At 62.5% G+C, this 57,671-nt stretch carries 45 protein-coding genes and 1 tRNA gene (1 of these 46 running past the window's edge); 13 read left to right on the plus strand and 33 right to left on the minus strand.

Features of this window, described 5'->3' with window-relative positions:
- Positions 1 to 239: 239 nt before the first annotated feature.
- Entirely contained in the window at positions 240 to 2,246 is a 2,007-nt protein-coding gene (gene acs / locus ACFQ95_RS21685) for an acetate--CoA ligase (protein ID WP_422834377.1), read from the minus strand.
- Between the two features lie 270 nt (positions 2,247 to 2,516).
- Here acs and ACFQ95_RS21690 point away from each other — a divergent pair, with 270 nt between their 5' ends.
- Positions 2,517 to 3,125, plus strand: coding sequence for a TIGR00645 family protein (locus tag ACFQ95_RS21690; RefSeq protein WP_422834379.1), 609 nt, complete (start codon positions 2,517 to 2,519; stop codon positions 3,123 to 3,125).
- Positions 3,126 to 3,143: 18 nt separating this feature from the next.
- A complete protein-coding gene (locus ACFQ95_RS21695; protein WP_422834381.1) occupies positions 3,144 to 3,539 on the plus strand; it encodes a TfoX/Sxy family protein in 396 nt (131 codons plus the stop codon).
- 24 nt (positions 3,540 to 3,563) lie between these two features.
- Here ACFQ95_RS21695 and ACFQ95_RS21700 read toward each other — a convergent pair whose 3' ends face one another.
- From ACFQ95_RS21700 to ACFQ95_RS21745, 10 genes are all read right to left on the minus strand, one after another.
- Positions 3,564 to 4,868, minus strand: a complete 1,305-nt coding sequence (locus tag ACFQ95_RS21700; RefSeq protein ID WP_422834382.1) for a lytic murein transglycosylase — start codon at positions 4,866 to 4,868, stop codon at positions 3,564 to 3,566.
- A gap of 57 nt (positions 4,869 to 4,925) precedes the next feature.
- Positions 4,926 to 5,147, minus strand: coding sequence for an ATP-binding protein (locus ACFQ95_RS21705; protein ID WP_422834384.1), 222 nt, complete (start codon positions 5,145 to 5,147; stop codon positions 4,926 to 4,928).
- A gap of 44 nt (positions 5,148 to 5,191) precedes the next feature.
- Positions 5,192 to 6,163: a succinylglutamate desuccinylase gene (locus ACFQ95_RS21710; RefSeq protein WP_422834386.1), complete on the minus strand. Its 972-nt coding sequence runs from the start codon at positions 6,161 to 6,163 to the stop codon at positions 5,192 to 5,194.
- A complete protein-coding gene (locus ACFQ95_RS21715) occupies positions 6,160 to 7,140 on the minus strand; it encodes a Bug family tripartite tricarboxylate transporter substrate binding protein (protein WP_422834388.1) in 981 nt (326 codons plus the stop codon). The genes ACFQ95_RS21710 and ACFQ95_RS21715 overlap by 4 nt, the downstream gene beginning before the upstream one ends.
- Before the next feature lie 92 nt (positions 7,141 to 7,232).
- Positions 7,233 to 8,126 carry a LysR family transcriptional regulator gene (locus ACFQ95_RS21720; RefSeq protein ID WP_422834390.1) on the minus strand — a complete coding sequence of 298 codons (894 nt, stop codon included), beginning with the start codon at positions 8,124 to 8,126 and terminating at the stop codon, positions 7,233 to 7,235.
- A 16-nt stretch (positions 8,127 to 8,142) separates the two neighbouring features.
- Positions 8,143 to 11,400, minus strand: coding sequence for an EAL domain-containing protein (locus tag ACFQ95_RS21725; protein WP_422834392.1), 3,258 nt, complete (start codon positions 11,398 to 11,400; stop codon positions 8,143 to 8,145).
- A gap of 297 nt (positions 11,401 to 11,697) precedes the next feature.
- The gene (locus ACFQ95_RS21730) at positions 11,698 to 12,657 is read right to left on the minus strand and encodes an alpha-E domain-containing protein (protein WP_422834394.1); all 960 of its coding nucleotides are present in this window, start codon (positions 12,655 to 12,657) and stop codon (positions 11,698 to 11,700) included.
- Between the two features lie 18 nt (positions 12,658 to 12,675).
- Entirely contained in the window at positions 12,676 to 12,798 is a 123-nt protein-coding gene (locus tag ACFQ95_RS21735; RefSeq protein WP_422834396.1) for an alpha-E domain-containing protein, read from the minus strand.
- A 31-nt stretch (positions 12,799 to 12,829) separates the two neighbouring features.
- Positions 12,830 to 14,356 carry a circularly permuted type 2 ATP-grasp protein gene (locus tag ACFQ95_RS21740; protein WP_422834398.1) on the minus strand — a complete coding sequence of 509 codons (1,527 nt, stop codon included), beginning with the start codon at positions 14,354 to 14,356 and terminating at the stop codon, positions 12,830 to 12,832.
- Positions 14,357 to 14,602: 246 nt separating this feature from the next.
- Complete coding sequence (locus ACFQ95_RS21745) at positions 14,603 to 17,176, minus strand: DNA internalization-related competence protein ComEC/Rec2 (protein WP_422834399.1); 2,574 nt, start codon at positions 17,174 to 17,176, stop codon at positions 14,603 to 14,605.
- A gap of 410 nt (positions 17,177 to 17,586) precedes the next feature.
- Between ACFQ95_RS21745 and ACFQ95_RS21750 the strand changes: the two genes are divergently transcribed.
- The 4 genes from ACFQ95_RS21750 (at position 17,587) to ACFQ95_RS21765 (ending at position 25,599) form a co-directional block, all read left to right on the plus strand.
- Positions 17,587 to 21,138, plus strand: a complete 3,552-nt coding sequence (locus ACFQ95_RS21750) for a DUF2126 domain-containing protein (RefSeq protein WP_422834401.1) — start codon at positions 17,587 to 17,589, stop codon at positions 21,136 to 21,138.
- A 227-nt stretch (positions 21,139 to 21,365) separates the two neighbouring features.
- Positions 21,366 to 23,999 (plus strand): circularly permuted type 2 ATP-grasp protein, encoded by a 2,634-nt coding sequence (locus ACFQ95_RS21755; protein ID WP_422834402.1) that lies wholly within the window; start codon positions 21,366 to 21,368, stop codon positions 23,997 to 23,999.
- Positions 24,000 to 24,003: 4 nt separating this feature from the next.
- Positions 24,004 to 25,005 carry a transglutaminase family protein gene (locus ACFQ95_RS21760; RefSeq protein ID WP_422834404.1) on the plus strand — a complete coding sequence of 334 codons (1,002 nt, stop codon included), beginning with the start codon at positions 24,004 to 24,006 and terminating at the stop codon, positions 25,003 to 25,005.
- Positions 25,006 to 25,137: 132 nt separating this feature from the next.
- Positions 25,138 to 25,599, plus strand: a complete 462-nt coding sequence (locus ACFQ95_RS21765; protein WP_422834405.1) for a RidA family protein — start codon at positions 25,138 to 25,140, stop codon at positions 25,597 to 25,599.
- Positions 25,600 to 25,846: 247 nt separating this feature from the next.
- Here the strand turns inward: ACFQ95_RS21765 and ACFQ95_RS21770 are convergent, their stop codons facing one another.
- From ACFQ95_RS21770 to pepE, 5 genes are all read right to left on the minus strand, one after another.
- Positions 25,847 to 27,487, minus strand: coding sequence for a methyl-accepting chemotaxis protein (locus tag ACFQ95_RS21770; protein ID WP_422834407.1), 1,641 nt, complete (start codon positions 27,485 to 27,487; stop codon positions 25,847 to 25,849).
- A gap of 157 nt (positions 27,488 to 27,644) precedes the next feature.
- The gene (gene parC / locus ACFQ95_RS21775) at positions 27,645 to 30,098 is read right to left on the minus strand and encodes a DNA topoisomerase IV subunit A (protein WP_422834409.1); all 2,454 of its coding nucleotides are present in this window, start codon (positions 30,096 to 30,098) and stop codon (positions 27,645 to 27,647) included.
- Between the two features lie 174 nt (positions 30,099 to 30,272).
- Positions 30,273 to 31,061 carry a lytic transglycosylase domain-containing protein gene (locus ACFQ95_RS21780; RefSeq protein ID WP_422834410.1) on the minus strand — a complete coding sequence of 263 codons (789 nt, stop codon included), beginning with the start codon at positions 31,059 to 31,061 and terminating at the stop codon, positions 30,273 to 30,275.
- A 26-nt stretch (positions 31,062 to 31,087) separates the two neighbouring features.
- Positions 31,088 to 33,088 carry a DNA topoisomerase IV subunit B gene (locus ACFQ95_RS21785; RefSeq protein WP_422834412.1) on the minus strand — a complete coding sequence of 667 codons (2,001 nt, stop codon included), beginning with the start codon at positions 33,086 to 33,088 and terminating at the stop codon, positions 31,088 to 31,090.
- A gap of 42 nt (positions 33,089 to 33,130) precedes the next feature.
- On the minus strand, positions 33,131 to 33,838 hold the full coding sequence (pepE, locus tag ACFQ95_RS21790; protein ID WP_422834413.1) for a dipeptidase PepE: 708 nt from the start codon (positions 33,836 to 33,838) through the stop codon (positions 33,131 to 33,133).
- A 226-nt stretch (positions 33,839 to 34,064) separates the two neighbouring features.
- Here pepE and ACFQ95_RS21795 point away from each other — a divergent pair, with 226 nt between their 5' ends.
- The 6 genes from ACFQ95_RS21795 (at position 34,065) to ACFQ95_RS21820 (ending at position 39,040) form a co-directional block, all read left to right on the plus strand.
- Positions 34,065 to 35,285 (plus strand): MFS transporter, encoded by a 1,221-nt coding sequence (locus ACFQ95_RS21795; protein ID WP_422834415.1) that lies wholly within the window; start codon positions 34,065 to 34,067, stop codon positions 35,283 to 35,285.
- Between the two features lie 31 nt (positions 35,286 to 35,316).
- On the plus strand, positions 35,317 to 35,445 hold the full coding sequence (locus ACFQ95_RS21800; protein ID WP_422834416.1) for a hypothetical protein: 129 nt from the start codon (positions 35,317 to 35,319) through the stop codon (positions 35,443 to 35,445).
- A gap of 66 nt (positions 35,446 to 35,511) precedes the next feature.
- Complete coding sequence (locus ACFQ95_RS21805; protein WP_422834418.1) at positions 35,512 to 36,111, plus strand: class I SAM-dependent methyltransferase; 600 nt, start codon at positions 35,512 to 35,514, stop codon at positions 36,109 to 36,111.
- Positions 36,112 to 36,216: 105 nt separating this feature from the next.
- Positions 36,217 to 37,113: a 4-hydroxy-tetrahydrodipicolinate synthase gene (gene dapA, locus ACFQ95_RS21810; RefSeq protein WP_422834420.1), complete on the plus strand. Its 897-nt coding sequence runs from the start codon at positions 36,217 to 36,219 to the stop codon at positions 37,111 to 37,113.
- Positions 37,114 to 37,147: 34 nt separating this feature from the next.
- Positions 37,148 to 38,227 (plus strand): outer membrane protein assembly factor BamC, encoded by a 1,080-nt coding sequence (gene bamC / locus ACFQ95_RS21815; protein ID WP_422834422.1) that lies wholly within the window; start codon positions 37,148 to 37,150, stop codon positions 38,225 to 38,227.
- A 36-nt stretch (positions 38,228 to 38,263) separates the two neighbouring features.
- The gene (locus ACFQ95_RS21820; protein ID WP_422834423.1) at positions 38,264 to 39,040 is read left to right on the plus strand and encodes an MBL fold metallo-hydrolase; all 777 of its coding nucleotides are present in this window, start codon (positions 38,264 to 38,266) and stop codon (positions 39,038 to 39,040) included.
- Positions 39,041 to 39,081: 41 nt separating this feature from the next.
- On the opposite strand, the gene ACFQ95_RS21825 is transcribed toward ACFQ95_RS21820, so the two are convergent.
- The 12 genes from ACFQ95_RS21825 to ACFQ95_RS21880 all read right to left on the minus strand — a co-directional run bounded on the left by ACFQ95_RS21825 (position 39,082) and on the right by ACFQ95_RS21880 (position 52,430).
- Positions 39,082 to 39,909, minus strand: coding sequence for an alpha/beta fold hydrolase (locus tag ACFQ95_RS21825; protein ID WP_422834425.1), 828 nt, complete (start codon positions 39,907 to 39,909; stop codon positions 39,082 to 39,084).
- A gap of 74 nt (positions 39,910 to 39,983) precedes the next feature.
- Positions 39,984 to 40,982 carry an SLAC1 anion channel family protein gene (locus ACFQ95_RS21830; RefSeq protein ID WP_422834427.1) on the minus strand — a complete coding sequence of 333 codons (999 nt, stop codon included), beginning with the start codon at positions 40,980 to 40,982 and terminating at the stop codon, positions 39,984 to 39,986.
- Entirely contained in the window at positions 40,979 to 42,640 is a 1,662-nt protein-coding gene (locus ACFQ95_RS21835) for an MFS transporter (RefSeq protein ID WP_422834429.1), read from the minus strand. The genes ACFQ95_RS21830 and ACFQ95_RS21835 overlap by 4 nt, the downstream gene beginning before the upstream one ends.
- Entirely contained in the window at positions 42,630 to 43,037 is a 408-nt protein-coding gene (locus tag ACFQ95_RS21840) for a DoxX family protein (RefSeq protein WP_422834431.1), read from the minus strand. Before ACFQ95_RS21840 ends, ACFQ95_RS21835 begins: the two co-directional genes overlap by 11 nt.
- On the minus strand, positions 43,037 to 44,923 hold the full coding sequence (locus ACFQ95_RS21845; protein ID WP_422834433.1) for an amidohydrolase: 1,887 nt from the start codon (positions 44,921 to 44,923) through the stop codon (positions 43,037 to 43,039). Before ACFQ95_RS21845 ends, ACFQ95_RS21840 begins: the two co-directional genes overlap by 1 nt.
- A gap of 83 nt (positions 44,924 to 45,006) precedes the next feature.
- Positions 45,007 to 45,660: an isochorismatase family protein gene (locus tag ACFQ95_RS21850; RefSeq protein WP_422834434.1), complete on the minus strand. Its 654-nt coding sequence runs from the start codon at positions 45,658 to 45,660 to the stop codon at positions 45,007 to 45,009.
- Positions 45,661 to 45,925: 265 nt separating this feature from the next.
- Positions 45,926 to 46,693 (minus strand): helix-turn-helix transcriptional regulator, encoded by a 768-nt coding sequence (locus tag ACFQ95_RS21855; RefSeq protein WP_422834435.1) that lies wholly within the window; start codon positions 46,691 to 46,693, stop codon positions 45,926 to 45,928.
- A gap of 529 nt (positions 46,694 to 47,222) precedes the next feature.
- Positions 47,223 to 47,855, minus strand: a complete 633-nt coding sequence (locus tag ACFQ95_RS21860; protein ID WP_422834436.1) for a response regulator — start codon at positions 47,853 to 47,855, stop codon at positions 47,223 to 47,225.
- Positions 47,852 to 48,781 (minus strand): sensor histidine kinase, encoded by a 930-nt coding sequence (locus tag ACFQ95_RS21865; protein WP_422834438.1) that lies wholly within the window; start codon positions 48,779 to 48,781, stop codon positions 47,852 to 47,854. Before ACFQ95_RS21865 ends, ACFQ95_RS21860 begins: the two co-directional genes overlap by 4 nt.
- A 1,178-nt stretch (positions 48,782 to 49,959) precedes the next feature.
- A complete protein-coding gene (locus ACFQ95_RS21870) occupies positions 49,960 to 50,613 on the minus strand; it encodes a 3-oxoacid CoA-transferase subunit B (RefSeq protein WP_422834440.1) in 654 nt (217 codons plus the stop codon).
- Between the two features lie 2 nt (positions 50,614 to 50,615).
- Positions 50,616 to 51,263 (minus strand): CoA transferase subunit A, encoded by a 648-nt coding sequence (locus ACFQ95_RS21875; protein WP_422834442.1) that lies wholly within the window; start codon positions 51,261 to 51,263, stop codon positions 50,616 to 50,618.
- A gap of 135 nt (positions 51,264 to 51,398) precedes the next feature.
- Positions 51,399 to 52,430: a zinc-dependent alcohol dehydrogenase gene (locus ACFQ95_RS21880; RefSeq protein WP_422834443.1), complete on the minus strand. Its 1,032-nt coding sequence runs from the start codon at positions 52,428 to 52,430 to the stop codon at positions 51,399 to 51,401.
- Between the two features lie 170 nt (positions 52,431 to 52,600).
- On the opposite strand from ACFQ95_RS21880, the gene ACFQ95_RS21885 reads away from it, so the two are divergent.
- The gene (locus tag ACFQ95_RS21885; RefSeq protein ID WP_422834445.1) at positions 52,601 to 52,948 is read left to right on the plus strand and encodes a hypothetical protein; all 348 of its coding nucleotides are present in this window, start codon (positions 52,601 to 52,603) and stop codon (positions 52,946 to 52,948) included.
- Here ACFQ95_RS21885 and ACFQ95_RS21890 read toward each other — a convergent pair.
- The 5 genes from ACFQ95_RS21890 to ACFQ95_RS21910 form a co-directional block, all read right to left on the minus strand.
- Positions 52,916 to 53,008: transfer RNA gene (locus ACFQ95_RS21890), tRNA-Ser, on the minus strand. The genes ACFQ95_RS21885 and ACFQ95_RS21890 overlap by 33 nt on opposite strands.
- 34 nt (positions 53,009 to 53,042) lie before the next feature.
- Positions 53,043 to 54,311, minus strand: coding sequence for an aspartate kinase (locus ACFQ95_RS21895; protein WP_422834446.1), 1,269 nt, complete (start codon positions 54,309 to 54,311; stop codon positions 53,043 to 53,045).
- 91 nt (positions 54,312 to 54,402) lie between these two features.
- Positions 54,403 to 55,374, minus strand: coding sequence for a tRNA lysidine(34) synthetase TilS (gene tilS / locus ACFQ95_RS21900; protein ID WP_422834457.1), 972 nt, complete (start codon positions 55,372 to 55,374; stop codon positions 54,403 to 54,405).
- 48 nt (positions 55,375 to 55,422) lie between these two features.
- Positions 55,423 to 56,853, minus strand: a complete 1,431-nt coding sequence (locus ACFQ95_RS21905; protein ID WP_422834459.1) for a diguanylate cyclase domain-containing protein — start codon at positions 56,851 to 56,853, stop codon at positions 55,423 to 55,425.
- A 159-nt stretch (positions 56,854 to 57,012) separates the two neighbouring features.
- Positions 57,013 to 57,671, minus strand: the final stretch of a protein-coding gene (locus ACFQ95_RS21910; protein WP_422834447.1) for a DEAD/DEAH box helicase. The gene runs 1,315 nt beyond the window's last position; the window shows 659 of its 1,974 coding nt (coding positions 1,316-1,974); its start codon lies beyond the right edge, outside the window — the gene reads right to left on this strand; it ends in the stop codon at positions 57,013 to 57,015.

The raw sequence follows: 57,671 nt of genomic DNA on the forward strand, positions 1-57,671 counted from the left end.
TGCCGCCACGTCACTTCGCTGCGCGAAATGAGTGTCGTCAAACCCAGCGACGGCGCAGTGCGCCGCCCGCCACGCCTTGCGGCGTGACGGGTTCCTGGATCAAAGCTTTTCAGCTAATTGATCCAGAGGAATGAGGATTTTGCCGCCACGTCACTTCGCTGCGCGAAATGAGTGTCGTCAAACCCAGCGACGGCGCCGTGCGCCGCCCGCCACGCCTTGCGGCGTGACGGGTTCCTGGATCAAAGCTTTTCAGCTAGTTGATCCAGGATCGCTGGGTTTTCCAACGTAGAAGTGTCCTGCGTGATCGCTTCGCCCTTGGCCAGGCTGCGCAGCAAGCGGCGCATGATCTTGCCGCTGCGGGTCTTGGGCAGGTTGTCGCCGAAGCGAATGTCCTTGGGCTTGGCGATCGGGCCGATTTCTTTCGCCACCCAGTTGCGCAACTCGTTGGCGATTTGTTTGGCTTCTTCGCCGGTGGGGCGCGAACGCTTCAGCACGACGAAGGCGCAGATGGCTTCGCCGGTCAAATCGTCGGGGCGGCCCACGACGGCGGCTTCGGCCACGAGGTCGGTTTTCGACACCAGGGCCGACTCGATCTCCATCGTGCCCATGCGGTGGCCGCTGACGTTGAGCACGTCGTCGATGCGGCCGGTGATGCGGAAGTAGCCCCGGTCGGCGCTGCGCACCGCGCCATCACCGGCAAGGTAGATGGTGCCGCCCATTTCTTCGGGGAAGTAAGCCTTCTTGAAACGCGCCGGGTCGTTCCAGATGGTGCGTATCATCGACGGCCAGGGGCGCTTGACCACCAGCATGCCGCCCGCGCCATTGGGCAGGTCGTTGCCGGTTTCATCCACGATGGCGGCCATGATGCCGGGCAGCGGCAGCGTGCAGCTACCGGGCACCAGCGGCGTGGCGCCGGGCAGCGGCGTAATCATGTGGCCGCCGGTCTCGGTTTGCCAGAAGGTATCGACGATGGGGCAACGCTCGCGGCCCACGTTCTTGTGGTACCACATCCAGGCTTCGGGGTTGATGGGTTCACCCACCGAACCCAGGATGCGCAGGCTCGCCAGATTCGAGCGGTCGGGGTGCACGGCGGCATCACCCTCGGCGGCCTTGATCAACGAACGAATGGCCGTGGGTGCGGTGTAGAAAATGGTGCACTTGTGTTTTTCTATCATCTGCCAGAAGCGGCCGGCGTTGGGGTAGGTCGGCACACCTTCAAAGATGATTTGTGTGGCGCCAGCCGCCAGCGGGCCGTAGGCGACGTAGGTGTGGCCGGTGATCCAGCCGATGTCGGCCGTGCACCAGAACACGTCGTCCGGGCGCAGGTCAAACGTCCAGTCCATGGTGAGCTTGGCCCACAGCAAATAGCCGCCGGTGCTGTGCTGCACACCCTTGGGTTTGCCGGTGGAGCCCGAGGTGTAGAGGATGAACAGCGGGTGCTCGGCGCCCACGGCCACTGGCGCGCAGCTCGTGCTTTGGCCTGCCAGCGCTTGCGCAAAAGTCTTGTCGCGCCTGGCCACCATATTGCAGGCGCTGGCGGTGCGCTCGTAGACGAATACCGTCTTGATGGACTCACAGCCGCCCATGGCGATGCCTTCGTCGACGATGGCCTTCAGCGGCAGCTCCTTGCCGCCGCGCATCTGGAAATTGGCGGTGATGACGGCCACGGCACCCGCGTCGATGATGCGTTCGTTCAAGGCCTTGGCCGAGAAACCACCGAACACCACGCTGTGCGTGGCGCCAATACGCGCGCAGGCCTGCATGGCGATCACACCTTCTAGCGTCATCGGCATGTAGATCAACACGCGGTCGCCCTTTTGAATGCCATCGGCCTTAAGCGCATTGGCAAACTGGCTGACACGCGCGAGCAGTTCCTTGTAGCTGGTCTTGGTCACCGTGCCGTCGTCGGCCTCGAAGATCACGGCGGTTTTGTTCTCCACCGGCGTGCCCATGTGTTTGTCCAGGCAGTTGGCCGAGGCATTCAATTCGCCATCGGCAAACCATTGGTAGAACGGTGCGTTGGATTCATCCAGCGTCTGGCTGAAGGGCTTGTTCCAGAGCACGTTTTCGCGCGCCAGGCGGGCCCAGAAGCCTTCGAAATCACGCTCGGCTTCAGCACACAATGCGTCGTAGGCGGCCATGCCGGAAATCCGCGCACCGGCCACCACGGCGTCCGATGGGGGAAAAACACGGTTCTCAACCAAGACGGACTCGATCGACGACGAAGATGCTGCGGGGGTTGCCATGGTGTTTGTCTCCTGAAAAGGCTGTTCTGCAAAGGCTTATGCATAGGATAGCGCCTCGAAATGTCGATGCTGCCTCTTACAAGGCACTGACTGTTGACTGATTTTGTGCCGGTTGCCGATCCAGGGTGTTTTACCCAGGTACTCGCACACAGCCGTCAGTTGAAATTCAGCGTTTTGCACCAATGTAAGGGCCTGTCAATCGCAGCTTATGCCGCAGCCTGCAGATGCCGCCCCCTACAATTCCGCTGCTTCCCCTATTCCCCCACATCCATGCCTAAACCTCCTATTCCCTCTTCGCAAAATCTAGCCCAACGACAGTTGTCTGGTTTCATTTTTGCCAGCCGCTGGCTGCAACTGCCGCTTTATCTCGGCCTGATCGCGGCACAGGCGGTCTATGTCTACCACTTCTGGGTGGAGCTGGTGCATTTGCTGGAGGCCGCTTTTGGCAGCCAGACCGCACTGCAGGCCTTGGTGAGCAGCGTAGGCTACAAGGACACAACCAACCTCACCAGCCTGAACGAAGTGATCATCATGCTGGTGGTGCTGGCGCTGATCGACGTGGTGATGATCTCCAATCTGCTGATCATGGTGATTGTCGGTGGCTACGAGACCTTTGTGAGCCGCATGAACCTCGAGTCGCATCCCGACCAGCCCGAATGGCTGAGCCACGTCAACGCCTCGGTGCTGAAGGTGAAGCTGGCCACGGCCATCATCGGCATCTCGTCCATCCACCTGCTCAAGACCTTCATCAACGCGGCGAACTACGACGAAAAAGTGTTGATGTGGCAGACCATCATCCACGTCACCTTCCTGCTCAGCGCGATGGCGATTGCCTATACCGACAAGCTGCTGTCGCACAACCAAAAGGCCGAGCACTAAACCTGCAGCCACAAAGCCATGAGCGACTTCGCCGAACACCTGCACGAAGCCTTTGAACGCTTTGGCCGCATCACGCTCAAGCGTATGTTCGGCGGCCACGGCGTGTTCCATGAGGGGCGCATGTTTGGTTTGATTGCAGCTGATAGGCTTTATCTCAAGACCGATGCACAGACCGTGGCCAGGTTTGAGGCCAAGCAGCTGCCGCCGTTTGCCTATTTGCGCGGCGGCAAGCTCATGGCGACGTCCTACTTTGAGGCGCCGCCAGAAGTATTTGAAGATCGCGAAGAAGCCGCCTCATGGGCGCGCCTGGCCTGGGAGGCGACCCTGCGTTCGGGTACGCCCCCACGCGCCAAACCAAAGCCTAAGCCAAGCGCCAAACCCGCAACGGCGCGCAAAAAACCAAGCGCAGCTTAAGCCCGCCGCTCCTGCAATGGCCGCCTAGGGTGCCTGCAAGCGCTGCAGCAACTCCACACTGGGATAACCATCGGCCGGCAAACCCAGGCTGCGCTGGTAGCCGCGAATGCCTTCGCGCGTGGCCGGGCCCATCATGCCGTCGGGTTTGCCCGTGGGGAAACCACGCGTATTCAGGCTGGTTTGCAGCGTGATCAGCTGGCTACGCGTCAAGGCCTGCAGATCACGCGGCCAGGAAGCGACCACGCCCGGGCCGTTGCCCAGGCGCTGCGCCAGCAGGCTCACGCCCAGGGCATAACTATTGGAGTTGTTGTAGCGCAAGATGGAGCGAAAGCTAGGGCCGATCAAAAAGGCTGGGCCACGCGCCCCGGCTGGCAGCAACACTTCGGCATTCGTCAATGTGGCTGGCAGCGGCGCACCGTCCATGCTGCGCAGCCCCTCGGCTTCCCACTGCGCAGCCGTTTGCCGCACCGAGGCATCGGCACGGGCCAGGTCGAAGCCCGAGGGCAGTTGCACCTCCACCCCCCAGGGCTGATCAGCCTGCCAACCCGAGCGTGCCAGGAAGTTGGCGGTAGAGGCCAATACATCGGCCATGCTGCCCCAGATGTCGCGCCGGCCGTCGCCATCGGCGTCCACGGCGTAGGCGAGGAAGTTGGACGGCAGAAACTGCGTCTGCCCCATGGCACCAGCCCAGGAACCTATCATGTGCGCGCGGTCGATGTCACCGTTCTGCAAAATCTTCAAGGCCGCCAGCAACTGGCCGCGCGCCCATTCTTCGCGCCGCCCCTCGAAGCCCAGCGTGGCCAGGGCGTCTATGGTCGGGATGTTGCCGTAATTGCTGCCGTAGTTGCTCTCCATGCCCCAGATGGCCACCAGAATGGTCGCGGGCACACCATAACGCGCGGCGGCGGCATCGGCCTCTGCGCGTACCTGCAGCAACTTGTCCTGCCCGCGCTGCACACGCTGCGGCGAGACGGCGGTGTCCAGGTAGTCCCAGACGCTGCGGGTGAATTCGGGCTGGGCGCGGTCCAGCTCGACCACACGCGGCAGTTCACGCACACCATCCAAGGCGGCTTTCAAGGTCGACTCCTGAATGCCGGCGGCGCGGGCGCTGGCGCGGAAGTCCTCCACCCAACGCGCGAAGTCTTTCTGCTGTGCCACGGCTTCGGGCGCCACGGCAGTGTTGGGTGCAGCGCTGCCAGGGGCCGAAGCGGCGGGCGCCGGGGCCGCAGCGGTCTTGGGTGGCGCCGACGCGCAACCCGCGAGTGTGGCCACCAGAGCCGCAGACACCAGCCAGGCGGCGGGTGTGAAGTGTGAGTTCAATGGATGCATGGCTTGATTCTCGCCGCTAGCGGCATCCCCCTGCGCCATGGGGGAGCTTGCGGTGCTTCAGTGTGCGGCCGTGACCATGCTGATGGCGCCAAACGGGCAGCGCACCGCGCACTTTTTGCAGCCGGTACAGGCATCCACATCACTCAGCACCGAGAACTTTTCCCAACCCTGGCGCTCCAGCGAAAGCAGGTGCAGATGGCAGGTGGGCACACACCAGCCGCAGCCGGTGCAGCGGTTGGTGTCGATCACGGGTTTGGGCACGGGGCGTGGGGTGGCCATATCACCAGCATCATAGGCCACGCCCCATCGACATCAACCCGGCTTCAGCCCAGCTTTTCGCGGCGCGCGAAACGCACCACGGTCACGCCTGCGCGCGCCTGCCGCGTCGAAGGCATGACCAGCACACAGTTGTCATAAGGTGTGGTCACGGGTTCACCGTCGTTGTCACCAATCACGGTGCCGGCGCTGGCGATCACCTCCAGCCCCTGGAACGGCTGATTGAAGGTGAAGCGCTCGCTCTTGGCAACCACCGGGCCGGTGACGTAAAGCGCCCATTGCTGCGGCGCATCCGGCTGCAGCCAACCGGGCAGAAGTTGCGCCGAGGATGCAGCCGACAGCAGGCCTGCTTGCAGCAGAAAACGCACACACTGGTCGCGTGCCACCACCAGGCTTTGTGGGTCGCCATGGAAGCCGCATTCGATCAGCAGCGAACGGGTTTGCGGCGCCTGCTCATCGGGCAAGCCGAAGCGGCCGAAGTCACGCATGCGCACACCGTCTTTGTGACCCGCGTCCACCACCACGTATTCAGGTGCGCGCAGTTGCCGCGCCAGTGCCAGATTGCGTGGCTGCAGGCCAGAAAGCGACAACGGCAGACTCGGTTCGTGCATGGAGTGCAGATCGAGCAACCAGTCTGCTGCTTGCACAAACGGCTGCAACGCGGCCACGCGGCGGCGTTCACGTGTGTTGGCCTCGGCGATGCGCTCTGGCATCCACTGGCGGTTCATGTCTTCGTCGACAAAACGCGAGGCGTCATGTTTGGCGGGGTCGAAGCGGTCAAACGCCTCGAGGTTGCAAAACGCCAAGGTGAGCGTGCCACATGCGGGAGTAACACCAGCCTCCAGCAGTTCTTTCAGCGCCCAGGCACCACACAGTTCGTTGCCATGCACCAGGGCGCTCACCAGCACGCGCGGGCCTGCCACACCCGAGTCAAAGTGCCACACACCCTCGGTGCCGGTGTTGCCCGCACGCCAGGCAGCAAGCTCTGGTTTGTTCAGCGAAAAAACGGAATCACTCATTCTTTGATCTTTGCGAAGTCGACGATTTTTTGGTATTTGGCGGTTTCATCGACCAGGAACTTGGCCATGTCGACTTTGGCGGACGCCAGGGTAGAACCCGTGTCTTCGAGCTTCTTGCGGAACTCTGGTTCCTGCATGGCCTCATTCAGCGCCTTGCGCAACTTGGCGGCCACGGCGTCGGGCAGTTTGGGTGGAGCCATCAGCGCAAACCAGACACTGATGTCCAGGTCTTTCAGCTGCGGGTTGTCGGCCAGCGGGGCGATGTCCGGCGCGGCGGCCGAACGCTTTTTCTCGCTGATGCCCAAGGCCACCACCTTGCCGCTGCGGATGTGCGGCAAGCCGCTGGACAACACAAAAACGCCGTAATCGATATTGCCGCTGTACAGGTCGGTGGTCAGGGGCGCCACGCCACGGTAAGGGATGTGGGTGAGAAACAGACCTGCCTGCTGCTTGAGCATTTCACCCGTCAGATGCAGCGACGTGCCTACACCCGAGCTGCCATAGCTGTAGTGGCCGGGCTTGGCTTTCACCGCTTTGAGAAACTGGTCCACGGTCTTCACGCCACTGTTGACCGAGGCCACCAGCACCAGCGGTTGCGAGGCCACCAGGCCGAGGGGCGTGAAATCCTTGTAGCTGTATTTGACGCTGGCAGAGACCAGCCGGTTGATGGCGATTTCGTTGTTCGCGCCGAGCAGCAGGGTGTAGCCATCGGGCGCCGCACGCGACACTTTCTGCGCGCCTATCGCCCCTCCGGCACCGCCGACGTTTTCCACCACCACCGGCACACCCAGCTTCTTGGACAACTGATCGGCAACCGCACGCCCGGTCAAATCGGTGCTGCCGCCCGGCGGGTAGGCCACCACCAGGGTGACAGGTTTTTCGGGGTAGCTCTCGCCCTGGGCATGCGCGGCCGCAGCCAGGCCCAGAGCCAGAAGGGCCGACAGCGCCGGCGCGGAGATCTTGAGTTTGCATCGCATGGGGGCATCCCTTGAAGTTTGCCAATTTTTGCCTCGGCCCGCCCTGCCCCTTGTGCCGAATCAGCACCAGTCCGTGCTATTTGGAGCAAGAGCTAAACCGGGATCACGGCATCCCAAAGTGTTTCCGCCAGCGGTGAAAGGCGCCGCTTGGCGCGCACCATGCGCACTTCAAAGGCGATCTCCAGCGCCTTGCCCGGCAGCGCGGCAATCTTCCTGTCCTTGCAGGCGCCTACCGCCAGCGACCATGGCAGCCAGGCCACACCCAAGCCCTTCAACACATACTCCAGCAGGGCATCGGCCGAGTCGCTTTCCACCACCGGCTTCAAGCGTGGCGCTTGCGCATGGTTGGCCAGGTGATCGGCCACCAGCTGGCCCAAGGCCAGGCTGCTGGCGTAGGCCAAATACGGCACCGGCTTGCCGCCGTCAAAGGTGAACAAGGTTTTGCCATCGGCGTTGGCGCGCGACATCGGGACCAGGCGATCGTGCGCCACGGTGTGCTGCAGGTACTGCGACGGCTTTAAACGCAGCGCGATCACCGGATGGTGGTAGGTCAGCGTGAAGTCGGTCTCGCCGCGCTCCAGGCGCTGCAGCGCCTCGGCCATGGAGCCGGTGCGCACATGCACCAAGGCGTTGGCGGTATGCGCCCTGACCTTCCACAACCAGTCGGCGGCGATGGTGCGCGCCAGGGTGCGGCCGGTGGTCAGCGTGAATTCCGCCTGGCCGGGCAAGGCCGTGGGCTGCAATTCGCTGCGCGCCAAGTGCAGCGACTGCACGGTTTGGCGCGCCTGCTGCAGCAGGGTTTCGCCCGCCGGTGTCAGCGTCACCGGCCCGCCAGCTCTGGTGACCAAAGCCACACCAGCCCATTGCTCCAGCCCCTTGATGCGCCGGCCAAAGGCCGGATGTGTGACGTGGCGCAACTCTGCGGCACGCGTGAAGCTGCGTGTATCGGCCAGGGCGATCAGGTCTTCAAACCATTTGAGTTGCATCACATGCTCCCGCCGTTCAAGAGCCAAAACCACGCCGCCGCTCGGCCTGACCAGGCAGCGTCAGCCCGCGCTGGTAGCTGCGCAGCCAGGCTTCGAAGACGGCCGCTTTCATGGGGCGCGCAAAATGATAGCCCTGCAATTCGTCGCACGCCAGGGAGCTCAACAGTTCGGCCACGGCCACGCCCTCCACACCTTCGGCCACCACCGTCAGACCCAGGGTGTGGCCCAGGGCGATGATGGCGCGCACGATGGCGAGGTCGGTGGGATCGTTGAGCATGTCGCGCACAAACGATTGGTCAACCTTGAGTTTGTCGATGGCAAAACGTTTGAGATAGGCCAGGCTGGAGTAGCCTGTGCCGAAATCATCGATCGAGAGTTTCACACCCAGCGCCTTCAGGGCCGAGAGCTGCTCGGCGGCCATGGTCGAGTTGTCCATCAGCACCGACTCGGTGATTTCCAGTTCCAGCGCCGATGCCGCCAAGCCCTGTTCGCGCAGCAGGCTCTGCAGTTGCGGCGCGAGTTGGGCGTCGCCCAGTTGCACGGCAGACAGGTTCACCGACATGCTCAGAAAGCTCAGCCCGTCGGCATGCCAATGCGCCAACTGTCGGCAGGCTTCACGCAACACCCAGGTCCCGATCGGCCGGATGAGACCGGTTTCCTCTGCCAGCGGGATAAAGCGTGCGGGCGAGACGCTGCCCAGTTCGGCGTTGTGCCAGCGCAGCAAGGCCTCCACACCCACCACCTGCAGGGTCGCTGCGTTGATCTTGGGTTGGAACTCCAGGCTCAGCTCGTTCAGCGCCAGTGCCTGGTGCAGCCGCTGCTCCATGGCCACACGCTGCAAGGCCTGGGCGTCAATCTCGGGCTCGTAAAAACGCGCCATATCGCGGCCGGCATTTTTCGCGACATACATGGCAGCGTCGGCACGGCGCATCAACAAGTCGCTCTGGTCGCCGTCTTCGGGATACAGGGCAACACCCACGCTGCACGAGACATGCAGTTCATGGCCTTCTACATGATGGGTTTGGCGTATCAGCGGAATCACCCGCCGCTCCGCCAGTTGCTCAACCTCGGCACGCGAACTCACACCGCGCAAGATGACCACATATTCATCCCCGCCCAGGCGGCTGACCGTGTCCTCGGCGCGCACGGCTTTGCTCAGGCGCTGCGCCACCGAGCGCAACACACCATCACCGATGTGGTGCCCAAGCGTGTCGTTGATGGTTTTAAAGCGGTCCAGGTCGATGAACAACACCGCCAGACGTTCACCCGTCTTGCCAGCCACGGCCAGCGCCTCCTGCAGGCGCGCCTCACACAGGGCGCGGTTGGGCAACTCGGTCAACACGTCGTGGTCGGCCAGGAACTGCACCCGCGCTTCGGTGCGTTTGCGGTCGGTGATGTCGACTGAAATACCGATGTACTGCGACACCTCGCCCGCGCGCGAGCCCTCGCGCACGGCCGAGATCATCAGCCACGCCGGATAGGTCTCACCCGATCGCTTGACAAAATTGACCTCACCCTGCCAGGCGTCGCGTTCCGGCGAAAAACGGCCCAGCCGACTGGCCACGGCATGGGCCTGCTCACCCTCCATCAACAGGCTCAGGTGCTCACCTATCACCTCATAGAAGTCATACGAGGTGCTGCGGCAAAAGGCTTTGTTGACGCTGAGTATCTTCTGCTCCGCGTCCATGATGATGATGCTTTCGGACGATGCCTCAAACACCTTGGCCCACAACTCCAGGCGGCGTTCCATCACCTTCAGCACGTTGATCGGGGTGAAGGTGGTGACCACCGCATCACGCCCCTTGAACTGCAGGCGGCGTGCCGACAACACCGCCCACGAAGACTCGCTTTCGTGGTTCCAGCGCACCTCGAACTCGTCCACGGCCTCACGGTCCGCCAGGCGCTGGAAGAAGCGTGTGCGCACGCCTGGTTCCAGGCCGGTGCGCCAGGGGTCGTCGGTGCGCGCACCGAGCCAGGGCAAGGCCGGTGTATTGGCGTGCAACACTTCGTGATCGGGCACCGAGGTGACCAGCAGCGGAATCGGAATGGCCTCTAGCAAGGCCTGCTGCGCCTCGGCTGCACGTTCACGCGCGGCGGCTTCCTGCTGCTCCAGCCGCTGATGGCCCAACTGCGCCAACATGCCGTTGAAGGCTTTGACGAGTTGGCCGATTTCGTCGCGGCTGTGCCAGACCGCACGCCGCGCATAGTCGCCCGTCTGGCGCACGGTATCGGCCACTTCGGCCAGCTTTTTCAGAGGCCGCGAGATCTGCCGCGCCACCGCGTACACTAGGCTCAGGATACAGCTCAGCAGCAGCAGCGCCGTGCCCAGGTGCAACCACATGCGTGTGAACAGCAGATCCACACGGTCGTGCAACAGGCGTTCGAGGTCAATCGCCGTGCCGGCCCAGGCGTTGGTCAAGGCCTCCAGGGAGTTGGCGTAATGCGCCGTCAGTTGCTGCAGCCCCCTAGGGTCCACCTGCCCATCGGCCAGGGCCTGCACCGCAGCCAGAAATTCGCCCAGGCGCTTTTCCAGGGCTTCGCGGCCCGGCGTCAGCGCCTCACGCTGTTGCGCACCACCCGCGGCAAAGGCTTGTGTGTAGTCAGAGCGTATGCCCAGGGCCACGGCATCCAGACGGCCGGCCAGGATCAGCAACTCGGTGCGCCGGTCCGCCAGACCACCGGCCGGGATTTTTGTGGCCGAGGGTGTCACCGGCACGATGCGCATAGTGTCGTTGAGCACCTCCAACAGTTCCGGAAAACGCAACACCACCAGCGACATGGCGTAGTAGCTGTCGAGATCCGGGTCGAGGATGAGGTTGGATTGGTTACCCACGGTGGTGAGCAGTTCGCGTGCCTGGCGCAGCATTTGCCGCGTGGCTGCAGGATTTTTCGCGACCACACTGGCCGAGAGCGCATCGCTGGCGCCCGCTGGTGTGGCGACCAGCCGCTGCCAACTGTCGGAAAAGGCCTGGCTGGCGTCTTTGGTTTGGAAGGCTTCGTCGTAAGTGTCACGCGCATGCTGCAGCCGTTGCAGTGCCTCGTGTGCAAACTCGGATGCCACGCCGTTCTGCAGAAAAGGCTGCATCAGCACGTCGCGCACGGCCGCGCTGTACTGCGCACCATCAATTTCCTTGCGCGTGAAATCGATGGCGTTGAACTTCTCGTGGATCAGAATGCCCGACACATAGATGACGGCCGTCAGATCGAGCAAATAGATCAGCGTGAGCTTGCGACCAACACTGAGGCGGCCTAACCAGCGGGTAAAAAAATTCATTGCCAGGCCATGCCTTGGCGGTTAACGCCAAGTCTGGCAAATTCGAAAGCCATAAAACGGTATTTGAAATCCATGGGCAGCCGCCCCAATCTTGGTTTGGCAGGAAAAGCGAAGCGCAAATTTGCGGCCGGGGTTTGTGCCTGGGACGGTGCCGAGCCGATACCGTTTGTTCCAGAAGCCACCGGCCTTCGGGCTTGCCATGTCACCGGGCGGTGTCGCCGCGACAGCCCTCGCCAGCGCAAACAGCGCTGGCATGGACCTGCAGCACCCCACACACCCCGATGGCAGCTCAACGCGTCACGCTGCGGGTGCACCCAGGAATTCGCGGCTGACGTGCGCGCCGAGTTCATTCACGCGGTCCAAGAACTGCGTGAGGAAGGCGTGCAGGCCCGTGGCCAGGATCTCGTCGATGCGCGCAAATTCCAGGTCCGCCCGCAAGCGTCCGGCGCGGCGCAGGGTCTCGCTCTTGGGGTTGCTGGACACCACGGTGAGGTTGCTCACCACTTCGTTCAGGCAGGCGCTGAGCGAGCGCGGCATGTCCGAGCGCAGGATCAGCAATTCGGCCACACGTTCGGGTTTGATCACGTCGCGGTAGACCTTGCGGTAGACCTCGAAGCCCGACACCGTGCGCAGGATCGCACTCCAGTGGTAGAAGTCGTACTCCTGGTCGCGGCCGGTAGACGCACCATAGAAGTCGCGCTCCACCGCGTGAAACTTCACGTCCACCAAACGGGCGGTGTTGTCTGCACGTTCCAGGAAGGTGCCTATGCGTGAAAAGTAGAAAGCCTCGTCCTGCAGCATGGTGCCCAGTTGCACACCGCGCGAAAGATGCGAGCGGAACTTCACCCAATCGAAAAACTGCGCTGGATCCTCTTCAAACGCGCCAGCCTTGAGCATGCGGTTGAGTTCTATCCAGGTCTGGTTTTGTGTTTCCCAGACCTCGGTGGTGAGGCTGCCGCGCACGGCACGCGCGTTTTCACGCGCGGCCCGCAGGCAGGAAAAAATGCTCGACGGGTTGGTCTCGTCCTTGACCATGAACTCCATCACCGATTGAGCATTGATCTCGCCGTACTTTGCGCTATAGGGGTGCAGCAATTCGCTGATGGACAACAAACCCTGCAGGCCGCTTTGCGCCGCCGCATCGGTTTGCGCCAGCAGCGAGCTTTGGTAGTTGATGTCCAACATTCGCGCGGTGTTTTCGGCGCGCTCGGTGTAACGGGACATCCAGAACAAATGGTCGGCGGTACGTGAAAGCATGTCGTTATCTCCTAGGCCTCAAACACCGCACGCGCTGCGCGCTGGGCTGTATTTTGGTGAAACATCGCCTATGGCGCTGTTTTCGGCGCGTTCGGTGTAACGGGACATCCAGAACAAATGATCGGCGGTACGTGAAAGCATCTTGTTATTCCTCTTCTTCTACGTGATCGGCTCAGGCTGGCTTGACAGACGACTGGGTCTGCGTCTGCGAAGCCGTGGCACCACTGGCGGCGCCATTGCTGTCCCCCTGCAGGATCCAGGTGTCCTTGGTGCCGCCGCCCTGCGATGAATTCACCACCAGCGAACCTTCTTTGAGCGCCACACGGGTCAGACCGCCGGGCACCATTTGCACCTCCTTGCCCGACAACACAAACGGCCGCAGGTCGATGTGGCGTGGCGCGATACCGCTTTCGACAAACGTCGGGCAACTGGACAGGCTGAGCGTGGGCTGGGCGATGTAGCCGCTGGGGTTGGCCAGCAGGGCCGCACGGAATTCTTCGATCTCGGCCTTGGTGGAGGCCGGCCCCACCAGCATGCCGTATCCACCGGCACCGTGCACTTCTTTCACCACCAGGTCCTTGAGGTTGTCCAGCGTATATTGCAAATCGTCCTTGTTGCGGCACATATAGGTGGGCACGTTCTTCAGGATGGGTTTCTCGCCCAGGTAGAACTCGATCATCTTGGTGACGTAGGGGTAGATCGACTTGTCATCGGCCACACCCGTGCCCACACCATTGCAGATGTTCACGTTGCCGGCCTTGTAGGCGGCCATCAAGCCGGCGCAGCCCAGCGTGGACGTGGGGCGGAACACTTGCGGATCCAGAAAGTCGTCGTCCACGCGGCGGTAGATCACGTCCACCTGCTTGGGGCCGCGTGTGGTGCGCATGTAGCAGAAGTTGTCTTTGACAAACAAGTCCTGCCCCTCGACCAGCTCCACGCCCATTTGCTGGGCCAGGAAAGCGTGTTCAAAGTAGGCGCTGTTGTACATGCCGGGGGTCAGCACCACAACCGTAGGGTCGGCGGTGGTCGCCGGGGCCGATGCGCGCAGCGTCTCCAGCAGCAGATCCGGGTAATGCGCGACCGGCGCCACACGGTGGCGGTTGAACAGGTCGGGGAACAAACGCATCATCATCTTGCGGTTTTCCAGCATGTAGCTCACGCCGCTGGGCACACGCAGGTTGTCTTCAAGCACGTAATATTCGCCGTTGCCCTGGGCATCGGGCGCACGCACGATGTCGATGCCGGAAATATGCGAGTAGATGTTGTTCGGCAGATCCACGCCCACCATTTCGGGGCGGAACTGGGCGTTGTGCATCACCTGCTCGGCCGGGATGAGTCCGGCCTTGATGATGTCCTGGTCGTGGTAGACGTCGTAGATAAAACGGTTCAGCGCGGTCACGCGTTGCACCAGGCCACGCTCCATGTCAGCCCACTCCTTGGCTGGAATGATGCGCGGAATCAAGTCAAACGGAATCAGCCGCTCTGTGCCTGCGCCATCTTCGTCCTTGGCGCCATACACGGCAAAGGTGATACCGACCCGCCGAAAAATCATTTCAGATTCTTCGCGGCGCTTGGCCATCATGTCTCCGGGCTGCTTCGCCAACCAGGCATCGTAGGTCTTGTAGTGGTCACGGACCTGTGCACCGTCAGAGAAAAACTCGTAAGGCAAGCGGGTGTACATCTCGTCAAATTTCGCCATGAATTGTTCTCTCCTTGAAGTTACAGAATAGCAAGTTACGCGCCAAGACGGTGCAAATTCTGGTGACGACACAACATTCCGGAAACGAGATGCCGAGGCTGGTGGGTGGCCGTGGTGCAAGCCTGATGGCCCACGCTGCGCGCCAGCAAAAGCCACGGATTTACCCCACCAAATTGCATACATCCCAAAAACAGTCTACTCGACTGCATCCACATTTCACACCCAAAAAGTGGGTGGATGCGCTGTTCAGTCCGGGGCCTTGAGGTCGGTTTCATTGGCGACCACCAAGGCATGCTGCCAGTAGTGCGCATGGGTTTCACGCTCACAGGAAAAGGCGCGTGGTGCGGCCGAGTGCCAACGCAAGGCACCACACTGCGCCGAGCTCACCAAGCGGATACCCAGCGCTTGATAACGCTCTTGCACCCGCGGCGCGGGATGGCCAAAGCGGTTGCGATACCCGGCCTGCACCACTGCCAGGCTGGGACTCACCGCCTCCAGAAAGGCGCTGGTGGAAGAAGTGTTGCTGCCATGGTGCGGCACCAGCAGCAGGTCGGCGCGCAGCTGCGCCGGCACCTGCGCCACCAGTCGCGCCTCCTGCGCCTGCTCGATATCACCGACCAACAAGGCGGTTTGCCGTCCGTTGGACACCCGCAGCACACAGCTCAGTGCATTCGGCTTGGGCCGCGCCGCGGCCTGCGGCGCGTAGTCCGGTGGCTGCGGATGCAGGACGTCGAAACGAATGCCATCCCACTGCCACTGCTGTCCCGCCATACAACGCTCCACCGGGCGGGTTTGCGCCAACAGGTGCTCAGGCTCCACGGAACTGAGCAGCCGGGCAGCGGGCTGGCTTTGCAGCACGGCTTGTGCTCCGCCGCTGTGGTCGCTGTCACTGTGGCTCACCACCACCAGGTCCAGCCGTTCGTCCAAGGCCCGCAACAGCGGCACCAATACCAGGTGGCCAGCATCACTTTCTGTGCCAAAACGCGGGCCGGTGTCGAACAACAGGCTGTGCCTGGCCGTGCGCACCAGCACGGCATTGCCCTGGCCAATGTCGGCGGCCAACAGCTCAAAGGCACCGGGCGCAGGGCGCGCGGGCTGCCACAGCAACATCGGCAACAACAACGGCAGCCCCAGCCCACACCAGCCCCAGGGCAGACGCAACACCAATAACAATGCGCCCAGGCTTGCGGCCAGCCCGGCCCACAATGGCGCTGCTGGCAAAGTCAGCACGGCCCACGGCCAGGTCGCCAGCCAACCCAGCACCGACGCCTGCAACTGCACCGCTGCAGCAGCCACATGCCATAGAGGCGAGGCCAGCACACCCAACATGGCCAGCGGCGTGACCACCAAGCTCATCCACGGGATGGCCAACAAATTCGCCAGCAAACCGACCACCGACACCTGCTGAAACAGCACCAAACCCAGCGGCGCCAGCGCCAGTGTGACCACGGCCTGCTCGCGCACCAGCGCCCTGGCGCGGCCATATGCGCCGCCCAGAACCTTGGCACCAAATGAGCCTCCAGCGCTTTCCAAACCTGCAGCAGACGCTCCTGAATTTGAAGCAAACAACACACCCACCGCGACAAAGCTCAGCCAAAAGCCGGCCTGCAGCAAGGCCCAGGGATCAACCAGCAACACCACGCCACCCGCCCAGGCCCAGACCAGCAGCCACGGCCAGCGCAGACCGCTGCAACGCAGCCATGCCATGACGCCCAGCATCAGCACCGTACGCTGCGCGGGCACGCCCCAGCCACTGAACAGCGCATAGCCCGTCGCCAACAACACACCGCCCAGCATGGCCACCGAAGGCGTGGGCCACAGCAGGCTGGCCTGCCAACGCCCGAGCCCCCCGCGGCGCCAGCCCCAAGCCAGCACGGCGGCCGCAAGCCAGGCGAACATGGTGATGTGCAAGCCAGAAATTGAAATCAAATGCCCTACGCCCGTGGCGCGGAACACATCCCAGTCCGCGCGATCGATCGCGCTCTGGTCGCCCACCACCAGGGCAGCCACCACGCCCGCATTACGCTTGGCCTGCGGCGATTGGCTGGCGGCCGCATCACCGGCCTCATCCGCCTGGCCCAGCGTGCGGAAAATGGCGTCGCGCACACTTTGACGCGCCGACTCCACCGGGTGGCGCCAAGTGTTTTCCAGGCGCTGCGGTGCGGCGTCACGCGGGCCATCACGCACGTAGCCCGTGGCTTGCACACCCTGCTCCCACAGGCGCAGCTCGTAGTCAAAACCAAAAGGGTTGCGGTTGCCATGCGGTGCCTTGAGGCGCACCGTCATGCGCCAACGCTGGCCTGCACGCACGTCGGGTGCGCCTATGCCAGGCAGGTTCTCGGCCAGGGGCTCGGCGCCCCACGCAGCGGCGCGGTACCAGCTCAGTTGCAGCAACGGCGGCAAACGAAGCGCTTCACCCTTACGCGTCGCGTAAGCCACCTCCAGCAGAAACCTTTGCCCCATCGCATTACGCTGCGGCATGGCGACCACCATGCCGGTCACGTCTATGTCCACACCTTCGAGCGCCGGGTCCAAAGCGCCCTGCGCAAACCATTGGCTGCGTGCGCCACACAAGGCAAACGCCAAGGCAGCGGCACTCAAGCCATACAGCAGCGCAGCACCGAATATGCGCAGTTGTCGCGCGCCGGCCCAAGCCAGGGCCATCAACACACACCCAGCCACGGCCACAGCCCCATAAGCGCTCAATGACCACAGCGCTGCTTGCTGCAACTGCCACGCCGTACCCAAGGCCCAGCCCAGCAGCCATGGGGCCCAGTAGACGGCGGCGCGGTGGAACAACGGCGAAGGCTCGCGATGCATCGCGCCATGCTACCGGGGCCAACAGCGCGCGGGTGGGTTTTGCTTAGACTGCGCTGTGGTGTGCCGACGACAGCGCGGCCCTGGACAGCGCGATAACCGCCGGATATCTAAAAACGATAGCAATCACCGCAGGCAGTGCAAGCGTCAGCGGCCCGCTTGATTCCATCACCAGATCTAGTGATTGCAGCACACGAGACAACTGCATGGCGCCGCATAACAGCTTTGGCCTTTGGCCATTGCATATCCACCGTCAAACCCGTTCACGCGCAGCACATCTGCCACACACGGAGCATCAAGCCATGCCAAACTCAACTGGCAACACTCGCCCCGTTTGGCTCAGCTCTTGCTAGTATGCGGTGCAAGCCCGGGCTGGCGGGCAGCGCTCTCTCAATGCATTCCGAGAACCATCAATGTCCATTCATGCCGCACTGAACCACGTCACCCACTACAAGTACGACCGCCCGGTCAACCTGGGGCCGCAGGTGATCCGGCTGCGCCCGGCACCACATTGCCGCAGCAATGTGATCTCGTATTCGCTCAAGGTTGAGCCCGCCAACCACTTCGTCAACTGGCAGCAAGATCCTTTTGCCAACTACCAGGCGCGCCTGGTGTTCCCCGAGAAAACCACAGAATTCAAGGTCACGGTCGACCTGGTGGTGGAGATGTCGGTCTACAACCCGTTCGACTATTTCCTCGAGCCGGACGCGCAGAACTTCCCCATCAAGTACAGCCAAGACCTGAAGGAAGAACTCTCGCCCTACCTCGCCACCGAACCCATGACACCGCTGGTGCGGGCCTACCTCGACAAGCTAGACCTCTCCAAACGCCCCACCAACGACTTTCTGGTGTACCTGAACCAGCAGGTGCAAAAAGACGTCAAGTACCTGATTCGCATGGAACCGGGCGTGCAGACGCCCGAAGAAACGCTGGAAAACGCCAGTGGCTCGTGCCGCGACTCGGGCTGGCTGCTGGTACAACTGCTGCGCCATTGCGGCATGGCCGCGCGTTTTGTCTCCGGCTATCTGATCCAACTCACACCCGACGTGAAAGCACTCGACGGCCCCAGCGGCACCACGGTTGATTTCACCGACCTGCACGCCTGGTGCGAGGTGTTCCTGCCCGGCGCGGGCTGGGTCGGCCTGGACGCGACCTCGGGCCTGTTCGCCGGCGAAGGCCACATCCCGCTGGCCTGCACACCACAGCCCTCTAGCGCCGCGCCCATCGAAGGTGGTGTCGACAAAGCCGAGGTGGATTTCAGCCACCACATGTTGGTTACACGGCTGTATGAATCGCCGCGTGTCACCAAACCCTATACCGACGAACAATGGGCCGATATCGTCGCCCTGGGCCACACGGTTGACAAGGAACTGGCCGCTGGCGACGTGCGCCTGACCATGGGTGGTGAACCCACCTTCGTGGCGGTAGAAAACCGCGACGCCGCCGAGTGGAACACCGACGCCCTGGGCCCGACGAAACGCGGCCTGGCCACCGGTCTGGTGCAAAAGCTGCGCGCCAAATACGGCCAGGGCGGCTTTCTGCATTTTGGCCAAGGCAAGTGGTATCCGGGCGAACAATTGCCGCGCTGGGCGCTCAACATCTTCTGGCGTGCCGACGGCCAACCGGCCTGGCGCAACCCCGACTTGTTTGCCGACGAGCGCCAGCCCTCGCACTACACCAGCGAAGACGCGCGCCGCTTCACCACGCAGTTGGCCCATAACCTGGGCATCACCAGCGACTACATCGTCGCCGGCCACGAAGACGTGTGGTACTACCTGTGGCGCGAACGCCGCCTGCCGGTCAACGTTGATCCGTTCAACTCCAAACTCGGCGACGAGATGGAACGCGCACGCCTGCGCCGTGTGTTCGAGCAAGGCCTGGAGGCCGTGGTCGGCTACGTGCTGCCGGTCAGACCGGCCGATGGCCCGCGCCTGGCCGGCCCGGTGTGGACCACAGGCCCATGGTTCTTCCGCGACGAACGCATGTATCTGATGCCCGGCGACTCGCCCATGGGCCTGCGCCTGCCGCTGGACTCGCTGCCCTGGGTCAGCGAAGCGCAGTACCCCTACCTGGTGGAGCAGGATCCCTCCCTGCCCCGCGCCGGATTGCCCGAGTCGAGCAGCATGTACGCCCGCTACTCGGCGGCACGCCGCCCCGCCACGGCGCCGGTCTCGGCGCCAGCCGCCGCAGGCGCGGCCGGAGCCAACAGCCGCGCCAACATGCCCTACCAGGCGGGTGTCAGCGCCACGCCCGAGGCCGCCCGCCTGCGCCAGGACCAGGCTGCCGGGGCTTTCGGCAGCAGGCCAGCTTTGGCCAATGCGACCCAGCCCGGCCAGACCGAGCCCGACACCTTTGCGCGTGTGCCCGCTCTGCACGAATCAGCCCACTGGGTGACACGCACTGCACTTTGCGTGGAAGTGCGCGATCCGCGCCGTGCCAGCGGCCCGAAGGCCGAAGCCGTGGGCAGCAAATCGGGTGTGATCTACGTCTTCATGCCGCCCCTCGAGCTGCTCGAAGACTACCTGGAGCTGTTGGCGGCGGTTGAAAACACCGCAGAGCAATTGGGCGTAAAACTGGTGCTGGAGGGCTACCCGCCGCCGCGCGATCCGCGCCTGAAACTGCTGGCCGTGACCCCGGACCCCGGCGTCATCGAGGTCAACGTGCACCCCGTGGACAACTGGGGCGATCTGGTGGCCAACACCGAGTTCCTGTACAACGCCGCGTTTGAATGCCGCCTGTCGGCCGAGAAGTTCATGACCGACGGTCGCCACATTGGCACCGGCGGCGGCAACCACTTTGTGATGGGCGGCTCCACACCCAGCGACAGCCCGTTCCTGCGCCGGCCCGAGCTGTTGACCAGCATGCTGCTGTACTGGCACAACCACCCGTCTCTGAGCTACTTGTTCAGCGGCATGTTTGTCGGCCCCACCAGCCAGTCGCCACGGGTCGACGAAGCCCGCAACGACCAGCTCTACGAGCTGGAAATCGCCATCGAACAAGTGGCCAAAAACCGCGAGAAATACGGCCAGGAAATGCCGCCGTGGATTGTCGACCGCACGCTGCGCAACATCCTGATCGACGCCACCGGCAACACCCACCGCAGCGAGTTTTCCATCGACAAGATGTACTCGCCCGACAGCAGCACCGGCCGCCTGGGCCTGCTGGAATTGCGCGCCTTTGAAATGCCGCCACACGAGCGCATGAGCATCGCCCAGCAGTTGCTGCTGCGCGCCCTGGTGGCCCGCTTCTGGAAGACGCCCTACAAGGCGCCGGCCACACGCTGGGGCACGGAGCTGCACGACCGCTTCATGATGCCGACGTTCATCCAGATGGACTTCCACGACGTCATGGCCGAAATGGTGGCCGCCGGTTTTGCGTTCGACCGCAGTTGGTTTGCGCCACACCTGGAGTTCCGCTTCCCGCTGGTGGGCAGCGTGCAAACCCACGGCATGGAAATCAGCCTGCGCAACGCGCTCGAACCCTGGCATGTGCTGGGCGAAGAAAGTTCATCCACCGGCACGGCGCGTTATGTCGATTCCTCACTGGAGCGCATCGAGGTCAAGGTCACCGGCATGAACCAGAGCCGCTATGTGGTCACCTGCAACGGCCAGGCGCTGCCCATGCAGTCCACCGGCGTGGCCGGTGAGTTTGTCGCGGGTGTACGTTACCGCGCCTGGAACCCGCCCTCGGCGCTGCACCCCACCATTGGCATCCACGCGCCGTTGACGTTCGACATCGTCGACACCTGGATGAAACATTCCATCGGTGGCTGCCAGTATTTCGTCACACACCCCGGCGGTCTGAGCTACGACAACTTCCCCGTCAACGCCTACACGGCGGAGAGCCGTCGCCTGTCGCGCTTCGCACGCATGGGCCACACACCAGGCACCATGGTGGTGCCACCGGCCACCATCAACGTGCCGGCCAGCAAGGAGTTTCCGTTCACGCTGGATCTGCGACGCTAAAACGGTGCACACTCATCCACACCTTCGCCGGCTTGGCCGGTGAAAGTGAGCGAAAATAGTGCACTCTCCAAGCCCTTTGCTGATCGCGGCACAAGGGCTTTTTTATTTCAATGCGGCATTTCCGGTCACGGCCCCTCTGATTGGCAGCCGGAAGTGCTCTTCTGTCACGCTTTTTTGGAAATTTTGCGACGCTTATTTCTGACACCGATGTGACAATCCCATGCACTGTGGATACCCAGAATATTTCTCTCTTTGACAACCAGGGCAACGAAAGTGCCCCTGGCCTCGCCTCGCTGCTGGCACGCCCCGTCATGCCGGGCCACTACGACGAATTGCGTGGCACGGTCAGCCCCTCCGCTGCGCCCGCAGCGGCTGCCCAGCATGAAAGCCAGGCCCCGCTCAACCCCGAGTGGACGACTTTTTTCGAACATCTGGGCCATGACGGATTTGCCGACCTGAACCGGCGCACCGCGCAACTGCAGCGCCAGTTGCGCGACAACGGCGTGACCTACAACCTCTACGCCGACCCGGAAAATCCGCAACGCCCCTGGGCACTGGATTTGTTCCCGCTGATCGTCTCGGCCGAGAGCTGGACGCAGATCGAAGCCGGCGTGCTGCAACGCGTGCGCCTGCTCGACCGTGTGCTGGCCGATGTTTATGGTCCGCAGCAATTGCTCAAAGAAGGCTTGTTGCCCATGGCGTTGGTGCAGGGCCACCCCGGCTACCTGCGCGCCATGCACGGCGTCGAGCCGCTGGGCGGCACACGCCTGCACATTGCAGCCTTTGACCTGGCCCGTGGCCCGGATGGCAAATGGTGGGTGGTGTCGCAGCGCACCCAGGCGCCGTCCGGCCTGGGTTACCTGCTGGAAAACCGTCTGAGCATTTCGCGCCTGTTCCCCGAAGCCTTCCACGACATGAAGGTGCAGCGCCTGGCCGCCACCTACCGGGGCTTAATCGACGGGCTGAAAAAAATGTGCCCGCAGGGCAAGGACGCGCACATTGCGCTGCTGACCCCCGGCCCCTACAACGAAACCTATTTTGAACACGCCTACCTGGCGCGTTATCTTGGCCTGACCTTGGTCGAAGGCAGCGACCTGCTGGTGCGCGACCAGCGCCTGTACCTCAAAACGCTGAAGGGGCTGGAGCCGGTGCACGGCCTGTTGAAGCGGCTGGACGACCAGTTCCTCGACCCGCTGGAGCTGCGCCCCGACTCACGCCTGGGCGTGCCCGGTTTGCTGCAAGCCATTCGTGCGGGCAACGTGCTGGTGGCCAATGCGCCGGGCTCGGCGTTTCTCGAGTCACCCGCGCTGCTGGGCTTTTTGCCGGCACTGTCGCAAAAGCTTTTTGGCGAAGAACTGCAATTGCCCGCCCTGCCCACCTGGTGGTGCGGCGAACGTGCGGCCATGGAATCCGCCCTGCCCGAGTTGATCAACAGCGTGGTCAAACCAACCTACCGTGGGGGCAGCGGCCACCAGGCGTTTGAAGCCGTGCTGGGCCGCCACCAATCGCGCCGCGAACTCGACGAATGGGCTGGCCGCATCTTGCGCCAGGGCGACGAACACACGGTGCAGGCCTATTTGCCGCTGTCGCAGATGCCCACCTGGTCAGCGCATCAAAACCACGCGCCGCGCATCTCGCCGCGTTCGGTGATGTTGCGGGTGTTGGCGGTTTCCGATGGCCCGAATTCCTGGCGCGTGCTGCCAGGCGGCCTGGCGCGCATGGGCAGTGCGCGTGGCGACGACATCGCCTCCATGCAGCGCGGCGGCAGCAGCGCCGACGTGTGGGTGATGACCAGCGGCGAAGTCGACCAGACCTCGCTGCTGCAGACCCACGTGGCGCCCGAGGTGATCACCCATCGCCAACGCGTGGTGACCAGCCGCGCGGCCGAAAACCTCTATTGGCTGGGCCGCTATACCGAGCGCGCCGAAAACACCTTGCGCCTGGCGCATGTGATTCTGGAGCGACTCGGCGAAACCGACCAAACCGACACCGGCTTTCTGAACTGGATGCATGAGATGGCCGTGGATCACGGCCTGGTGCTGCCCGCCGTGCCCTCGCCCGTGCAGGCACGGCGCGTGTTTGAACGCTCGCTGATCGCCGGTTTGTCGAATACCACCGAGCAGGCCAGCGTGGGCTACAACCTGCGCGCCATCCGCGGTGCAGCCTCGGTATTGCGCGAGCGCCTGGCGCCGGCGCAATGGAACGTGATCACCGAGGCCGAAACCTCGTTCTTCACACGCTGCCAGGAGAATGCCCGCAGCGGCGACTTCTCGCCCATGGAAGCCCTGCGCTTGCTCGAGGCCACACGCACCCACATGACCACTATGACCGGCGCGCAGACCGACCACATGACGCGCGACGATGGCTGGCGCCTGCTGAGCATAGGCCGCCACATCGAGCGGCTGGGGTTTTATTCGTCGGCATTGCTCAACGGCAGCGTCACCGGCTGCATGCATTCGAACAATGGGTTCGAGGCCATGGTGGCGCTGTTTGACAGCACCATCACCTTCCACGGGCAGTTTCAGCAAAGCCGCGATATCGCCGCCCTGCTCGACCTGCTGGTGCTCGATCTGGACAATCCGCGCGCCCTGGCCTGGGTTGCCAAAACCCTGCGTGGCCGCCTGGCCAAGCTCAACGGCGATGGCCAGGGGCCGCAGGAGGCCAGCCCGCTGGCGCAAAAAGTGCCCGTGCCGGCACACTGGTCGCTCAGCGAACTCAGCCAGGCCGATGACCAAGGCCGCTACCGCACGCTCGAACAGCACCTCGCCAAGACCACGCAGTGCGCCTACGATGTGTCTGACGAAATCAGCTACACCTACTTTTTGCATTCGCGCGACGCCAAACAAAGCCTGGGGGCCTGAAGCCGTGGAACTGGACATCACCCACGAAACCCATTACGACTACTCACCCATGGTGGACACGGCCGAGCACATGGTGCACCTGCGCCCGCTGAGCAACCATCACCAGCAGTTGGTCAGCCACACGCTGAAGGTGCTGCCCCTGCCGGCGCAAATCCACCATTCGCTGGATGTATTTGGCAACGAACGTGCGTTCATCTCACTGCAGTCGCCGCATGAAAGCCTGACCGTGGTGGCGCAAAGCAAGGTTTTGACACGCGCGCCCAGCGCGGTCAAAAGCGATATGTCCTGGGAGGATGTGCGTGAGCGTTTTCGCTACCGTGCAGGCGCCGAGTACAACCCCGCAGCCGAGTTCGCCTTTGCCTCGCCCTACGTCCCCAGGCACGCCGACTTCACCGCCTACGCACGCCCCAGCTTTGCGCCGGGCCGACCGCTGCTGGAAGCCACACATGACTTGATGGAGCGTATCTACACCGACTTCACCTACGAGTCGAACAGCACCGAAGTCAACACCCCGGCGGTGGAAGCCCTGGCGCTGCGCAAGGGCGTGTGCCAGGACTTCGCCCACATCATGGTGGCCTGCCTGCGCATGTTGGGTTTGCCGGCGCGTTACGTCAGCGGCTACATGCTCACGCAACCGCCGCCCGGCCAGCCGCGGCTGATTGGCAGCGACGCCTCGCACGCCTGGGCCTCGGTCTACGTGCCCGATGCGCCCGAAGGCCTGAACTGGTGCGACTTCGACCCGACCAACAACCGCCAGCCCGGCGAAGACTACGTGACCCTGGCCACGGGCCGCGACTTCTCCGACATCTCGCCCATGCGCGGCGTGATCCACGGCGGCGCCAGCCACTCGCTGAACGTGGCCGTGACCGTGATGCCGGTGGAAGAAACGCCGGCTGCACGCTCGGGCCCATCTCAGCAGCAGCAACAGTCGCAGCAGCCCTTTCAGCAACAGTCGCAAGAGCAGTTCCCGCCGCAACCCCAGCAGTCGCAACAGCAGTTTCAGTAAGCCGCTGAATACACCCGCAGGCCCTGCCCCTAGAATGTCTGGGCACGGGCTGCAGCGCTACTGATTCAGAAGCACGCTACGCTCGTCCAGATTGCCCGAGCGGCACTTTTTCCATTTCAATCGGAGCCCAATATGAGCGTGTACGACAAACTGCAAGAACTCGGCATTTCGCTGCCACCCGTCGCCGTTCCCGCGGCCGCCTATGTGCCGTTTGTGCAGACTGGTTCGCTGGTCTTTTTGTCCGGCCACATCGCCAAGAAAGACGGCAAGGTATGGGTGGGTCAACTCGGCACGGACATGGACACCGCCCAAGGCCAGGCCGCAGCCCGCGCCGTCGCCATCGACCTGCTGGGCACGCTGCATGCCGCCGTCGGTGACCTCAACAAGATCACCCGCATCGTCAAACTGATGTCGCTGGTCAACTCGGCCCCAAGCTTCACCGAGCAGCACCTGGTGACCAACGGCGCCAGCGAATTGTTTGCAGCCGTATTCGGCGCAGCCAAGGGCGCACACGCACGCAGCGCTTTTGGTACGGCGCAGAATCCCATGGGCACCTGTGTCGAAATTGACCTGGTGGCCGAGATCGCGGTTTAAGAAGGCGACGCTGACCAAGTCCCCTCGGATGGCCGCGCCCTGACATGGGAGGGACTGCTAGACGCAAACCACAGCCATAGCCCGTGCTATGGCGAGGATTTGCAACGCCGCAGGCTGCCCATGTCAGGGATGCGGGCGCTGAGAGGGACTTGTTCAGCGTTGCCTTAAGCAAGTCGGGACGGGCCTTCCGGTCCACCCACCAAGAAGCCATTCAGCGGCCCTGCAAGGGGCCGCGTTAAAAAGCCTATCAAGAGGCCCGCAGCCGTGGCACATGGGTGTTGCCGACCGCGGCTTGGCCCTTGGGCTGTGCGGATCCCAGCACAGGACTGTTGGCTGGCTCGGTGGTGCTCAGGCGGAAAAACGCCACCGTGCGGGCCAACTGCTCGGCTTGCTCACGCAGGCTTTGCGCAGCCGCAGCGCTTTCTTCCACCAGGGCCGAGTTCTGCTGCGTCATCTGGTCCAGGTTGCCGACCGACTGGTTGATGCCGCCTATACCCGCGCTCTGCTCGTTGGCCGCCGCGGAGATGTCGCCAATGATGTCGGTCACACGTTTCACCGACTGCACGATGTCACCCATGGTTGCGCCCGCCTGGTCCACCAGGCGCGCACCGGACTCCACCTTTTCAACCGAGCTGTTGATCAAGCCCTTGATCTCTTTCGCCGCTTCGGCGCTGCGTTGTGCCAGGCTACGCACTTCGCTAGCGACCACCGCAAAACCGCGTCCCTGTTCGCCCGCACGTGCGGCTTCCACGGCCGCGTTCAGCGCCAGGATATTGGTTTGGAAAGCGATACCGTCGATCACCCCGATGATGTCGGCAATCTTCTTGCTGCTGTGGTTGATGTCTTCCATCGTCACCACCACGTCCTTCACCACCGAGCCGCCTTTCTCGGCCACAGACGAGGCCGTGGCCGCCAGGGTACTGGCTGCACGGGCGCTGTCGGCACTCTGGCTGACCGTGCCGGTCAGTTGCTCCATCGACGCGGCGGTCTGCTGCAGGTCGCTGGCGGTTTGTTCGGTGCGGGTGGAGAGATCGTTGTTGCCGGTGGCGATTTCCGCGCTGGCAATCGCAATGCTGTCGGTGCTGCGGCGCACCTGGCTGACCATTTCGCTGAGCGAGTTGTTCATGGTCATGAGTGAGCGCAGCAATTCACCAAACTCATCTTTGCGTGACGACTCCAGGCGCGTGGTCAAGTCGCCTTCGGCAATACGCGCGGCCAGGTCGTTGGCCTGCACCAGCGGCTGCTGGATGCTGCGGATCAGCCAATAGGCTCCGGCCAGCAAAGCCACCACAATCACCAGCAAGGCCACGAAGGTCAGTTGCATGGTCACGGTGCGCGCGGACTTGGCTTCCTCTTGTGCGACGGCCGATGCTTCTTCCTGCATTTTCACGAAGTCGGCCAGGTCACCCAGATACTTCTTCACCGAGGCGTTGTAACGGCTGCTGACCAGCGCTGCGGCTTCTTCGGCCTTGCCGGCGGCCTTGAGTTTGACGGCGTCGCCGCGCAAGCCCACCATGCTCTGACGGCTTTCCGAGATCTTCGCCATCTGGTCCTTGTCGACCTGGCGCAGATTCATGGCCTCTATGCCTTTTTGCACCGTGGAGATCTGCGCGCTGGTGGCGGCGATCACGTCCTTGAATTCGTTTTCGATGACGGCTTCACTGCTCAGGATCAGCGCCTGGGTACGCGCGGCGTTGGCGGTGGTCAGCCCGGCCCATTGGGTGGCCGCCTGCACACGCTTGGTCATCTCTTGCTGCACCGTGGCGTTCTCATCCTGCAAACGGGCCGAACGTTCACCCGCCACCACGATCAAAGCCAGCAACGCGGCAATGATCACCACCACGGCACCCCAAAGTTTGGCGGCGATGCGCACATTGCTCAAATTCATGAAGTGTCTCCCGTTGGTTGTAGTACGAACTGTATAGCACCGCTGCCAGCACCAATCAATCGCTGTATTTACCCACTAAAAAAACAAATGGCGGATCAATGTCCGCCATTTGTATGCTCAGCCCCTGCGGCTGTGTAGGTGCCGCAGGCCGGATGGCTTATTCCACGCGTGTGATGCTCGACGGTTTAAAGCCCAGGTCCGCGGCCTTGCCCTTGCGCCCACGGGCCGCACGCGCATTGTTCAGCGAGCGGATTTCCAGCGTTTCCTCACGCGCTTTGCCACCTCGGCCAACACCTGCAATCCGCACACTGCGGCTGTAGGCGGCGGCTCCGGCCAGCGTGTCTTTGTCGTCCAGGTCCAACAACAGCAGGCCGCGCCCGCCGTTGGCCATGGTCTTCAGCTCGCTGATCTCGAACGTCAGGATGCGCCCGCCTGCCGACGCACAGGCCACATGTGTGGCCGGCACCAGCGGCACACCACCACTGGAGCCGCTGACGTGTGACGGCACACACACGGACTCACCTTCACCCAGGGTGATGAATGCCTTGCCACCCTTGTTGCGGCCCAGCATGTTTTCCACGTTCGCCAGGAAGCCGTAACCACCCGAACTGCTCAACAGCAGCGTGGCCGTGGCCGGGCCGGCAAAATAATGCGCGAGCTGCGTGCCGGCTTCCAGGTCGATCATGGTGGTGACGGGTTGCCCATCGCCGCGCGCACCGGGCAGCGAGGCCACGGGAATGGAGTACACGCGGCCGGTCTTGTCCTTGGCCGTGCCAAACACCAACAGCGTATCCACCGTGCGGCACTCAAACGCGCCGTAGAGTGCATCACCCGACTTGAAGCTGTACTCGGATGCCCCGGCAGCCCCGGCTGCGCGGTCTTTGGCCCAGCCCTTCTGTGCACGCACCCAGCCTTTTTGCGACACCACTACCGTCACCGGCTCGTCCAGCACCTTGACTTCAACCACGGCGCGTTTTTCGGCCTGGATCAGCGTGCGGCGCGCATCGGCAAAGGTCTTGGCGTCGGCTTCTATCTCCTTGACCATCAAGCGGCGCAGGCTCGCGGGGTTGGCCAGAATGTCTTCAAGCTTGGTTTGCTCTTCGCGCAGGGCCTTGAGCTCCTGCTCGATCTTGATGGCTTCGAGCCGCGCCAACTGGCGCAAGCGGATTTCGAGAATGTCTTCGGCCTGCCGGTCGCTGAGATTGAAGCGCGCGATCAGCGCGGCCTTGGGCTCATCGGACTGGCGGATGATGGCAATCACCTCGTCGATGTTGAGCAGCACGATCTGCCGCCCCTCGAGGATATGGATGCGGTCCAGCACCTTGTCCAGACGGTGCTGCGAGCGGCGTTGCAGCGTGGTCTGGCGGAAGGCGATCCACTCGTCCAGCATCTGCCGCAGCGACTTCTGCGTCGGGCGGCCATCCAGGCCAATCATGGTCATGTTGACCGGCGCCGAGGTCTCCAGGCTGGTGTGGGCCAGCAGCGCATTGATCAGTTCCGACTGCTGGGTGCGGCTGGTCTTGGGCTCGAACACCAGGCGCACGGCGGCGTCTTTGTTCGACTCGTCGCGCACCACATCGAGTACCGCCAAGACACTCGCCTTGAGTTGTGTCTGTTCCTGGCTCAAGGCCTTTTTGCCAGCCTTGATCTTAGGATTGGTGAGCTCTTCGATTTCTTCCAGGACACGCTGCGAACTGACGTTGGGCGGCAGTTCGTAGACCACCATCTGCCACTGGCCGCGCGCCAGTTCCTCGATCTTCCAGCGCGCGCGCACCTTGAGCGAGCCACGCCCGGTGCGGTAGGCGTCGGCAATATCGCTGGCGCTGCTGATGATCTGGCCGCCGCCGGGGTAGTCCGGGCCGGGCACCAGAGCGAACAAATCTTCGTCACTGAGCTTGGGTGTTTTGATCAGCGCAATACACGCATCGGCGATTTCGCGCAGGTTGTGGCTAGGGATTTCGGTGGCCAAACCCACGGCAATGCCGCTGGCGCCGTTGAGCAAATTAAACGGCAGGCGCGCGGGCAACTGGCGCGGCTCCTGCGTAGAGCCGTCGTAGTTGGGCACGTAGTCGACCGTGCCTTCGTCGATTTCGTCGAGCAGCAGATTGGTGATGCGCGACAAACGGGCTTCGGTGTAACGCATGGCGGCGGCGCCATCACCATCACGGCTGCCAAAGTTGCCCTGGCCGTCGATCAGCGGGTAACGCTGGCTGAAGTCCTGCGCCATGCGCACCAGCGCGTCGTAGGCCGCCTGGTCGCCGTGCGGGTGGAAACGGCCCAACACGTCACCCACCACACGTGCGCTTTTCACCGGCTTGGCGCCGGTGGCGCCATTCGCGCCGCCAAAGCCTAGGCCCATGCGCGACATCGAATACAGGATGCGCCGCTGCACCGGCTTTTGACCATCGGTCACGTCCGGCAACGCACGGCCCTTGACCACACTCAGCGCGTATTCGAGGTAGGCGTTCTGCGCGTATTGCGCCAGGCTCAGGTTGCCGTCATCGTCCTGACCGTCGTCGTCCAGGTCTTGCGGCGGCAAGGGAGGTGCGGCGCCATCGGAAAGGTCATCAGGCGGTTCCGGGGGAAAACCCAGTGTGGATTGCTCACTCATGGTGGGAAAGAAATTTCAACAAAAGAGAGATTCAAAAAATGCGCGTGCACCTTGACCAGAAGACAAAGCGCACGTCATGTGCGATCGGGTGGCCCCAAACCAAGGGCTATGGAGGGGCAAAAATGAAGCAAGAAGTGCTGGTGAACGCCAATGGACTCGAAAGAATTTGACGCCTCACTCGTTGGCGACCAGGGTGCCCGCAGGCATGTTGCCACGCCCCACGGCGCCACCCAGCACGGCAGTGCCGCCGGTCAAACGTGCTTGCGGCGCGCGGCGACGCTGCTCCACCATGGCTTCCGGTGGGCGCAGGCCACCGTAGAGTGACAACACGGTTTTCACGTAAGCCTGGGTTTCCTTGTAATTGGGAATCTGGTTGCCGGCCCGCTGTACCGCCCCCTCACCCGCGTTGTAGGAGGCCACGGCCAGCGGCAACTGGCCCGGGAACATGGCAATCAGGTCGCGCAGATAACGTGCGCCGATGCGGATATTGGTTTTCGGGTCGGTGAGCTTTTGTTCTATGGTGGCATTGGCATCACCGACCAGGCCATAACGCTCGGCCGTGGCCGGCATGATCTGCATCAACCCCACAGCGCCCTTGGGCGACACGGCGCTGCTGTTGAACCCCGATTCGGCCACGATCAAGGCCTGCAGCAGCGCATAGTCGATGCGGTTCAGGCTGGCGGCTTCACGCAGGTGGTGCTTCACCAGCTTGTAGCTGGGCGAAATGTCAAAAAACGCCAGCAACTTGGCCGGCACCGTGGGCACGGTGACCGGGCGCGGGGTGTCCAGCGCGGTGTCAAAGCTGTCGTCGCCCTTGTAATAAAGCTCGTAACGGCTGTCGACCTGCTCGCTGGCAAAACGCACAACACCTTGCGGGTCGATGTAGCCCCATACGTCCGCCCAGGCTGAGTGCTGCGAAATCAATAGCAGCCCCGACATTGCCCAGTTGCGTAAAGTGCTCATTTCATCGACTCCTGCGTATCAGCGGATCAAATGTCGATTTCGACTGCATCACCATGCAGTTCCATCAACTCGCGCCGGGAAGCCGCCTCGCCCTTGCCCATCAGTTTGGTGATCAAGCGCTCGGTTTGCCCAAAGTCCACCCGGCCTAGCTGCACCGGCATCAGGCGGCGGGTGTCCGGGTTGAGGGTGGTGTCCCACAACTGCTCGGCGTTCATTTCACCCAAACCTTTGAATCGGCTGATGCTCCAGGCGCCTTCGCGGACACCTTCTTTGCGCAGCTTGTCGAGAATAGCGGTTAATTCGCCTTCGTCCAAGGCATAAGCCTTGGAAGCGGGCTTTTTGCCGCGCGCCGGAGCGTCGACACGGAACAGCGGCGGGCGGGCCACAAACACATGACCGGCCTCGATCAACTTGGGGAAATGGCGGAAGAACAGCGTCAGCAGCAGCACCTGGATGTGTGAGCCGTCCACGTCGGCATCGCTCAGGATGCAGACCTTGCCGTAGCGCAGGCCGCTCAGGTCGGGGCTGTCGTTGGGGCCATGCGGATCAACCCCTATGGCCACCGAGATGTCGTGGATTTCGGTGTTGGCGAACAGCCGGTCACGCTCCACCTCCCAGGTGTTGAGCACCTTGCCACGCAGCGGCAGAATCGCCTGGCATTCCTTGTCGCGGCCCATTTTGGCACTGCCGCCGGCCGAGTCGCCCTCGACCAGAAACACTTCGTTGTGCGCCAGATCGCGGCTTTCGCAATCGGTGAGTTTGCCGGGCAACACGGCCACGCCCGAGCCCTTGCGCTTCTCCACCTTTTGCCCGGCCTTCTGGCGGGTTTGCGCGGCCTTGATGGCCAGTTCGGCAAGTTTCTTGCCGTATTCGACGTGCTGGTTCAGCCACAGCTCCAGCGCCGGGCGTACGTAGCTGGACACCAGGCGCACGGCATCGCGTGAATTCAGCCGTTCCTTGATCTGGCCCTGGAATTGCGGGTCCAGCACCTTGGCCGACAACACATAACTGGCGCGCGCAAAAACGTCTTCGGGCAGCAGCTTCACACCTTTGGGCAGCAAGGAATGCAGCTCGATGAAGCTTTTGACCGCATTGAACAAACCGTCGCGCAGGCCGCTGTCGTGGGTGCCGCCAGCGCTGGTGGGAATCAGGTTGACATAGCTTTCGCGCACCGGCTGGCCGTCTTCCGTGAAGGCCACACACCAGGCGGCGCCTTCACCTTCGGCAAAACTCTCATGGCTATTGTCGGCAAAACCTTCACCTTCAAACAGCGGGATCACCGGGTCGCCATTAAGCGTCTGGCCCAGGTAGTCGCGCAGGCCGCCTTTGTAGAGCCAGGTCTGCACGTCGTTGGTTTTTTCGACCTTCAGCGTGACCGTGACGCCGGGCATCAGCACGGCCTTGCTACGCAGCAGGTGCATCAGCTCGGCCATGGGGTAGCTGGAAGATTCGAAATACTTGCCATCCGGCCAGGCGCGCACGGTGGTGCCGTTTTTACGGTCGCCTTCGCCGCTGCCATTGTTCGGGCGCACCACCAGCGGCTCGATCACATCGCCATCGGCAAACACCAGGCGGGCAACAGAACCTTCGCGGTAAGACGTGACCTCCAAGCGCTTGGACAGCGCGTTGGTGACACTCACGCCCACACCGTGCAGACCGCCCGAGAAGCTGTAGGCGCCACCCTTGCCCTTGTCGAACTTGCCGCCCGCGTGCAGGCGCGTGAACACCAGCTCGATCACGGGCGCTTTTTCTTCGGGGTGCATGCCGAAGGGAATGCCCCGGCCATCGTCTTCTATGCTCACCGAACCATCGGTGTGCAACGTGACCTTGATTTTTTTACCGTGGCCGGCCAGTGCCTCGTCGGCCGAGTTGTCTAGCACTTCCTGGATGACGTGCAGCGGGTTGTCGGTGCGGGTGTACATGCCCGGGCGCTGCTTGACGGGCTCCAGGCCCTTGAGCACACGGATAGAACCTTCGGAATAAGCCGGGTTGGCCGGGGTAGCGTTGGGAGGGGTGGTGGTTGCCATGCGAGGCATTCTAATCACAACTGTATGTAAAAACAGTTTCGGTCACACGCTCGGCGGCAAGCTCTGCCCGGGCAAACAGTCCAAGGGCTGTTGCCCGGCTGTAAACCAGGGTGCAGCAAATGCCCCGGCCAAGCGGATCTGGCCTGTAGTATCCACCTCCAGCCAATCCCCCTCGGGCAGGCCGATCACACGCATGTCGGGCCTGGCGCGCAGCAATTCGGCCAGGCGCTGGTTGCGTGTTTCACCCTGGTGGCCTGCGGGCAAGGCATTGTTGTAGTGCGGGTTGATCTGAAACGGCAGCAAGCCCAGCGCATCGAAGCCGCCGGGGTCGACGATGGGCATGTCGTTGGTGCTGCAAATGGTGGGGCAAGCCAGGTTGGCACCCGCACTCCAGCCCATATAGCCCGCCGCGCCGCTGCGCACCCGCTCGGCGATGGGGCCCAGCAAACCTTGCGCGCGGCAGTTCTTCAGCAACTGAAAAGTGTTGCCACCGCCCACCACAATGATTTCGGCCTGGGCTACAGCAGCCACCGGATCGTGCTGGGTGTGCAGGCCCACCAGGTCCCAAGCCAGCGGTGCCAGCGCATCGGCCACGGTTTGGGTGTAAGTGTCCCAGTCTATGGTCACACCGGCATAGGGCACAAAGACCGCGCGGCGGCGCCCTGCAAACATGGCGCGCGCCGGCGCAATGGCCTGGGGCAAATACTCGCCATTGGGCGTACGGGAATTACTCAATAACAACAGGCGCATCAGGGTGTTCCGAGGTTTCAAAGATGAAGATCAATTGTGGCCGGAAGCCAAGCTGCGATTGTGAATGCCCCAGCCAGCAAAAACCGGCAGCTTTACGTACACTGCCCACCTGCCGCCAAGAGGGTGCCAAGCGAAACAACAGAGGCCACACCCCAGCCCACCGCCGCATGCCGGCCCCCATCCGCATGCGCCGCGCCCCGAGACAAAACCCAAGACCACAACAACCATGTCCACCGCCACCCCCCAACGCCTTTCCATGCAGCAGGTTCTGATCTGCGGCGCCTTCATCGTCACCCTTTCCATGGGCATTCGCCACGGCTTTGGCCTGTGGCTGCAGCCCATCACGCAAGAGCGCGGCTGGACGCGTGAAACCTTTGCCTTTGCCATTGCCATCCAAAACCTGGCCTGGGGTGTGGCCGGCATTTTTGCGGGCATGCTGGCCGACAAAGTCGGCGCCTTCAAGGTCATACTGATCGGCACGGTTTGTTATGCGCTCGGCCTGTTTGGCATGGCGCATGCACCTACCCCGCTGCTGTTCACCATCTCCGCCGGGCTGTTGATCGGCATCGCGCAGGCCGGCACCACGTATTCGGTGGTCTACGGCGTCATAGGGCGCAACATCCCGGCCGAAAAGCGCTCGTGGGCCATGGGCATTGCCGCTGCGGCAGGTTCGTTTGGCCAATTTTTGATGGTGCCTACCGAAGGTTTCCTGATCAGCCACTTCGGCTGGCAGCAAGCCTTGGTGCTGCTGGGCTTTGCCGCCTTGTTCATCATTCCCATGGGCTGGGGCCTGCGTGAGCCCAGCTTCAACGGTGCCACACCGGTACGGCGCGAGCAAACGGTGATGCAGGCGCTGCGCGAAGCGCTCAAATACCCGAGCTTTCAGTTGCTGATGGCGGGCTACTTTGTCTGCGGCTTCCAGGTGGTGTTCATAGGCGTACACATGCCCAGCTATTTAAAGGACAAAGGTTTGTCGCCCGAAGTCGCCAGCTACGCGCTGGCGTTGATCGGCCTGTGCAACGTGTTTGGCACCTACATCGCCGGCACCCTGGGCCAACGCATGGCCAAGACACGCATCCTGGCCTTCATCTACTTTGCGCGGGCCGTGGTCATCAGTGTGTTCCTGTGGGCGCCGCTGTCGCCCATGAGCGTCTACATCTTCGCCTCGTTGATGGGCCTGCTGTGGCTGTCCACCGTGCCGCCCACGAATGCCGTGGTGGCGCAGATTTTTGGCGTGCAGCATTTGTCCATGCTCAGCGGCTTTGTGTTCTTCAGCCACCAGATCGGCTCGTTCATGGGTGTGTGGCTGGGCGGTTTCCTCTACGACCGCACCGGCAGCTATGACGTGGTATGGCTGATCGCCATCGCGCTGGGCGTGTTTGCCGGTCTTGTGAATTTGCCGGTCAAAGAAGGCGCCATCACACGCCGCCCAGCCATGGCAGGTTGAACAGCGCCGCCGCCCGCATTAAAGTGATCACATGAAGCTTCGCCTAGCCACCACCCTCGCCTACGCCGCCGCACTGGCTGTGCTGGCGGCGGTGTTCACGCTTTACGAGCGTCCAGAGTTTCTGGTGTCCTTGGCCGACCAGCTTTGGGCCTGCTTCTAGCCCACCTCTTGTTTTCAAGCCGAATCGCCACTTCAGGTATTTGGCATCAGCGCGAGCAGCTACGTTTTGCATAGCAATCCTTTCGATACCCTGCATCCCCCTTCCGCCTGGGTGCAACGCTGGACCCACCTGATCCCCACCGCCAGCCAGGTGCTCGACGTCGCCTGCGGCCCAGGCCGGCACATGGTTTGGCTGGCCAGCCAAGGTTATGCGGTCACGGGTGTGGATCAATCCGCCGAGGCCTTGGCCAGCGCACAAGCCCAAGCGACCGCCGCTCAAACCAGTGCCAGCGTGGATTCCGTTCGCACGCTTCAAGCGGACATAGAAAACGGCCCCTGGCCGTTCGCCGGCCAGCAATTTGCCGCCGTGGTGGTCACCAACTACCTTTGGCGCCCGCTGCTGCCACAACTCCTGGCCAGCCTGGCGCCGGGCGGCGTCTTGATCTACGAGACTTTTGCCAGCGGCAACGAAACCATAGGCAAACCCTCGCGCCCGGACTTCCTGCTGCAAACCGGCGAACTGCTGCGGGTCTGCGCCGCGCTGAGGGTGGTCGCCTTTGAAGACGGCTTTGAAGCCGAGCCCGCGCGTTTTGTGCAGCGCATCGCCGCCATCGCAGCGGCTGTGGACGCTGCAGACGGACCAGCACGCCATCACCTGCGCAGGTAAAGCTTTGGCGAAGCAGGCAAACCCTGAGTCGAATTGCCGCAGGCGACTCTAGAGCACTTGCCGCTCTGGGTAGAATGCGCCTTTCTCTCGCTTGAGACTACGGACATGACACCCATTACTGGCAGCATCGTGGCGCTCGTCACCCCGATGCACGAAGACGGCAGCGTGGACTACCCCACCCTGCGCAGCTTGATCGACTGGCACATCACCGAGGGTACCGACTGCATTGGCGTGGTCGGCACGACCGGCGAATCCCCTACCGTCAATGTGGACGAACACTGCGAAATCATTCGCGTGTCGGTTGAACAAGCCAAAAAACACACGGCGCGCCACGTGCCCATCATGGCCGGCTGTGGTGCCAACTCGACGGCGGAAGCCATAGAACTGGCCAAGTTCGCCAAAAAGGTCGGCGCCGACTGCCAATTGCAAGTTGTGCCCTACTACAACAAGCCGACGCAAGAAGGCCAGTACCTGCACTTCAAAGCCATCGCCGAAGCCGTGGGTGACCTGCCTGTCATTCTGTACAACGTGCCCGGCCGCACGGTGGCCGATATGGCGCACGACACCGTGTTGCGCCTGGCGCAGGTGCCCGGCATCGTTGGCATCAAGGAAGCCACCGGCAACATCGAACGCGCGCAGTGGCTGATCCGCGACGTGCCCAAGGGTTTCGCCGTCTATTCGGGTGATGATCCTACCGCCGTCGCGCTGATGCTTTGCGGTGGTCAGGGCAACGTCAGCGTCACCGCCAACGTCGCGCCGCGCCTGATGCACGAACTGTGTGTAGCCGCCATCGCTGGCGATGCACGCCGTGCCATGGAAATCCAGCGCAAGCTGATGCCGGTGCACAAGAACTTGTTCGTTGAAGCCAACCCCATTCCCGTGAAGTGGGCCATGCAGCGTATGCAGCGTTGCGGCGGAACCATGCGCTTGCCCATGACTCCACTCAGCACCGCCAACGAGGCGGTTGTGGAAAGCGCCCTACGCAGCGCCGGCCTGATTTAAACAGCGCCTCATCAGAACCCCTTAGGACGATTACGTGAAGCAATTTGCAAGACTCGGTTTGGTTGGCTTGGCCGCTTTGGCCCTCACCGCATGTTCGGTGCTCGAAGGCGAAAAGATCGACTACAAGAGTGCGGCCAAGGGCCCCACGCTGGATATCCCTCCAGATCTGTCTCAACTCACCCGCGACACCCGCTACGTGGTGCCTGGCAGCCCCATCACCGCCAGCAACTACCGCATCGGCCAGGCTGCGCCCAAGTCGCCCACGGCTGCCACCGCCATTGGCGACGTGCGCATCGAGCGTGAAGGCACGCAGCGCTGGCTGGTGATAGACCGCCCCGCCGATCAACTCTGGGGCCCGGTACGCGACTTCTGGCAAGAAAGCGGTTTCCAATTGACGCAAGACAGCGAAACGCTGGGCATCATGGAAACCGATTGGGCGGAAAACCGTGCCAAGTTGCCGCAGGACTTCATCCGCAACTCCATCGGCAAGGTATTTGACTCGCTGTACTCCACGGGTGAACGTGACCGCTTCCGCACCCGCCTTGAGCGGCGCGCGAATGGCGGCACCGAGATCTACGTCAGCCACCGCGGCATGATAGAGGTGTACAACAGCGCGCAGAAAGACCAGACCGTTTGGCAACCGCGCCCGGCCGACCCCGAACTCGAAGCCGAGTTCCTGCGTCGCCTGATGGTGCGCCTGGGCAGCACACCAGCCCAAGCCAGTGCCGCCGTGGCCGGCCTGCCCCAGACCCAAGCGACTGCGCGTGTCAGCACCGTGGGCAACCAGCCCGTGGTGCAACTCGACGACAACTTCGACCGCGCCTGGCGCCGTGTCGGCCTGACACTGGACCGTACCGGCTTCACCGTGGAAGACCGCGACCGCACCCAAGGCCTGTACTTCGTGCGCTACGTGTCGCCGTCGGACAAAAAAGAGCCCGGCTTCTTTGCCAACCTGTTCAGCTCCAGCAAGGCCGTGCCGCCGCAGAAGTACCGTATCGCGGTGCGCAGCCAAGGCACGGCAACCATGGTGTCGGTGCTCAACGCCGAAGGCGCTGCCGATTCGTCGGACAACGCACGCCGCATCGTGCAAGTCATTGCCGACGATCTGAAGTAAGTTAACAAGCGGTTCGTTTTCAAGAGGATTCCCGCTGTGCTGCGGTTCAAGAACCTGGGCAGCGGGAGCACCGGCAACGCCACGGTGGTGGAAGCCAGCGATGGCCTGCACACCAGCCGCCTGCTCGTCGACTGCGGCCTGGGCATTCGCACCATCGCCCAGCGCCTGGGCCAAGCCGGGCTCGCGCCTCAGCTGCTCGACGGCATCTTCATCACCCACGAACACAGCGACCACATTGGTTGCGTGCAAAAACTGGCGCGCAGCCACCGCATCCCGGTGTGGATGAGCGCTGGCACCCACCAGGGCATGGCGCAGGCCGACTTTGACGGCCTGTTGCACACCGTGGCCGATAACGACGTGGTGGCCCTGGGCGCGCTGCAGTTCACACCCTTTGCCGTGCCGCACGATGCGCGCGAGCCCTTGCAACTCACCTGCACCGATGGCGCCAACCGGCTGGGCATACTGACCGACCTGGGCCACGCCGACCTCAACGTGATGCAGCACCTGACGGGCTGCCACGCGTTATTGCTGGAATGCAACCACGACCCGGCCCTGCTCAGCCACTCCAGCTACCCGGCCTTCCTGAAACGGCGTATCAGCGGGCCCTACGGCCACCTGGACAATCTGGCCGCCGCCAGCATCGCAGCGGCCGCAGCAGCAGCTGGCGCCCGGCAAATTGTGGCGGCCCATTTGAGCCGGCAGAACAACCGGCCCGATCTGGCGCTTCAAGCCCTGGCCGAAGCGCCAGGCTGCGCTCAACTGGCGTTGTCGGTGGCCGATCCACAAAGCGGCTCCGACTGGTTCATCGTCTAGCCGACCACAACACTGCGGCGGCGTCATCTATGCTGGATTCTTCAGGACTTGAAGAACGCCAGGAGGTCGGCGTTGATCACCTCAGGGTGGGTGGTGAACATGCCGTGCGGGTAACCGGCGTAAACCTTCAGCGTGCCCTTCTTCAACAGTTTCACAGCCAGCTCCGCCGAATCGGCGATGGGCACGATCTGGTCGTCGTCGCCGTGCATCACCAGCGTGGGCACGTCTATCTTCTTCAGGTCTTCGGTGAAGTCGGTTTCTGAAAAGGCTTTCACACAATCATATTGGCTCTTCACCGAACCCAGCATGCCCTGCAGCCACCATTTCTCGCGCACACCTTCGAGCACCTTGGCTCCGGGCCGGTTAAAGCCGTAGAACGGCATGGTGATGTCTTTGTAGAAGTCGGGGCGGTTGTTGGCCACACCGGCACGAATGCCATCAAACACCTCCATCGGCAGGCCACCGGGGTTGGCTTCGGTCTTCAGCATGATGGGGGGCACGGCGCTCATCAGCACGGCCTTGGCCACACGCTTGCCGCCATGGCGCGCGATGTAGTGCGCCACCTCACCGCCGCCGGTGGAATGGCCGACGTGGATGGCGTTCTTCAGGTCCAGCGCTTCGGTGAGCGCGGCCAGGTCATCGGCATAGTGGTCCATGTCGTTGCCTTCCCAGGTTTGGCTGGAGCGGCCGTGGCCTCGGCGGTCGTGGGCGATGACGCGGTAACCTTGCTGCAGGAAATAAAGCATCTGGATGTCCCAATCGTCGGCGGTCAGCGGCCAGCCGTGCGAGAACACGATGGGCTGGGCCGACTTGTCGCCCCAGTCCTTGTAGAAAATGTCAACGCCGTCTTTGGTCTTGATGGTGCTCATGGAGTGATTCCTTGATCGGTTGGGACGCTTGATGCCTGATCACAGGCGGGAGTTACAGCGGATGCTGTGGAAACTTAATCCTCGCGAAAAGCCGCACCGCTGGCCATGTGCAGCGCGGTACGCACCGCAATCCACAACACGATGCCATTGGCCACGGCCAATGCGACGAACGCAATCACCTGGGTGTAGACGGAGGGCCGGGCATGGAAGAAGGCAATCGAAGCCCCGGCCCAGCCATCGGCCGGAAACGTCATGGCCCACCAGCTCATGAAGAACGGACCGTGCGCCACATGGCGCCACAGCGTGGCCAGCAGAATGGCGATGAACAGCGCCAGGCAGTAGAGGATGTCGCCCAGCGCGCCGGCCTGCCCGCCGGTGAACGCCAGGTAGGCCGACAAGCCAATCGACGGCGGCGCCAGCAGGATGAACAGCGTGGGCATGCTGCGCTGGCTCATCACCGGCACAAACAACACGCGGTGCAGCACGATAGTGAAAAACGCCAGCCAGAAGATCAGGCCGACCGAGAAGAAGAACCAGCTGATCTCGACATAACCCAAGGGCACGCCGCCCACGGGTACCAGAATGTTGCCGACCACGGGAATGAACCAGGCCGGAGTGAGCACACTTTCATCCTGCGCATGCAGAATCCAGCGCCGAATCAAGGTGACGGCCAGCACAAAATGCATCACCGCACCGGCCCACCACAACCCATGGGCCACGGGCAATGCGTAGGCACGCAAACCTATGGACAACACCACCATAGACACCGATACCGCCGGAAAGAAACTGGAACGCACGGGGTGTGCAAACTCTTGCGCCACCTCGGCAAAACAAAAGCCGAGTTTGGCCAGATGGGCCAGCACCAGCGCGCAAAAAATCAGCACCGCCAGCGCCAGCAGGACCTGGCTGATCCACAGCGGCGCGCCCAGCACACGATGCGCGGCACCCCAGGCGTTGGACAAGCCGCCAATGCCCATCACCATGCCAAACATGGCAATAGACAGCCTTGCGAGAACAGGCTTTTCGGCCATAGGCTCCTGGCTTGCCTGCGCCGCAGCAGTGGTTTCACTCATGGCGCGGCCCCAGCATCAGTGTGGGTTGGTGGCTTGCCGTGTTTCAAGTCCAGTGCCAGGTAGTGGTGCACCACCGGCTTGTCCGGCCCGGTGTGGTAACGCAACACATCGCCTTGCAGGTCGGCATCGGCCTTGGACACCCGTTGGTGTTGGCGCAAGTGCTCGGCCCAGGACTCGACCATGAACCACTCGACCACCAGGCCGCTTTGCCCGGTGTGCTCGGCCACGCCCCAGGCGTAGGCGCCATCGCGTCGGCGCTCCTGCTCCAGATGGCGCATGGCGTACAGGAAACCGGGAAGATCCTTCTTCGCGATCTGGTATTCGATCTGCACCAGCACCGGCCCGCGGTCATGCGCCGGGGGTGTCGTCAGCATGGGCTCAGGCCAATGATTGGAAGGCTGCAGATCGGCCTCGCCGGTGGGTAATTTGACGCGGTCGAAGATGAATGCCACCAGCACCAAACCAGCTCCGCCCAGCAGCAAGGTGCTGGGAATGCCGATCTCTTGCGCCACCAGGCCCCAGCACAAGCTGCCGGCGGCCATGGCACCGTTGAACACCATCAGGTAGATCGCCAGCCCGCGGCCGCGCACCCAGTTGGGCAACACCGCCTGCGCCACACCGTTGAAGGTGGTGAGCGAAATGATCCAGCCCGCGCCCAGCGCCAGCATCAGCAGCACCGCCAGCCACTGGGGTGGCGCCAGCGCCAGCAAACCCATCACAGCGGCGCTGAGCAGCGAAGCCGTGAGCACCAGCCCATCGGCGTTCAGCCGCAGCCGCAGCTTGGGCAACAGCAAGGCGCCGAGTATCGCCCCTGCCCCCACGGCCCCAAGCATCACACCATAGAACCCTGCCGTGCCGCCCAGCATGCGCCGCGACACCAATGGCAACAGTGCCCACACCGAGCTGGCAAACAGGAAGAACACCGCCGCGCGCAACAACACCACGTGTAATTCGCGGCTGGCACGCGCATAACGCAAGCCCGCACGGAACGCACCGAAAAACTGCTCGGATAAACCGGTGTCCACCGCCGGCGGCCTGCGCCACCACAGCAACGCCGCGATGACGAACACATAACTCAGCACATCGGCCCCGTAGGCCATGGAGGCCCCAAAGCTGGCCAGCAGTACACCGCCCAGCGCCGGACCAATGGCACGCGCCACGTTCACGCCCAAGGAGTTCAATGCCACGGCGTTCTTCAAGTCCTTGCGCGGCACCAGCTCGGGCACGATGGACTGCCAGGTCGGCCCCATCAACGCGGCGCCAATGCCGCCGACAAAGGTCAACGCCACCAGGTACTCCACGGTGACTGCATTGGTCTTCGACAAGTAGAGCAAAGTGCCGCTGACCGCCGCCAGCAAAATCTGCACGGCAATGAGGAAGCGGCGGCGATCCAGAATGTCGGACAACACCCCTGCGGGAATCGCCAGCAGAAAAATCGGCAAGGTCGCAGCGGTCTGGATCAACGACACCGCTGCCGGACTGGCCGACAATTCGGTGACCATCCACGAACTGGCCACATCACGCATGAAGCTGCCGATGTTGCCCAGCACCGTGGCCACCCACAACACGGCAAACACCGGCTGCGCCAGCGGTGCAAAACTGCTGCTTGCGGGCGTGGCCGCATGGGCATTGGGGTTGGAATGTGGGTCAGGCGCCATGGCCCCCTCCTAGATCAATCCAGGCCACCAGCAAGAAGCCACCGGCCAGGCCCCAGTGTTCGAAGAAGGCATTCGCCACGGCGAGGCGTTTGGACTTGGGGGCACTCCAAAAGCGGTCGGCCAAAAAGTTGGCCATCACGGTGAAACCGGCCAAGGCCAAGGCGCCGAGCCAGCGGTGGTAACCCGTGAGTATCATGGCCGACGCCGCAAACTCCATGACGATGGTGCTGACCGCCAACGGCGCGGCTGGGCGCAGGCCGAAGTGATGCATCTCCATCACCGCTGCCTTGAAGTTGCGGGCCTTGTCGAAAGCGCCTTGCAGATAGGCCGCGCAGAGAAACAGCAGCGCCAACCAATGCACCCAGGGCGCAATAAAACCCAAACGAAGCTGTTCCATCAAACCGCCCAGCAGGCACAGCCCAGGGCGCCCCAGAAACTCTTCAGATCGGCGATGGGCAGCTTGCTGCTCCAGGCGGTGGCGTGTTGGTGGCCGTGCATATTGCAATCGTTGGCGCAGGCGCAAGCGGCTGCCGCCTGGCGCAGCGTGGCCTGCAGCGGCGCACCTTGTTCGCCCCATGCCGCGTAGCCGCCAAAGCGGCGCACCGGCGACCAATCGGGCATGGCCAGGGGTGGCGCACTGTCGTCATGCGGCGCAAAGTCGCCGGCACCGTAGACCACTTTGCCGCCGACCACGGTGAGCAGTGCGGTGGTATCGGCAATGTCGGATTCGGCGCAGGCAAAGAAGTCGCGGTCAGGCACCACCAGATCGGCAAACTGGCCAACTTCTATGCGGCCCTTCTTACCCACTTCATTGCTGAACCAGGTGACGTTTTCGGTCCACATGCGCAGTGCGGCTTCACGATCGAGGCAATTGCGCTGCGGCGTGATCTGCAGGCCGCCCACGGTCTTGCCGGTGATGAGCCACGACAAGGAAACCCAGGGGTTGTACGACGCCACACGCGTGGCATCGGTGCCGGCCGAAACGTTCACACCCTTCTCCAACATACGCTTCACCGGCGGCGTGGCCTCGGCCGCGCCATGGCCGTAGCGTTCCACAAAGTACTCGCCCTGGTAGGCCATGCGGTGCTGCACCGCGATGCCACCACCCAGCGCAGCGATGCGGTCGATCGACTGTTCAGAAATGGTTTCGCAGTGGTCGAAAAACCAGTTCAGACCTTGCAGCGGCACTTCCTGGTTCACACGCTCAAACACGTCGAGTGCACGGCTGATGGTTTCGTCGTAGGTGGCATGCAAGCGCCACGGCCAGCGGTTCTGCGCCAGCAAGCGCACCACCTCTTCCAGCTCACCTTCCATCTCGGGGCCCATGTCGGGGCGCGGTTGGCGGAAGTCTTCGAAGTCGGCGGCCGAAAACACCAACATCTCGCCCGCACCGTTGTGGCGGAAGTAATCGGTGCCCTGTTTGTACTGCGAGGTGGCCGTCCAGTTGAGGAAGTCTTCCTTCTCCTTTTTCGGCTTTTGCGTGAACAGGTTGTAGGCCAAGCGTATGGTGAGCTGGTTGGCATCGGCCAGCTCCTGGATCACCTTGTAGTCGTCTGGGTAGTTCTGGAAACCGCCGCCGGCATCGATGGCACCGGTCACCCCCAGGCGGTTCAACTCGCGCATGAAGTGGCGCGTAGAGTTGAGTTGGTATTCGTACGGCAGCTTGGGACCCTTGGCCAACGTGGCGTACAGAATTGACGCGTTGGGTTTGGCCAGCAGCAAACCCGTGGGGTTGCCCGCGCTGTCGCGCACAATTTCGCCACCGGGCGGTGGCGGTGTGTCCTTGGTATAGCCCACGGCGCGCATGGCAGCACCGTTGAGCAAGGCGCGGTCGTAAAGATGCAGCAAGAACACCGGGGTGTCGGGCGCCACGGCGTTCAGCTCATCAATGGTGGGCAAGCGTTTCTCGGCAAACTGGTGCTCGGTAAAACCACCAACCACACGCACCCATTGGGGCGCAGGCGTGATGGCCACCTGGCGCTTGAGCATGCCCATGGCGTCGGCCAGGCTCTTCACGCCATCCCAGCGCAACTCCAGGTTGAAGTTCAGCCCACCACGGATGATGTGCAGGTGGTTGTCGATCAACCCGGGCAACACGCGGCGGCCGCGCAGGTCGATGAGTTTGGTATCCGCCCCCGCCAATGCCATCACTTCCTGGTCGTGGCCCACGCGCACGAAGCGGCCGTTTTGAATGGCGACAGCGCTGGCCGTTGGGTTGGCACGGTCTAGCGTGGTGAACAGGCCACGGTGCAGGATGAGTTCGGGGGTGGTGCGTTCAGCCATGGTGCGTCTTCTGAAGATTTGCAGTTGAGAAAGGCTCTGCCGCCAGGGGAGCAGAGCCCGGGTACGTCTAGCGTACCGAGTGTTCAGCCTTCGTGTGCGCCGAACATGGTCTTGGCATAGGTGATGCCGATACCGTAGCCGCCACCAAACTTCTTGGCGATGCCGGTGGTCATGTCATAAGAATCGGTACGCGCCCAATCGCGTTGCATTTCCAGCAGGTATTGCAGCGAGGTCATGGGTTGGGCACCGGCCTGGATCATGCGCTCCATGGCACGGGTATGGGCTTCGGCAGAGATATCGCCACAGGCATCGGCGATCACGAAGACTTCAAAGCCTTGGTCGATAGCCGACAGCGCTGGCCCGACGATGCAGACGCTGGTCCACAGGCCGGCCAAGACAATGCGGGTCTTGCCGATTTCGTTGATGCGCTTGATGACGGCGGCATCTTCCCAGGTGTTCATCGAGGTGCGGTCCAGCAACGCCTGGCCAGGAAACGGTGCAGTGACTTCATCGAACATAGGGCCGGAGAAGCTCTTGGCGGCAACCGTGGTCAAAATGGTGGAGGCACCAAAACCGGCCGCCGCGCTGGCCACCAGGCCTGCGTTGGAGCGCAGCAGCACCGGGTCTATGGAGTTGGTGGCAAAAGCCATTTGCGATTGGAAGTCGATCAAAACCAGGGTGTGGTCTTTGGGGGTCAGCAGCTTGGCGCCTGGGGTGGCGGTTGCGGTGATGGGCATGGAAAACTCCTCGGAATAAAGGACCTGGCCATGTAGCGGCCAAAAGAGACCACCGCTCGGCGAGCGGCGGCAGACCATGAGACAACACATATGGCCGCAGACACGCGGTACCGGCCAATGCGCTCTCAGGGAGCTTTCCGCATGATCAGGGAAATCACCAATATGGCAAACACCAGAAGGGTGTGCCTCGAATCCCTCTTTCGAGAGGCTCTATCGCGTCGCGCCGAAAAATGGCGCAGCCTGTGCCGCCAACTATGCCGCCAAATCAGGCCATCTGGCGGCGCCAGTTGCCGGGCGGTGTCCCCACTGCTTGGGCGAACACCCGCGTGAAATGGCTTTGATCGGCAAAGCCACACGCCACCGCAATCTCTGCCAAGGATTGCCCCGTAAGCATCAGCAAACTTTTCGCCATGTCTATGCGTTGGATTTGCAGCCACTGGTGTGGCGTTTGACCCGTGGTCGCACGGAAGGCTTTGGCGAAATGGCTGCGCGAAAGCCCACAGGCCTCGGCCACCTCTTCGATGGTGATGTCGCCATCCATCTGGCTACGCAACATCTCTTTGGCACGTACTTCATGCAGCCGCGACATTTGCCGCCGACGGGGGCTTTCCGATAGCGCCACGCAACCGTATTTGTCAAAAAGATGGGTACCAATGACCCCGCTGAGTTGGTCCACAAACAAAGCGCTGGCCTCATGCGGGCGCTCAAGTGCGGGCGCCAATGCCAAGGCCAGATGGGCCAATACCGGGTCTTGCAGGCCAGTGACATTGGTCAGCCGGGCTCCAGCGCCCCTGCCATCATGGGCGCGTGCAAAAAAATCCCGCGGCATCTCCATCAACAGAAAGTCGAACGGACCGGTGAGATCGGCACGGTAGTCTTCCGCAAAATCGCGTATGTACACCGAGCCCGCCCCGAAATCATGTAGCGCCGCCTGACGCCCATGAAAAATCTTGCGTTGACTGCGCCCCATCGAAATACCGATCAAGAAACCGCGCCCACTGCCTGGTGTGGACACCTGGCTCACGCTGGCCATCTCTTTTTTCTTGCGGTAGAAGAGAACCCCGCCACCGGCCAACTCCTGATCCTGAAAAAGATTGCTCGCGGGGCAGCCCAGCGAGTCTGCAGCCTTTTGGAGAGGCAGTTTTGAAGGCGGTGTTGAAGGGACTGGAGAAGGAAATAGCATGGATCGTTTCCGTTCAGTTGTTCGCGGGCGGCGCTGTCTCGCAAACCGATGGCCGCGTATTTTTGCACCGCAACATCAGAACCACAAGTGCTGGTCAATGGGATGACACCGCCCGCTCCCCGGCGTCGCGGCGGCAAAGGTTTCAGCGCGGCAAGACCGCGCCTGGCACACAGCGAGACCGCATCTTCGACCTCAAGAGGAAGTCACCACCCACACCACGGGCCGGGGGAACCACAGGCAGCCGCTTGGACGTGACAGAGCAAAGTGCCGGGAAGCCCGGCGCAGCCATACCCACAAGGTCTACGCCAACCACATGACGACGATCAAGGCGGAATGAAGCCGTCGTTTCAGATGATGATTTGGGCGGCATCTCGACGAGCTAGACGTCGATGATTCCGCGTTTGAGCCCCAAGGTAACAGCGTGGGTTCTGTCATTTGCACAGAGTTTGGCGAGGATATTTTTAACGTGGCTTTTCACCGTGCCTTCGGTGATGTCCAGCTCGCGTGCCACCGATTTATTGCCGAGTCCACTGGCAATAGACTCCAACACCCGCACCTCACGAGAACTCAGTGCATCGGCGGAACTATAGCGAGCCAATTCCATCGCCACAGCCGGGCTGATGTGGATGTGTCCCTGTGCCACTGCCCGGATGGCATCGAGCAATTCGGTACGCACAAGGCTCTTGAGCAGATAGGCCCGCGCACCCGCCTTCAGTGCGCGCTGCGCCAGCACGTCGCCAGAGTAAGTGGTGAGCAGCAGAACACGTGCCTGCGGGAACTCACGGCGGATGGCCACCAAGGCTTCCAGGCCATTCATCACTGGCATTTGAATGTCCATCAGCACCACGCTGGGCTGCAACAAACGGTACTTCTCTACCGCTTCGCGCCCATCCGCAGCTTCGCCTACAAGCACCATGTCGGCAGCGGAGGCAAGCAGTCCGGCAACACCATCGCGGATCAGCGGATGGTCGTCGACAGATAACACGCGGATACGCTCGGGGATTGGGTTCAAGGGGCGCTCCTCGCGGCTTGGACAAGAAAATTCGATCGAGCGCGCGCCAACCAAGGAAGCCGGACCGCAGAGACAGTGGTGAACAATTTGCTTGGCACCATCAGGCTCACCGTCGTGCCTTCACCGGGTGTGCTGTGGACCGCCACATCCCCACCAAAGCTTGCGGCACGTTCCTTCATACCTTGAATGCCCCAGTGCCCTATCCTGCGCTTCTGGCTTATGACCTCGGTTGACATGCCTATGCCATCATCCCGCACATAGATCAGAAAGCTTGGATCGGTATAGTGGATCTCGACATCGATGTGCCGCGCCTGCGCATGGTGAAAGGCGTTGCGCACGGCCTCGCGCACGATGCAGTAAATGTCTTCGTGGATCAACTGATCGAACCGGCGCGCCTCACCTGACTCGACCACGCTGAACACCGGCAGACACACCTCAACGCAACCCAGCTGCAGGTCTTGCGCCAGTGCCGCCACCGACTGCACCAAGTCCCTCTCGGCGTCTGGGGCGCCGCGCAACTGCTGAATCGCCCGGCGCGCCTCATTCATCGCGTTGTCCCCGCGGGTCAACGTGCCGTCTATCATCTCGGCCGCCTCGGCCGGCGAGTTTGGCAACACGTTGCGGGCGGCCTGCAAGCGAAACATCAAGCCGTGAAAACTCTGCAGCAGCGAGTCGTGCAGTTCGCGTGCGATCCGGTTGCGCTCCCCTATACGCACCGCAATCCGCATCTCGTGTTGCACCCGGCGTCTGCGCAGCCAGTAAGTGCGCAGTCCTATGCCGAGCGAGAGCAGCATGCCCAGCACCAGCGCATGCAACCAATCCGAAAACAACCAGGCCGGCAAGACCAGCAGCCGCTCGCCGGTCTGCGCCTTATGCAATGTGGCCGTGTTCAGCGGCGCGGCGTCGAACCGGTGTGCCGCAGACATCTGCAGGGGTGCTGGTGTTGCATCGGAAACGGCCTGGACCATCGGCCCAGGCGCCAAAGCTTGCGGCAAGTGGGATCCAAGCACTGGGGCCAGGGGTTCTGCGCGGAGCTGCGGGCTGGTACTGGCAAGCGCCAACAAAAGCAGCGCGGCAACCCGCAAGCCAGGCCGGCACACACGCGCAAACGCCATGAACGTGCAGCCAGGCAAAGGGCGGCGCTGCAAGGTCAAGGGCGACAAGGGTTGTGGCGTCGGAAATTGGTTCATCGGTGAAGGGCATCTGATAACTTGTCCGGCCAAACAGAACCATGGCCTCATCAGCGGGCGGTGCCCGGACTTGGTCTGTTGACGACGAAAACTCACCGTTTACATGCCCTACGTTACGACCCAAGGCCTAAGCTTGATAGACGTTTTGTGTCATTTTTTGAATGTTTCGACGGCCTGCGACCCTAGGATGAAGCTGGCTCTTGAACAAAAAAAATGCCGATGCCCCGAATCCGGAGGGAGCCAAGCCGCTTGAAACCTGTTCAATGCCTTTTCGAGGTCAGGTTGCCCCCTGGGGCTGGCACTTCAAACCACGTCCCCAGGCGTTGCGCACTTGGCTCATACACAGGCATGACCTGCAGCGCGCCTTGACGGACACAGTTTGCAGTGCATGCGTGATCCCCGAAAAGACATTGGACCGGTTCTGAGAGAGACCGTTTGCGCCAGTGAACTCATCTTGATGCAACTCCCCCGGTCTCGCAGCATCTTCTGCACGCAACCCCATTGTTGGTCCGAAAGCTTAGGGATTCAGGGTCACTGGCATTCGAAAACTTGAAGGGTGTTTGCTTGACCAGTTGAAGCCACTCCATGATCCAGACGGCTGACTCAGGCACCTCGGCTGGACCGTGACCGTTTACAACGCCGCCGAGGCGCGCCCTAAACTCATACACCCGTTCTGCATGCGGCCCCTCCCGGGCATTCTTTCCCTGAAGGCCCGCAACATCGTGGGCTACACCCTCTGCAGCGCCTTATGCACTTGCCGGTGGTGCTGTTCCTGTTGTGGATGTTTGCCCTGCCCCTTGAGTATCATCCCGCCGGTCTCCCCATGATGGATAGTCGCCAAGCGCTGCTCGGTCAGCGTGCCTATGCCCGCCAAGCCTACTGCGTCGGATGGTGCATCAAACCCAAGAGAGCATTCAGGCAAACGCCATGGTGCGAACATCCTCGGCGATGTCGAGCTTGGCCTCGGTTGCCGCCAGCACTTGCTCGACGCTGACGCCTGGCGCCGTCTCGATCAGCCGCAGCCGCCCGCCTTGGTGCGCAATGACGGCCAAGTCCGTGACCACCAGGTCCACCGGCCGCGCCGAGGTGAGTGGCAACCCGCAGCGTTCAACAATCTTCGCCTTGCCCTTGGCTGTGTGCTGCATCGCCACCACAACGCGCCGTGCACCCGTAGCGAGATCCATCGCGCCCCCCATGCCGGGCACCATCTTGCCCGGAATCATCCAGTTGGCGAGAAGGCCCTGAGCGTCCACCTGCAGGCCGCCGAGCACGGTCATGTCGACATGCCCGCCTCGGATCAGGCCAAAGGAGATCGCGCTGTCGAAGGTGCAGGCACCGGGAATGGCGGTGACCGGGCGCCCGCCGGCGTCGGTGAGCCGCGCCTGCGTCAGTGGCCCGTCCGGGATCGGACCGGTGCCGATCAAGCCGTTCTCGGACTGGAAGAACACGTGCATGCCGGGCGGCACATAACCCGCCACGAGCGTCGGGATGCCTATGCCCAGGTTGACCAGCATGCCGTCCTTCAGTTCGAGCGCAATGCGCCGGGCGATGACTGTCTGAGCGTCCATGATCAGCCCTTTCCGACCAGGTAATCGACCAGCACGGCCGGAGTGACCACGTGGTCGGGCGACACCATGCCCACCGGCACGATTTGCTCGACGTCGGCAATAACAGTCTTGCCGGCCATCGCCATCACCGGGTTGAAGTTGCGCGCGGTCAGCGCGTAAACGAGATTGCCCAGGTAGTCGGCCATAAAGGCCTGCACCAGCGCGAAGTCCGCATGCAACGCGGTCTCCAGCAGGTAGAACCGGCCCTCAACCTCGATCTTCTGCTTGCCGTCTTCGACGACGGTGCCGACGCCGGTGGGCGTCAGCACGCCACCAAGCCCATGGCCGGCCGCACGGATGCGCTCGATCAGCGTGCCTTGTGGCACGAGGTCCACTTGCATCTCACCGGCCAGCATCTGCCGCTGGGTTTCGGGGTTCAGCCCGATGTGGCTGACGATCAGCCGGCGCAGCGCCTTGGCACTGACCAACTTGCCGATGCCGACACCAGGCAGCGCGGAGTCGTTGGCGATGACGGTCAGCTCACGCCGGCCCTGACGCACCAGCTCGTCGATCAGCCGATCCGGTGAGCCGACACCCATGAAGCCGCCAACCATGACGGTTGCACCATCGGGAACCAGAGCCGCCGCTTCTTCCACCGTCGTAGTGCGCATCATCGGCCTCCATGCTGACTGTGAAACCGGCACCCATAGCCCTGCACAGGGGCCACTGCCGCCACCAAGGTCGGGGAATGATCGTGGGCCCCTGTCTCGACAACCATGATGCAAGACGACACCACGGACGCCCGTCTACTGGTCGTCGGCCAACTTCAGCACGATGCGCCCCTCTATGTTGCCCTGGCGCATGCGATCAAAGATGCCGTTGATGTTCTCCAGCCGGTCTTCGGAGTAGACCGTGTGCACCTTGCCCTCGCCGGCAAAGGCCAAGGCCTCTTGCAGGTCCATGCGCGTGCCGACAATCGAGCCACGGATGGTCTTGGCGTTGAGAACGACGTCAAAGATCGGCAGACCAAATTCGCCGGGAGGCAAACCAACAAGCGACATCGTGCCGCGCTTGTGCATCATGCCCAGAGCCTGTTCGAAAGCCTTGCGCGATGGCGCAGTGACCAGCACGCCGTGCGCGCCTCGCAACGCACGCTGCAGTTCCTGGGCAGGGTCTAGCTTGCTGGCGTTGACGACGAGTTCCGCACCAATCTTCTTGGCCAGTTCAAGCTTCTCGTCGTCGACATCGACCGCGGCGACGTGAAAACCCATCGCCTTGGCGTATTGCACCGCCATGTGACCCAGGCCACCCACACCCGAGATCGCAACCCAGTCGCCGGGTTTGCAGTCAAGCACCTTCAGGCCCTTGTAGACCGTCACGCCCGCGCAAAGCACCGGTGCAATCGCAGAAAAGCCGATGTTCGGCGGCAGGTGCCCAACGTAGCCGGGATCGGCTTGCACGTATTCGGCATAGCCGCCGTTGACGCTGTAGCCCGTCATCTGTTGGCTGTCGCACAGCGTTTCCCACCCGGTCATGCAGTGCTCGCAGTGCCCACACGCGGTATGCAGCCAGGGGATGCCAACGCGGTCACCTTCCTTGACGTGCTTCACGCCGGCGCCTACCGCTGACACATAGCCTACCCCTTCATGGCCCGGGATAAAGGGCGGGCTGGGCTTCACGGGCCAATCGCCATCGGCGGCATGCAGGTCGGTATGGCACACACCGGAGGCCATGACCTTGACGACGATTCGGCCGGGCACCGCCTCGGGGCGCGCAACCTCTTCGATCGTCAGTGGTTGTTTGAAGGTGCGAACGACAGCGGCTTTCATGGTCGGCATACTGTGTTTCCTCTCGAGGGTGAGGCGCCGAAATCGCAATCCGCCCCGCGCGGCGCTCGCGGTCCTATCTATGTTTGGCAGGGCGTGCCAATTTAGTTCTCGGGTCAGAGCATGTCAAGAACTGGTTTGCACAACCCTGAATGTCGCGAAGACCAGACCCGGCCCCAGCTATGCAATCGCGAGCACTGCAACGCGCCCAAGCGGCTCGGAGACTTGCCGCTGGAATCAGAGCCGGACAGCACACACAAAGAATTGATGGTGAAGCGCTTTGCGAACTGGAAAAGCAAAAGCGACTACCCGACGCGGTAGGAAAAGAAAAGGTCCGAACGATCTTCGACTACGTTGTCGACTCGCTAGACGAACGCGATGCTTTCGAAGCTGAGGCAAAACGCGCCCTGATTGCAATCGTCAACAGCCTGGCCGACGCACAAGAGCAAGCCCCAGAAACCCAAAAACCCCTGCAGGCTGAGCCTACAGGGGTGATCTGGCGGAAACGGAGGGATTCGAACCCTCGATGAGGCTCTACACCCCATACTCCCTTAGCAGGGGAGCACCTTCGGCCACTCGGTCACGTTTCCAATCCAACGATTATCGCATGAAAATCAGTCGTTTTTACGCAGCGGGCTGATCCAAATCGAATGCTTTGTGCAGGGCGCGCACGGCCAGTTCCATGTACTTCTCGTCGATGACGACAGAGGTCTTGATTTCGCTGGTGGAGATCATCTGGATGTTGATACCCTCTTCGCTCAGGCAACGGAACATCTTGCTGGCCACACCCACGTGGCTGCGCATGCCGATACCGACGATGCTGACCTTGCAGATCTTGGCGTCGCCAACCACTTCGAGTGCGCCCAGTGCCGGCAGCACTTTTTCTTTCAGCAGGTCGATGGTCTTGGCGTATTCGCCGCGGTTCACTGTGAAGCTGAAGTCGGTGAAACCGTCTTTGCTGACGTTCTGGATGATCACATCAACGTCGATGTTGGCATCGGCGACGACGCCCAGGATTTGGTAGGCAATGCCTGGTTTGTCGGGCACGCCGAGCACGGAGATTTTGGCTTCATCGCGGTTGAACGCGATGCCGGAGACAAGGGCTTGTTCCATTTTTTCGTCTTCTTCAAAAGTGATCAAGGTGCCAGACTTGGCTTCTTCATTGATATCGATGTCCCAAGGTGTGAAGCTGGACAACACGCGCAGCGGCACCTTGTATTTGCCGGCGAATTCCACCGAGCGGATCTGCAGCACTTTGGAGCCCATGGAGGCCATTTCGAGCATTTCTTCAAAGCTCACGGTGTGCAGGCGACGGGCTTCGGCCACAACGCGCGGGTCGGTGGTGTAGACGCCATCCACGTCGGTGTAGATCAGGCACTCTTGCGCCTTCATGGCGGCGGCCACGGCCACGGCCGAGGTGTCGCTGCCGCCACGGCCCAAGGTGGTGATGTTGCCTTCGTCGTCCACGCCCTGGAAGCCGGTGACGATGACCACTTTGCCGGCGGCCAGGTCGTTGCGCACCTTGCTGTCATCGATAGACTCGATGCGTGCCTTGGTGTAGGAGCTGTCGGTGCGAATCGGCACTTGCCAGCCGGCGTAGCTCACCGACTCCATGCCTTCGGACTGCAGGGCAATCGCCAGCAAGGCCACGGAGGCTTGCTCGCCGGTGGAGGCCAGCATGTCGAGCTCGCGCTGGTAGGCGTCGGTAGATTTGGAGGGGGCGAGTTCCTTGGCCAGGCCGAGCAGGCGGTTGGTTTCGCCGCTCATGGCGCTGGGCACCACCACCATCTGGTGGCCGGCCCGGGCCCATTTGGCCACGCGTTTGGCAACGTTGCGGATGCGCTCGGTGGAGCCCATCGACGTGCCGCCGTATTTATGAACGATCAATGCCATGAAGTGTTGTGTCGTTGGGAAGCAGAATGCTGCCCCTGGTGGCGCAGCCGCAAATACCTCCGAGGCCCACGCGCCGCTTCAGTTAAAAGCGTCAAGCAGTGGTGCCTGGAGCCTGAGGATTGTACCAATGCAGCAACGCCCCTTGCCGCACCAGAAAACCATCGCCCAACTTGATGTGAATCTTGTGTCCACGCGTGGCGCAAGCGTCGATCTGGCGCAGTGCTTCTGCCAGTTGGCTGGCGCTTGGGCTCACGCCATAGGTGGCCTTCAACCAGTAGCGCAGCAGGTTGCCCTGGCGGTTGGCCGGCAGGCTGCGCATCGCGGCAATGGTCGGTGGGCAACCGGTCACCAGCAGGTCTTGCTGGGCGAATTCCTCCAGCAATGCCTGGGCCTGCGCGGCGTTGGCTGCGCTGCGCGCAAAGGTCGCACGAAATTGTGGAAACGCCGCTTCAAGCACCGGCAGCAGCCGCGCGCGGATGCGGTTGCGCGTGTAGCGCTCATCGGTATTGCTCGGGTCCTCCACAAAAGGCACAGCACGCGCAGCCAGCCAACGGCGAATGTCCGCCGCCGGTACGGACAAGAACGGACGGTAGTAGCGCAGCCCGTCACGCTGCCAGTTGGAGGGCATCGCACTCAAGCCGGGCAAACCGGCGCCACGACTCAGGGCCAGAAGCAGGGTCTCGACCTGGTCGTCCGCGTGTTGTGCCAACGCTATGGACTCAATAGCACCGTGCGCCGATGCAGAAAGCGCTGCAGCGCTTAAAGCCTTGTATCGCGCAATACGTGCCGCATCCTCCGGGCTTTCGCCGGGCGCATGTTTGGCTTGCACATGATGCACCTGCAAAGGCACATTGAGCGCCTCACAAAAAGCTTGGCAGTGGCGCACAAAATCGTCGGCTGCCGACTGCAAGCCGTGGTGCACATGCACCGCCCTCACCTGCCCCGGCCAACGCTCTGCGCAGGCCAACAGCAAAGCGGTTGAATCGGCGCCACCGCTGTAAGCCACCAACAGGGGCAAGGCAGGCGCGAATACCGCCATCGCGCCAGCCAGCGCAGGCGGCATGGGGGCATCTGCAGGCCAGTGGCTCATGCCACGCCCCGCACCACACTCTCAGCTGGGATTCTTGCGCCGCTCGAGGTGGTTGTCATGGTAGTAGCGGGCTTTTTCCACGTACATGGCGCGGTCGGCACGGATCAACGCGGCCTCCAGATCGTGATGGGACTGACATGTGGCCACACCAATCGCCATGCTGAGTTTGTGGCCGGTGTAGAACTGGTTGTTGAGCTCCAGCACACTGGCAATCCGGTCCAACACCGCTTGCGCCTGGCGCTCGTCTGCTCCAGGCAGCAACATGGCAAACTCATCACCACCGGTACGTGCGGCGCAAGCCCCCGCATCCACCACTTTGCCCAGCACTTCACCAGCACGGCGCAGCATGGCATCGCCCGCCACGTGCCCCTCTTCGTCGTTGATCAGCTTCAAGCCATTCAGATCGATGGCCAGAATGCTGACCGGCCAGGGGCCCTTGCGCGACAAGCGGTTCAACTCCTCCATGTAGAAGGCGCGGTTGCGCAACTGCGTCAACGAATCGTGTTTGCCCAGGTATTCGAGATAAGCCTCGGCCTTCTTGCGCGCGGTGATATCCACCAGCGACACCAGCACCAGCCCCCAGGTGTCCAAGTGGTCGGGCAGCACCGCGAATTGCAGATGAATGTTGATGAGGTTGCCGCTCAGGCTGTAGTTGACCACCTCGCGCAGTTGCGTGGTCTTGCCATTCCACAGGTCAATCAGTTGCTCGGCAAAACAGTCGCGCATCTCGTCGCGAAACACGTCTCCCAGGCGACTCAGCAATTCTTCTTTGTTCTTGGCCTCGAACATGGTGAGTGTTTGCTGGTTCACGTTGATCACGCGGATCTCACGCATGCAGCGCTCGACAAACTCCGGGTGCACGCTGAGGAACACGCGGAAGTCCTGGATGCCGCGATCGCGCACCTCGTCGATCAACACCTTGACCGCGCTGAAGTCCTCGACCCACAAGGACACTGGCGAGTAATCAAACAAATCGCGTCCATATTGTTCGCTACTGACCAAGCGGTTTTGCATTTGCAGCGACTCGGTGATGTCGTTGATCGACACCAGTACACGGTCCCAGGTTTCTTCATGGCCGTCGAGCACGCGCGCGGTGACCTGGATGTCCAGGCGGCGCCCGTCCAGCGCGTAGTTCACCGTTTGCGTGGTGATGCCGAGCATGCCGCTCCACATCTGCTCCAGCTCGCGCGCCATGTTCTCAAACATGTCGCCGCGAAACACTTCATGCATGCGCGAGACCAACTCTTGCTGGTTTTTGGCGGCGTAGATTTCTAGCGTGCGGCGGTTCACGCGCAGCACTTTGAAGGATGCTGCACACAGCGGCACGAACTCGGGATGGGCGAGCAGATGCGCACGCAAATCGGTCACGCCTTCAGCGCGCCAGGCATCAAACATTTGTTTGAGTGCACTGTAATCTTCGAGCCAGAGCGACACAGGCGCCATCTCGAACATACGTTCGAAATCAGCAGCAGACGAAAAAGAATCCACGCGCAGAACCTCCTGCCTTTATTGTTACCGCATAGTGGCACAACACGCGACTCGCCCCGGCAAGCGCCCATAAAAAAAGCCAGGTCCTAGGACCTGGCTTTGCACAAGTTTTACCTGTGAAGATTAACGCGCTGGCTTGGCCGGGCGACGCTTGGCATCGCCGCGTGGCACAAAGGCCTTGCCGCCGCCAAAACCACCGGCAGGAGCGCCAGCGGGTTTGCCGAAAGCCGGGCGACCGGCGGGGCGTTGGCCACCGAAGTCACCGCGCTCGCCACGGTCTGCACCGCGTGGGGCAAAGTTGTCACGGTCACGGCCACCGCCGAAACCTTCTTGACGGCCGCCACGGTCTTCACGTGGGGCACCGAAGCCGCCGCCCTGACCACCTTGATAGCCGCCACCTTGTGGGCGTTGACCTTGGAAGCCACCAGGACCAGCAGGGCGTGTATTGCGATCATTGAAGCCGCTGGCACCAGCGTAACCGCCGGAGCGCTCACGGTTGCCACCGAAGCCGCCGCGATCACCACCACGGTCGCCACCACCAAAACCACCGCGGTCACCGCCGCCGAAGCCGCCACGGTCACCACCACCGAAACCACGGCCACCGCCGCCGCCGAAGCCGCGACCACGTGCGCCGTCGCGGCCGCCAAAACCACCACGGCCACCGCCGCCACCGCCACGCAGATCAGGAATGCGCTGTTGTGGCTCCATGCCCGGAATCACTTCGGTCTTGAATTGCTGGTGCGTGTAGCTTTCGATGTCCATGACACGGCGGCGATCGCGCA

It is taken from the genome of Variovorax sp. HJSM1_2, assembly GCF_049316285.1.
Classification (GTDB): domain Bacteria; phylum Pseudomonadota; class Gammaproteobacteria; order Burkholderiales; family Burkholderiaceae_C; genus Rhodoferax_B.

Coding starts and splice junctions, on each gene's coding strand:
- ACFQ95_RS21705 (WP_422834384.1), bottom strand. CDS start 5,147: ATGGCCACCCCACGCCCCGTGCCCAAACCCGTGATCGACACCAACCGC.
- ACFQ95_RS21850 (WP_422834434.1), bottom strand. CDS start 45,660: ATGCCCATCACCGCAACCGCCACCCCAGGCGCCAAGCTGCTGACCCCC.
- ACFQ95_RS21795 (WP_422834415.1), top strand. CDS start 34,065: ATGTCCACCGCCACCCCCCAACGCCTTTCCATGCAGCAGGTTCTGATC.
- ACFQ95_RS21880 (WP_422834443.1), bottom strand. CDS start 52,430: ATGCCGACCATGAAAGCCGCTGTCGTTCGCACCTTCAAACAACCACTG.
- ACFQ95_RS21740 (WP_422834398.1), bottom strand. CDS start 14,356: ATGGCGAAATTTGACGAGATGTACACCCGCTTGCCTTACGAGTTTTTC.
- ACFQ95_RS21700 (WP_422834382.1), bottom strand. CDS start 4,868: ATGCATCCATTGAACTCACACTTCACACCCGCCGCCTGGCTGGTGTCT.
- ACFQ95_RS21855 (WP_422834435.1), bottom strand. CDS start 46,693: ATGGCCAGCGTGAGCCAGGTGTCCACACCAGGCAGTGGGCGCGGTTTC.
- ACFQ95_RS21835 (WP_422834429.1), bottom strand. CDS start 42,640: ATGGCGCCTGACCCACATTCCAACCCCAATGCCCATGCGGCCACGCCC.
- ACFQ95_RS21750 (WP_422834401.1), top strand. CDS start 17,587: ATGTCCATTCATGCCGCACTGAACCACGTCACCCACTACAAGTACGAC.
- ACFQ95_RS21875 (WP_422834442.1), bottom strand. CDS start 51,263: ATGCGCACTACGACGGTGGAAGAAGCGGCGGCTCTGGTTCCCGATGGT.
- ACFQ95_RS21905 (WP_422834459.1), bottom strand. CDS start 56,853: ATGTTCGAGATGGCGCCTGTGTCGCTCTGGCTCGAAGATTACAGTGCA.
- ACFQ95_RS21780 (WP_422834410.1), bottom strand. CDS start 31,061: ATGAGCACTTTACGCAACTGGGCAATGTCGGGGCTGCTATTGATTTCG.
- ACFQ95_RS21895 (WP_422834446.1), bottom strand. CDS start 54,311: ATGGCATTGATCGTTCATAAATACGGCGGCACGTCGATGGGCTCCACC.
- ACFQ95_RS21745 (WP_422834399.1), bottom strand. CDS start 17,176: ATGCATCGCGAGCCTTCGCCGTTGTTCCACCGCGCCGCCGTCTACTGG.
- ACFQ95_RS21825 (WP_422834425.1), bottom strand. CDS start 39,909: ATGAGCACCATCAAGACCAAAGACGGCGTTGACATTTTCTACAAGGAC.
- ACFQ95_RS21770 (WP_422834407.1), bottom strand. CDS start 27,487: ATGAATTTGAGCAATGTGCGCATCGCCGCCAAACTTTGGGGTGCCGTG.
- ACFQ95_RS21785 (WP_422834412.1), bottom strand. CDS start 33,088: ATGGCAACCACCACCCCTCCCAACGCTACCCCGGCCAACCCGGCTTAT.
- ACFQ95_RS21725 (WP_422834392.1), bottom strand. CDS start 11,400: ATGAATTTTTTTACCCGCTGGTTAGGCCGCCTCAGTGTTGGTCGCAAG.
- ACFQ95_RS21730 (WP_422834394.1), bottom strand. CDS start 12,657: ATGCTTTCACGTACCGCCGACCATTTGTTCTGGATGTCCCGTTACACC.
- ACFQ95_RS21800 (WP_422834416.1), top strand. CDS start 35,317: ATGAAGCTTCGCCTAGCCACCACCCTCGCCTACGCCGCCGCACTGGCT.
- ACFQ95_RS21695 (WP_422834381.1), top strand. CDS start 3,144: ATGAGCGACTTCGCCGAACACCTGCACGAAGCCTTTGAACGCTTTGGC.
- ACFQ95_RS21715 (WP_422834388.1), bottom strand. CDS start 7,140: ATGCGATGCAAACTCAAGATCTCCGCGCCGGCGCTGTCGGCCCTTCTG.
- pepE (WP_422834413.1), bottom strand. CDS start 33,838: ATGCGCCTGTTGTTATTGAGTAATTCCCGTACGCCCAATGGCGAGTAT.
- ACFQ95_RS21845 (WP_422834433.1), bottom strand. CDS start 44,923: ATGGCTGAACGCACCACCCCCGAACTCATCCTGCACCGTGGCCTGTTC.
- acs (WP_422834377.1), bottom strand. CDS start 2,246: ATGGCAACCCCCGCAGCATCTTCGTCGTCGATCGAGTCCGTCTTGGTT.
- dapA (WP_422834420.1), top strand. CDS start 36,217: ATGACACCCATTACTGGCAGCATCGTGGCGCTCGTCACCCCGATGCAC.
- ACFQ95_RS21885 (WP_422834445.1), top strand. CDS start 52,601: ATGCAATCGCGAGCACTGCAACGCGCCCAAGCGGCTCGGAGACTTGCC.
- ACFQ95_RS21765 (WP_422834405.1), top strand. CDS start 25,138: ATGAGCGTGTACGACAAACTGCAAGAACTCGGCATTTCGCTGCCACCC.
- ACFQ95_RS21720 (WP_422834390.1), bottom strand. CDS start 8,126: ATGCAACTCAAATGGTTTGAAGACCTGATCGCCCTGGCCGATACACGC.
- ACFQ95_RS21870 (WP_422834440.1), bottom strand. CDS start 50,613: ATGGACGCTCAGACAGTCATCGCCCGGCGCATTGCGCTCGAACTGAAG.
- ACFQ95_RS21710 (WP_422834386.1), bottom strand. CDS start 6,163: ATGAGTGATTCCGTTTTTTCGCTGAACAAACCAGAGCTTGCTGCCTGG.
- tilS (WP_422834457.1), bottom strand. CDS start 55,374: ATGCCGCCTGCGCTGGCTGGCGCGATGGCGGTATTCGCGCCTGCCTTG.
- parC (WP_422834409.1), bottom strand. CDS start 30,098: ATGAGTGAGCAATCCACACTGGGTTTTCCCCCGGAACCGCCTGATGAC.
- ACFQ95_RS21690 (WP_422834379.1), top strand. CDS start 2,517: ATGCCTAAACCTCCTATTCCCTCTTCGCAAAATCTAGCCCAACGACAG.
- ACFQ95_RS21840 (WP_422834431.1), bottom strand. CDS start 43,037: ATGGAACAGCTTCGTTTGGGTTTTATTGCGCCCTGGGTGCATTGGTTG.
- ACFQ95_RS21735 (WP_422834396.1), bottom strand. CDS start 12,798: ATGCTTTCACGTACCGCCGATCATTTGTTCTGGATGTCCCGTTACACC.
- ACFQ95_RS21830 (WP_422834427.1), bottom strand. CDS start 40,982: ATGAGTGAAACCACTGCTGCGGCGCAGGCAAGCCAGGAGCCTATGGCC.
- ACFQ95_RS21865 (WP_422834438.1), bottom strand. CDS start 48,781: ATGTCTGCGGCACACCGGTTCGACGCCGCGCCGCTGAACACGGCCACA.